The organism is Terasakiella sp. (assembly GCF_048267425.1).
Taxonomy (GTDB): Bacteria; Pseudomonadota; Alphaproteobacteria; order Rhodospirillales; family Terasakiellaceae; genus Terasakiella.
This window is the reverse complement of sequence record NZ_JBLWXN010000009.1, coordinates 115,343-173,013: the sequence shown is the minus strand read 5'-3', so window position 1 is coordinate 173,013 and position 57,671 is coordinate 115,343. Positions and strand designations below refer to the sequence as shown.

Annotated in this window: 55 protein-coding genes (1 of these 55 cut by a window edge); 20 read left to right on the top strand and 35 right to left on the bottom strand. The window is 48.7% G+C overall.

All coding sequences use genetic code 11. The features are described from left to right. The first annotated feature begins 2 nt into the window (after positions 1–2). The 5 genes from ACN0VA_RS14430 (at position 3) to ACN0VA_RS14410 (ending at position 5,454) form a co-directional block, all read left to right on the top strand. Entirely contained in the window at positions 3–956 is a 954-nt protein-coding gene (locus ACN0VA_RS14430) for an L-threonylcarbamoyladenylate synthase (protein ID WP_417821828.1), read from the top strand. Positions 957–985: 29 nt separating this feature from the next. After that, a complete protein-coding gene (gene ggt / locus ACN0VA_RS14425; RefSeq protein WP_417821827.1) occupies positions 986–2,551 on the top strand; it encodes a gamma-glutamyltransferase in 1,566 nt (521 codons plus the stop codon). A gap of 3 nt (positions 2,552–2,554) precedes the next feature. Further along, entirely contained in the window at positions 2,555–3,418 is an 864-nt protein-coding gene (purU, locus tag ACN0VA_RS14420; protein WP_188662002.1) for a formyltetrahydrofolate deformylase, read from the top strand. Between the two features lie 167 nt (positions 3,419–3,585). Next, on the top strand, positions 3,586–4,281 hold the full coding sequence (locus tag ACN0VA_RS14415) for a Crp/Fnr family transcriptional regulator (RefSeq protein ID WP_417821826.1): 696 nt from the start codon (positions 3,586–3,588) through the stop codon (positions 4,279–4,281). A 591-nt stretch (positions 4,282–4,872) separates the two neighbouring features. After that, positions 4,873–5,454, top strand: a complete 582-nt coding sequence (locus tag ACN0VA_RS14410; protein ID WP_417821825.1) for a tetratricopeptide repeat protein — start codon at positions 4,873–4,875, stop codon at positions 5,452–5,454. Here ACN0VA_RS14410 and ACN0VA_RS14405 read toward each other — a convergent pair. Then, complete coding sequence (locus ACN0VA_RS14405) at positions 5,451–7,010, bottom strand: hypothetical protein (protein WP_417821824.1); 1,560 nt, start codon at positions 7,008–7,010, stop codon at positions 5,451–5,453. The genes ACN0VA_RS14410 and ACN0VA_RS14405 overlap by 4 nt on opposite strands. Positions 7,011–7,338: 328 nt before the next feature. Between ACN0VA_RS14405 and ACN0VA_RS14400 the strand changes: the two genes are divergently transcribed. Then, on the top strand, positions 7,339–8,619 hold the full coding sequence (locus tag ACN0VA_RS14400; protein ID WP_417821823.1) for a mechanosensitive ion channel family protein: 1,281 nt from the start codon (positions 7,339–7,341) through the stop codon (positions 8,617–8,619). A gap of 76 nt (positions 8,620–8,695) precedes the next feature. On the opposite strand, the gene gabT is transcribed toward ACN0VA_RS14400, so the two are convergent. Beyond that, complete coding sequence (gabT, locus tag ACN0VA_RS14395; protein WP_417821822.1) at positions 8,696–9,979, bottom strand: 4-aminobutyrate--2-oxoglutarate transaminase; 1,284 nt, start codon at positions 9,977–9,979, stop codon at positions 8,696–8,698. A 28-nt stretch (positions 9,980–10,007) separates the two neighbouring features. Further along, on the bottom strand, positions 10,008–11,474 hold the full coding sequence (locus ACN0VA_RS14390; RefSeq protein ID WP_417821821.1) for an NAD-dependent succinate-semialdehyde dehydrogenase: 1,467 nt from the start codon (positions 11,472–11,474) through the stop codon (positions 10,008–10,010). Positions 11,475–11,676: 202 nt separating this feature from the next. Here ACN0VA_RS14390 and ACN0VA_RS14385 point away from each other — a divergent pair, with 202 nt between their 5' ends. Then, positions 11,677–12,228, top strand: coding sequence for a cupin domain-containing protein (locus tag ACN0VA_RS14385; protein ID WP_188662021.1), 552 nt, complete (start codon positions 11,677–11,679; stop codon positions 12,226–12,228). A gap of 18 nt (positions 12,229–12,246) precedes the next feature. On the opposite strand, the gene ACN0VA_RS14380 is transcribed toward ACN0VA_RS14385, so the two are convergent. The 6 genes from ACN0VA_RS14380 to ACN0VA_RS14355 all read right to left on the bottom strand — a co-directional run bounded on the left by ACN0VA_RS14380 (position 12,247) and on the right by ACN0VA_RS14355 (position 19,470). Continuing rightward, positions 12,247–13,071 carry an ABC transporter permease gene (locus ACN0VA_RS14380; RefSeq protein ID WP_188662023.1) on the bottom strand — a complete coding sequence of 275 codons (825 nt, stop codon included), beginning with the start codon at positions 13,069–13,071 and terminating at the stop codon, positions 12,247–12,249. A gap of 7 nt (positions 13,072–13,078) precedes the next feature. Beyond that, on the bottom strand, positions 13,079–14,353 hold the full coding sequence (locus tag ACN0VA_RS14375; RefSeq protein WP_417821820.1) for an ABC transporter permease: 1,275 nt from the start codon (positions 14,351–14,353) through the stop codon (positions 13,079–13,081). Positions 14,354–14,445: 92 nt separating this feature from the next. Next, the gene (locus ACN0VA_RS14370) at positions 14,446–15,549 is read right to left on the bottom strand and encodes an ABC transporter substrate-binding protein (protein ID WP_417821819.1); all 1,104 of its coding nucleotides are present in this window, start codon (positions 15,547–15,549) and stop codon (positions 14,446–14,448) included. A gap of 33 nt (positions 15,550–15,582) precedes the next feature. Beyond that, positions 15,583–16,686, bottom strand: a complete 1,104-nt coding sequence (locus tag ACN0VA_RS14365) for an ABC transporter ATP-binding protein (protein ID WP_417821818.1) — start codon at positions 16,684–16,686, stop codon at positions 15,583–15,585. 362 nt (positions 16,687–17,048) lie between these two features. Further along, positions 17,049–18,278, bottom strand: a complete 1,230-nt coding sequence (locus ACN0VA_RS14360; RefSeq protein ID WP_417821817.1) for a CaiB/BaiF CoA transferase family protein — start codon at positions 18,276–18,278, stop codon at positions 17,049–17,051. Between the two features lie 13 nt (positions 18,279–18,291). After that, the gene (locus ACN0VA_RS14355) at positions 18,292–19,470 is read right to left on the bottom strand and encodes an acyl-CoA dehydrogenase (RefSeq protein ID WP_417821816.1); all 1,179 of its coding nucleotides are present in this window, start codon (positions 19,468–19,470) and stop codon (positions 18,292–18,294) included. Between the two features lie 130 nt (positions 19,471–19,600). Here ACN0VA_RS14355 and gcvA point away from each other — a divergent pair, with 130 nt between their 5' ends. Together gcvA and ACN0VA_RS14345 are read left to right on the top strand one after the other, a co-directional pair. Next, positions 19,601–20,494 carry a transcriptional regulator GcvA gene (gcvA, locus tag ACN0VA_RS14350; protein WP_417821815.1) on the top strand — a complete coding sequence of 298 codons (894 nt, stop codon included), beginning with the start codon at positions 19,601–19,603 and terminating at the stop codon, positions 20,492–20,494. A 150-nt stretch (positions 20,495–20,644) separates the two neighbouring features. Further along, entirely contained in the window at positions 20,645–21,010 is a 366-nt protein-coding gene (locus ACN0VA_RS14345; RefSeq protein WP_417821814.1) for a response regulator, read from the top strand. 98 nt (positions 21,011–21,108) lie between these two features. Here ACN0VA_RS14345 and rpmG read toward each other — a convergent pair whose 3' ends face one another. The 10 genes from rpmG to ACN0VA_RS14295 all read right to left on the bottom strand — a co-directional run bounded on the left by rpmG (position 21,109) and on the right by ACN0VA_RS14295 (position 35,757). Further along, positions 21,109–21,276, bottom strand: coding sequence for a 50S ribosomal protein L33 (rpmG, locus tag ACN0VA_RS14340; protein WP_028877909.1), 168 nt, complete (start codon positions 21,274–21,276; stop codon positions 21,109–21,111). 232 nt (positions 21,277–21,508) lie between these two features. After that, positions 21,509–23,086, bottom strand: coding sequence for a S41 family peptidase (locus tag ACN0VA_RS14335; protein ID WP_417821813.1), 1,578 nt, complete (start codon positions 23,084–23,086; stop codon positions 21,509–21,511). 55 nt (positions 23,087–23,141) lie between these two features. Then, a complete protein-coding gene (gene rnr / locus ACN0VA_RS14330; RefSeq protein ID WP_417821812.1) occupies positions 23,142–25,493 on the bottom strand; it encodes a ribonuclease R in 2,352 nt (783 codons plus the stop codon). A gap of 41 nt (positions 25,494–25,534) precedes the next feature. Next, positions 25,535–27,868 (bottom strand): cache domain-containing protein, encoded by a 2,334-nt coding sequence (locus ACN0VA_RS14325; RefSeq protein ID WP_417821811.1) that lies wholly within the window; start codon positions 27,866–27,868, stop codon positions 25,535–25,537. A 114-nt stretch (positions 27,869–27,982) separates the two neighbouring features. Further along, positions 27,983–30,595, bottom strand: coding sequence for a type I DNA topoisomerase (gene topA, locus ACN0VA_RS14320; protein WP_417821810.1), 2,613 nt, complete (start codon positions 30,593–30,595; stop codon positions 27,983–27,985). A gap of 53 nt (positions 30,596–30,648) precedes the next feature. After that, positions 30,649–31,764 carry a DNA-processing protein DprA gene (dprA, locus tag ACN0VA_RS14315; RefSeq protein ID WP_417821809.1) on the bottom strand — a complete coding sequence of 372 codons (1,116 nt, stop codon included), beginning with the start codon at positions 31,762–31,764 and terminating at the stop codon, positions 30,649–30,651. 74 nt (positions 31,765–31,838) lie between these two features. Further along, positions 31,839–32,411 carry a glycerol-3-phosphate 1-O-acyltransferase PlsY gene (gene plsY / locus ACN0VA_RS14310; protein ID WP_417821846.1) on the bottom strand — a complete coding sequence of 191 codons (573 nt, stop codon included), beginning with the start codon at positions 32,409–32,411 and terminating at the stop codon, positions 31,839–31,841. Positions 32,412–32,471: 60 nt separating this feature from the next. After that, positions 32,472–33,785 (bottom strand): dihydroorotase, encoded by a 1,314-nt coding sequence (locus ACN0VA_RS14305; RefSeq protein WP_417821808.1) that lies wholly within the window; start codon positions 33,783–33,785, stop codon positions 32,472–32,474. Then, a complete protein-coding gene (locus ACN0VA_RS14300) occupies positions 33,782–34,753 on the bottom strand; it encodes an aspartate carbamoyltransferase catalytic subunit (protein WP_417821807.1) in 972 nt (323 codons plus the stop codon). Before ACN0VA_RS14300 ends, ACN0VA_RS14305 begins: the two co-directional genes overlap by 4 nt. Positions 34,754–34,824: 71 nt before the next feature. Continuing rightward, positions 34,825–35,757 carry an AEC family transporter gene (locus ACN0VA_RS14295; protein ID WP_417821806.1) on the bottom strand — a complete coding sequence of 311 codons (933 nt, stop codon included), beginning with the start codon at positions 35,755–35,757 and terminating at the stop codon, positions 34,825–34,827. Positions 35,758–35,911: 154 nt separating this feature from the next. Here ACN0VA_RS14295 and ACN0VA_RS14290 point away from each other — a divergent pair, with 154 nt between their 5' ends. Then, positions 35,912–37,375, top strand: coding sequence for a methyl-accepting chemotaxis protein (locus ACN0VA_RS14290; RefSeq protein ID WP_417821805.1), 1,464 nt, complete (start codon positions 35,912–35,914; stop codon positions 37,373–37,375). 13 nt (positions 37,376–37,388) lie between these two features. Here ACN0VA_RS14290 and ACN0VA_RS14285 read toward each other — a convergent pair whose 3' ends face one another. Both ACN0VA_RS14285 and ruvX read right to left on the bottom strand, forming a co-directional pair. Beyond that, positions 37,389–38,054, bottom strand: a complete 666-nt coding sequence (locus ACN0VA_RS14285; protein WP_417821804.1) for an O-methyltransferase — start codon at positions 38,052–38,054, stop codon at positions 37,389–37,391. Then, a complete protein-coding gene (gene ruvX / locus ACN0VA_RS14280) occupies positions 38,047–38,520 on the bottom strand; it encodes a Holliday junction resolvase RuvX (RefSeq protein WP_417821845.1) in 474 nt (157 codons plus the stop codon). Before ruvX ends, ACN0VA_RS14285 begins: the two co-directional genes overlap by 8 nt. A 130-nt stretch (positions 38,521–38,650) precedes the next feature. Here ruvX and ACN0VA_RS14275 point away from each other — a divergent pair, with 130 nt between their 5' ends. The 5 genes from ACN0VA_RS14275 to ACN0VA_RS14255 all read left to right on the top strand — a co-directional run bounded on the left by ACN0VA_RS14275 (position 38,651) and on the right by ACN0VA_RS14255 (position 43,998). Then, complete coding sequence (locus ACN0VA_RS14275) at positions 38,651–39,466, top strand: SH3 domain-containing protein (RefSeq protein WP_417821803.1); 816 nt, start codon at positions 38,651–38,653, stop codon at positions 39,464–39,466. Between the two features lie 71 nt (positions 39,467–39,537). Then, the gene (locus ACN0VA_RS14270; protein WP_417821802.1) at positions 39,538–40,761 is read left to right on the top strand and encodes a ChaN family lipoprotein; all 1,224 of its coding nucleotides are present in this window, start codon (positions 39,538–39,540) and stop codon (positions 40,759–40,761) included. Continuing rightward, positions 40,758–42,608: a M1 family metallopeptidase gene (locus ACN0VA_RS14265; RefSeq protein ID WP_417821801.1), complete on the top strand. Its 1,851-nt coding sequence runs from the start codon at positions 40,758–40,760 to the stop codon at positions 42,606–42,608. Before ACN0VA_RS14270 ends, ACN0VA_RS14265 begins: the two co-directional genes overlap by 4 nt. 70 nt (positions 42,609–42,678) lie before the next feature. Further along, entirely contained in the window at positions 42,679–43,152 is a 474-nt protein-coding gene (locus tag ACN0VA_RS14260; RefSeq protein ID WP_188662083.1) for a copper chaperone PCu(A)C, read from the top strand. A gap of 150 nt (positions 43,153–43,302) precedes the next feature. Then, a complete protein-coding gene (locus tag ACN0VA_RS14255; protein WP_417821800.1) occupies positions 43,303–43,998 on the top strand; it encodes a hypothetical protein in 696 nt (231 codons plus the stop codon). 10 nt (positions 43,999–44,008) lie between these two features. Here ACN0VA_RS14255 and gmk read toward each other — a convergent pair whose 3' ends face one another. Next, the gene (gene gmk / locus ACN0VA_RS14250) at positions 44,009–44,644 is read right to left on the bottom strand and encodes a guanylate kinase (protein WP_417821799.1); all 636 of its coding nucleotides are present in this window, start codon (positions 44,642–44,644) and stop codon (positions 44,009–44,011) included. Between the two features lie 29 nt (positions 44,645–44,673). Continuing rightward, positions 44,674–45,564 (bottom strand): YicC/YloC family endoribonuclease, encoded by an 891-nt coding sequence (locus ACN0VA_RS14245; RefSeq protein WP_417821798.1) that lies wholly within the window; start codon positions 45,562–45,564, stop codon positions 44,674–44,676. 64 nt (positions 45,565–45,628) lie between these two features. On the opposite strand from ACN0VA_RS14245, the gene ACN0VA_RS14240 reads away from it, so the two are divergent. The 3 genes from ACN0VA_RS14240 to ACN0VA_RS14230 all read left to right on the top strand — a co-directional run bounded on the left by ACN0VA_RS14240 (position 45,629) and on the right by ACN0VA_RS14230 (position 47,017). After that, the gene (locus ACN0VA_RS14240) at positions 45,629–46,381 is read left to right on the top strand and encodes an SDR family NAD(P)-dependent oxidoreductase (RefSeq protein WP_417821797.1); all 753 of its coding nucleotides are present in this window, start codon (positions 45,629–45,631) and stop codon (positions 46,379–46,381) included. A 2-nt stretch (positions 46,382–46,383) separates the two neighbouring features. Further along, positions 46,384–46,761 carry a cereblon family protein gene (locus ACN0VA_RS14235; RefSeq protein WP_417821796.1) on the top strand — a complete coding sequence of 126 codons (378 nt, stop codon included), beginning with the start codon at positions 46,384–46,386 and terminating at the stop codon, positions 46,759–46,761. Between the two features lie 67 nt (positions 46,762–46,828). Then, complete coding sequence (locus tag ACN0VA_RS14230; RefSeq protein ID WP_417821795.1) at positions 46,829–47,017, top strand: hypothetical protein; 189 nt, start codon at positions 46,829–46,831, stop codon at positions 47,015–47,017. 12 nt (positions 47,018–47,029) lie between these two features. Here ACN0VA_RS14230 and ACN0VA_RS14225 read toward each other — a convergent pair whose 3' ends face one another. The 6 genes from ACN0VA_RS14225 to fabD all read right to left on the bottom strand — a co-directional run bounded on the left by ACN0VA_RS14225 (position 47,030) and on the right by fabD (position 51,804). Then, positions 47,030–47,206: a hypothetical protein gene (locus ACN0VA_RS14225; protein WP_188662120.1), complete on the bottom strand. Its 177-nt coding sequence runs from the start codon at positions 47,204–47,206 to the stop codon at positions 47,030–47,032. A 69-nt stretch (positions 47,207–47,275) separates the two neighbouring features. Continuing rightward, entirely contained in the window at positions 47,276–48,313 is a 1,038-nt protein-coding gene (gene mltG, locus ACN0VA_RS14220; protein WP_417821794.1) for an endolytic transglycosylase MltG, read from the bottom strand. Between the two features lie 8 nt (positions 48,314–48,321). Next, on the bottom strand, positions 48,322–49,581 hold the full coding sequence (fabF, locus tag ACN0VA_RS14215) for a beta-ketoacyl-ACP synthase II (protein ID WP_417821793.1): 1,260 nt from the start codon (positions 49,579–49,581) through the stop codon (positions 48,322–48,324). A gap of 114 nt (positions 49,582–49,695) precedes the next feature. Then, positions 49,696–49,929 carry an acyl carrier protein gene (locus tag ACN0VA_RS14210; protein WP_188662133.1) on the bottom strand — a complete coding sequence of 78 codons (234 nt, stop codon included), beginning with the start codon at positions 49,927–49,929 and terminating at the stop codon, positions 49,696–49,698. Between the two features lie 167 nt (positions 49,930–50,096). Then, positions 50,097–50,837, bottom strand: coding sequence for a 3-oxoacyl-[acyl-carrier-protein] reductase (gene fabG, locus ACN0VA_RS14205; protein ID WP_417821792.1), 741 nt, complete (start codon positions 50,835–50,837; stop codon positions 50,097–50,099). 25 nt (positions 50,838–50,862) lie between these two features. Then, entirely contained in the window at positions 50,863–51,804 is a 942-nt protein-coding gene (fabD, locus tag ACN0VA_RS14200; RefSeq protein WP_417821791.1) for an ACP S-malonyltransferase, read from the bottom strand. Positions 51,805–51,873: 69 nt separating this feature from the next. Here fabD and ACN0VA_RS14195 point away from each other — a divergent pair, with 69 nt between their 5' ends. Then, positions 51,874–52,461 carry a hypothetical protein gene (locus ACN0VA_RS14195; RefSeq protein ID WP_417821790.1) on the top strand — a complete coding sequence of 196 codons (588 nt, stop codon included), beginning with the start codon at positions 51,874–51,876 and terminating at the stop codon, positions 52,459–52,461. Here ACN0VA_RS14195 and ACN0VA_RS14190 read toward each other — a convergent pair. From ACN0VA_RS14190 to ACN0VA_RS14180, 3 genes are read right to left on the bottom strand one after another with little or no spacing between them, the layout of a single operon-like run. Next, positions 52,458–52,844, bottom strand: a complete 387-nt coding sequence (locus tag ACN0VA_RS14190) for a VOC family protein (RefSeq protein ID WP_417821789.1) — start codon at positions 52,842–52,844, stop codon at positions 52,458–52,460. The two genes, ACN0VA_RS14195 and ACN0VA_RS14190, sit on opposite strands and share 4 nt — an antisense overlap. 50 nt (positions 52,845–52,894) lie before the next feature. Next, positions 52,895–53,635 carry a helix-turn-helix domain-containing protein gene (locus ACN0VA_RS14185; protein WP_417821788.1) on the bottom strand — a complete coding sequence of 247 codons (741 nt, stop codon included), beginning with the start codon at positions 53,633–53,635 and terminating at the stop codon, positions 52,895–52,897. A 19-nt stretch (positions 53,636–53,654) separates the two neighbouring features. Further along, positions 53,655–54,590 (bottom strand): DMT family transporter, encoded by a 936-nt coding sequence (locus ACN0VA_RS14180; RefSeq protein WP_417821787.1) that lies wholly within the window; start codon positions 54,588–54,590, stop codon positions 53,655–53,657. Between the two features lie 113 nt (positions 54,591–54,703). On the opposite strand from ACN0VA_RS14180, the gene ACN0VA_RS14175 reads away from it, so the two are divergent. Further along, positions 54,704–55,564 (top strand): LysR substrate-binding domain-containing protein, encoded by an 861-nt coding sequence (locus ACN0VA_RS14175; RefSeq protein ID WP_417821786.1) that lies wholly within the window; start codon positions 54,704–54,706, stop codon positions 55,562–55,564. Here the strand turns inward: ACN0VA_RS14175 and ACN0VA_RS14170 are convergent. The 3 genes in view from ACN0VA_RS14170 to ACN0VA_RS14160 are tightly spaced (at most 59 nt apart) and all read right to left on the bottom strand, a layout consistent with a single transcriptional unit that may run on beyond the window. Beyond that, the gene (locus ACN0VA_RS14170; RefSeq protein WP_188662143.1) at positions 55,553–56,347 is read right to left on the bottom strand and encodes an ABC transporter permease; all 795 of its coding nucleotides are present in this window, start codon (positions 56,345–56,347) and stop codon (positions 55,553–55,555) included. The two genes, ACN0VA_RS14175 and ACN0VA_RS14170, sit on opposite strands and share 12 nt — an antisense overlap. After that, positions 56,344–56,958, bottom strand: coding sequence for an ABC transporter ATP-binding protein (locus tag ACN0VA_RS14165; RefSeq protein WP_417821785.1), 615 nt, complete (start codon positions 56,956–56,958; stop codon positions 56,344–56,346). Before ACN0VA_RS14165 ends, ACN0VA_RS14170 begins: the two co-directional genes overlap by 4 nt. A gap of 59 nt (positions 56,959–57,017) precedes the next feature. Next, positions 57,018–57,671 carry the 3' portion of an ATP-binding protein gene (locus tag ACN0VA_RS14160; RefSeq protein ID WP_417821784.1) on the bottom strand. It continues 1,458 nt past the right edge of the window, so the window shows 654 of its 2,112 coding nt (coding positions 1,459–2,112); the start codon falls outside the window, past its right edge; its stop codon occupies positions 57,018–57,020.

Genomic DNA, 57,671 nt, shown 5'->3' with positions numbered 1-57,671 from the left:
TTATGAGTGAAGCTGATCGTATATTCAAACCAACTGCTGATATGATTGTCAAAGCCGGCTGTATTATTCGTGCAGGCGGGTTGGTGGCTTTTCCAACGGAAACGGTTTATGGGCTGGGGGCGGATGCAACCTCGGAAAGTGCGGTGGCCTCTATTTTTGCAGCCAAGGAACGACCGAGCTTTAATCCCCTGATCGTGCATGTGCCGGATATGGAAACGGCACGCAAACTGGTCGAGTTCACCGAACAGGGTGAAAAACTCGCACATGCTTTTTGGCCCGGTGCCTTGACACTGGTTTTACCACGCAAAAAAGACAGCGGCCTGTCTCTGTTGGTCAGTGCCGGGTTGGATACGGTTGCCATTCGTATGCCCAATCATCCAATTGCCACTGAATTGTTAAAGGCATCCGGCAAACCCATTGCAGCACCAAGCGCCAACCGATCCGGTCAAATCTCCCCGACACAAGCGGCCCACGTTGCCCAATCCTTACCGGGTAAAGTCGATATGATTTTAGATGGCGGTCCTTGCGCCGTCGGTCTGGAATCCACCGTGGTCGATGCCTGTGGGGAACACGTCGGTTTCTTGCGCCCCGGTGGGATTTCCGTGGAAGAACTCGAACATGTTGTCGGCCCGTTGATTTTCCCCGATGATGCCCCAGACGCCCCAAAATCCCCCGGTATGTTGACCAGCCATTATGCTCCGACCTTGCCCATGCGCCTGAATGCAACCGAGATTAAAGACGGTGAAATTCTGTTGGGGTTCGGCACTGATTGTGAAAATTCCACGTTAAATCTCAGCCCTTCAGGCAATCTTAACGAAGCAGCGGCTAATCTATTTGCCATGATGCGGGAACTGGATCGCGATGGCTTTACACGCATGGCGGTTTCGCCCATTCCCCAAGATGGCCTTGGTCTTGCCATAAATGATCGGTTAAAAAGAGCAGCAGCACCCAGATAATTCAAAACAGGGGTTGAGGGGAAAACCACATGGGGAAAACAAACGGCGCGATTGCCGCAGGACATCCACAAACCGCCAAGGCGGGCGCCTTGATGCTGGAAGAAGGCGGCAATGCCTTTGACGCCATTCTTGCCTGCATGTGTGCCTCCTGCATCACCGAACCTGTCTTATCTTCTTTTGGCGGTGGTGGTTTTTTGCTGGCACATGCCCATGACAGCGATCCCGTTCTGTATGATTTTTTCACGCAGACCCCAAAAAAGCGCAAAGACAACCCTGATTTCTATCCCATTCTTGCTGATTTCGGCACCGTCACACAGGAATTCAATATCGGGCGCGGTTCCATTGCCACACCCGGCGTGGTCAAGGGGCTGTTTGAGGCCCACCAAGATCTGGGCAGCCTGCCCATAGACGTGGTGCTTGCCCCGGCCATTGATCTGGCGCGAAACGGCGTACAAGTCAACGCCATGCAAGCCAGCATCTTCGATATTGTCGAAGCTATTTTCATGGCATCTGATGACAGCAAAGCCCTTTACGGCAGTCCCAATCACAGCGGACATCTGCTGCGTGAAGGCGAAACCCAATATAACCCGGACAGCGCCACCCTTTTGGAAAACCTCGCCAAAGACGGCAGTGATCTGTTTTATCAAGGTGATATTGCCAAATTGATTGAAGCAGACTGTTGGGATCATGGCGGGCATCTGAGCCTTGGCGACCTGCGCGATTACCGTGTTTACAAACGCAAACCGTTACGCGTGGATTACAATCGATCCCATTTCTACACCAATCCGGCGCCGTCCACCGGCGGATTGTTAATCGCCTTTGCCTTGGAACTGATCAAATCGGCAGGTTTACGTGATCTTGCCTTTGGCTCCAAAGATCATATTGAACGTCTCAGTCAAATCATGGCCCTGACCAACAAGGCGCGGCTGGATGCGGCCCTCGCTGACGGTGCCGATCAGGCCCAGCTTGAAATGCTGGATCAAAATTTCTTGCAAACCTATCGCCAACATATTCTGGGTCGCCCGAGTGCGCTACGCGGGACCACGCATATGAGCGCCATTGACAAATTCGGTAACGCCGCTTCCCTGACCGTGTCCAATGGGGAAGGCTGCGGTCATATCCTGCCCGGTACCGGCGTGATGTTGAACAATATGCTGGGCGAAGAAGATATCAATCCGCATGGGTTTAACCAATGGCCGCAAGATGTGCGTATGGCCTCCATGATGTCGCCAACGCTTTTGTTGCGCGATGATGGGATCAATGTTGCATTGGGCTCCGGCGGGTCAAACCGGATCCGCACGGCCGTCTTGCAGGTTCTGGTTAATCTTCTGGAATTTAACATGTCGTTGGAACAGGCGGTCACCGCCCCACGCCTGCATTATGAACGCGGATTATTGAATATCGAACCCGGATTTGATCCCTTCTCTTTAAAAGACTTGGGCGATCACGTTCCACACTATAAAGTCTGGGAAAAACAAAACCTCTTTTTTGGTGGCGTACATTCTGTACGGGCCAACTTGGAAACGGGCCGTTTCGACGGTGTCGGGGATTCCCGGCGCGGCGGGGCGGCCATTATTATTGATGAGAGCATGTAAGTTATGAATGCGCAAAATAAAAAATATATTCTGACCATTTCCTGTCCCGACCATACCGGCATTGTGGCACAGGTTTCCGGCTTTCTCGCCGATCAAGACGCCTTTATTAACGAGTCTGCCCATTTTGGCGATTCCGTATCCGATCGTTTTTTCATGCGGACTGTCTTTACTCCCGGCCCCTATACGCCCGATGCGTTTGAGCTGGCAAAAAATTTCTCACGCGTGGCAGAACGTTTTCAAATGGTCTGGGGCATCCATGACGCCAACCGCAAACAACGGCTGTTGGTTCTTGTTTCCAAGTTCGATCACTGTCTCAACGATCTGTTATATCGTTATCGCACCGGGGAATTAAATGCCGACATCCCGGCGATTGTGTCCAACCACCCCGATCTGGAAGAATTGGCGCAATGGCATGACATCCCGTTTTATCACATGCCCGTCACCAAAGACACAAAGGATGAACAGGAAGAAGCCGTCTGGGATTTGATCCAAAACCTGGAAATCGATCTGGTTGTTCTGGCGCGTTATATGCAAATTTTATCACCACGCATGTGTGAAAAACTACGCGGACGTTGCATCAACATCCACCATTCATTCTTACCCAGCTTCAAAGGGGCAAACCCGTACCGTCAGGCCCATGAACGCGGTGTCAAACTGATCGGCGCAACCGCCCATTACGTCACCGGCGATCTGGACGAAGGACCGATTATTGAACAAGCGGTCGAACGCGTTGACCATACCTTCACACCGGAAAAGTTAAAAGCGGTGGGGCGCGACATCGAAAACGGCGTTCTTTCACGTGCGGTGCGTGCACACGTGGAACATCGTATTTTGATGAATGGGATGAAAACAGTGGTTTTTAAATAAATAATTTTAATAGTTTCACCACATAATTAAAAAAAATGCAAAACTACAAATGAAGTTATTTCGAATCGGAACCGAATCTTTTTTTGATTCGCTTCCGATTCAATCCCCTGTTGCGCTGTTGCGTAAATCCCGGCACAATAAAAACATATAAAAAACAAAGGTTCGTCATGGTGAACGTTCAGAACACACTGGCTAACATAAATCTGCTTGAGGGTTTATCTGAAGATATTGTCGAGGCATTGAACAAACAATGCCGTTGGAAATGGTTCGACGCCCAAGAACAGATCATCGACCGGCAGGCGGAAAGCACCGATGTGTTTTTCATCGTACAAGGTCGCGTGCGCATTATCATCTATACCGTCGGTGGTAAGGAAATCACCTTGGATGATTTTACCGAAGGCAAACAATTTGGTGAAATGGCCGCTATCGACAGCCTGCCCCGTTCTGCCAGTGTTATGGCGGTGGAACGCTCTTTGCTCGCGGCCATGCCGCAATCGCGGTTTATGGAACTGCTGACCGGACACCCCGTTGTGGCTGCGCGTGTTTTAAAAAACATGGCCCATATCATTCGGATTTCCAACGAACGTATTATGGACCTGTCCACATTGGGGGCCGCCAACCGGGTCCATGCTGAAATTTTACGCCAAGCCCGTGAAAATATGGTTGATGAAGATGAGGCTTTTATTTCCCCCATCCCCATACATGGCGATATCGGATCACGCGTCAGCTCGACCCGCGAAACCGTCGCCCGTGTGATGAACGATCTCGCGCGCAAAGGCTTTGTTGAACGTAAGAAAAACGGCCTGAAAGTCACCAATATCGCTGCCCTCAGCCAAATGGTCGAAGACGTGCGCGGCGACTGATCCCCTGAAAACCACAACTCGTGATTCCCATTTAAGCGATAATTTAAAGTTTTTTTCAATCTGTGACCCCTATCACAGACCTTTAAACTTCGTTAAGGCATTCTTATATGTATCAAAGAGACATAGAATGCAGCAAACGTCCTCCACCCAAGGACATTACGAGAGCAGCTGCAAGCTTGTTTCCAAGAGAACTTTTTCATTCCCGAGACTTTAAGCCACACTTCCCCTTGTGTGGCTTTTTTTTGCGCTGTTTTCCTGACATTTTTATGAAAAACACCCCTCCTGTGATACCCGTCACAGCCACGCGCAAAGGATGCAGGCATTATCTTCTTCATAGCCGGGACTGGTGCGTCACATCTGTGATGTTAACGCGGCTATTACCTACACCAGTCCATTCGTTATCCCTCAAGAGTATACTTAACCCCGCAAGCATTTGTTTGCGGGGCTTTTTTTATGAAAACTTACTACTGTGGGCTCAAGGACTTTAAAATTTATTGGAGATGAAACAAAAAACACACCCCACAATTCTCCATGAAAAACGGCTCAAAGCCTGTCATAGTGACTTGAGAACCACGCGTTAAGGGATCGTTTATGAAAATCGTTTTGTTTCTATTCAGCCTGCTGCTTGCCAGCCCCGCATTTGCGCAAAGTGTCGAGGACGGATATGCGGCCTATGATGACGGAGATTATGAAAAAGCAAAATCCATTTTTCATGCTTTGGCAGAACAAGGCGACGCGAAAGCAATGAATGCAATCGGGATCTTGCACGCAGAAGGCAAAGGTTACCCCCCTAATCAAAACGTAGCTTGTGACTGGTTTGAGAAAGCAGCGCAAATTAATTTCTCACCTGCCCAATTTAATTATGCCAGTTGCTTTGGTGATGAAGGGGGAAGGAAGAAAAGCCTAAAAAAATGGAGATTCTGGAAAGAAAAAGCCGGTGAGCAAGGTCATCTATCTTCTCAAACCATGTTAATGACATTTTATTTCGATACCAATCGAAAAAAAGCTATTTATTGGGCTAAAAAAGCCGCTGCACAAAATAGTACAGCGGCTAGAGTCGCATTATGGTCCATAAACGAAGATCAAGATATTGCCCCCGTGTCATTTGGCGAAATAACCTGTGTCCTTATAAAGTTATACGCACTCGGGCAAACAGTTGGTAGCTGTGACTAATCTTTCGTTCGACCACCTTTATGATCAAATCTTGGTAGGCCACTCTCCACAATCCCCTTCGGGCCAATCGACCATGCCTCATTCAGGGCCGTATCACCGATCATCTGAAGCTGTTGCGGGGTCATTCTTCTCAGATCTGTTCCGAAACGCTTAACCAGCATTTCGTTGACCTTTTTCAATCCGCCTTTCGTTACGCCTTTACCAAACATACTGGTCAGTCCGGTAAGGGCAGCGCCAATGCGTTGTCCTTTTAACGACACCCCTGCCTTGGCAAGCTGGCTTGCCGTTTCTCCCGCAGATTGAAGGGAGACCACAGGGGCTAGCGGCGGTAAAAAGGACCCGGCCTTTACAAGGCCTTTCCCGATCTTTTGTGTCGATCGAATACCTTCTGCCCCTTGATACCCTGCCGGGACCCGATCGCGGATTTCTTTCATTCTTTTTTCAAAGGCCTCGTAATCCGGCTCGTTCCCCATCAAAAGGTCAAGCCCTACCCCCACTTGTGCACCGGCCTCTAAAAACGGTTGAGTAACGGCTTCCCCAACATAGGAGCCTGCCCCGCCTTCACGCCCGGCAACGATGGCATTGCGCGTCACTTCGGCGCGTTCATGCGGTTTCTGGTCGGGGCGGCGGTTGATATGTATTTTTTTCATATAGGCATGATAGGCCGCACGATCTGCTTGAGGTAACCGATTAAAAGCATCTGCATCCTGTTCCAAAAGGTTTTGCATCTCCTGAAATGACAAATCCGGAACTGGGGGCTCTGGATTTTTACGTTTATATTCTTCCCGATCACGTTGTTCGCTTTGCGGGTTCCATGTCCGTTCCGGGTTATTTTCTTCCCACTCATTCGCCTCCCCTGCCTTGGGCTGATGAAATGCACGAACCTCCTGCGGTTTGATCACGGGTTTAATCGGTCGCATTTGCCCGCTCGTGTCATATTCCACATCCCCGGGATAAGCCCGTTCAAATTCCCCCTGCACATGCTTTAAGTATGCCTTGTCCTTCTTTTGATAAAGCGGGTGGTTCATTAAATTCTGCAAGGCATGCTGTGTTGTTTTTGCCTTTTGATTTTCGCCAACCTGTTGCCACATTTTATCGGTCTGAGCCTTCGATATTTTTGGCAACTGCGGTGTCTTTTCCGATGCCTCCCCCAATTCTGTTACCGGGGTACTTTTAGGCTTTGCCCCAAAAGAAGCACTGGTCTGAAAAGATTGATCGCCCGTCTTTTTAACGCTCACATTTGACGGCCAAGAATCATCCGCTTTTTTCGGTAAAGAGGCCGGGGCCGATGTCCTTTGTTTCAAGGCATCCGATAACGCTTTTTCCGTTGGACCACCTGCATTGATCACACCGTCCGGCTTTAAACCATTGGCATCCTGAAACGCTTTAACCCGGTTGGGCAATGCAAACTCACTTTCCCCATTTTGACCAAAATATCCCAAACTGGAAAGCGCGTTATCGGTATTAATCGCATCCGGCGATGTCTCTGGGCTATCAGGTGTATAACCATCACCGACGGAAAAGAAATCAGCCATCTCATTGAAAAATTCAAACATTATATATCCTCACGTGGTTGTAAAAATTGCAAGCCGCTTTGGCGCAGGCATAAAAAAAGCCACGCCTCGAATTGATCGAAACATGGCTTGCGACAAATAAAAAACGGGAGAAATGCTTTGATCGCACTTCTCCCGTTGACTGCAGCTATATTAACCTGAACTCACCAAATAAGTCAAGAACAAAAAGAGAACATGATCCAACTACACTTTCTTGCACACACCCCTGCCCTTAGGGGCTTTCTTTTATGATTTGATCGGCTTATGTCATAATCAGGGTATATCCCTGTTAAAGTTGAAATATATTGTATGATCTCGTACAAGAGTCACTATGGAACATATCACGACATCAATCGACCAACTCATCCAGCTTTATCGTGAAAACCATTATGTCGCGAACTTTGCGGCCTTGGTTTTTTTAACGGTTCTGGCCACCTTTGCCAATTTTGTGGTCAAGCGCCTGTTGCTACGGGTCATCTTTAAGATTTTGAGCCTGACCAAATACGGGCACGATCGCGATATTATGGAACATAATGTCATTGCGCGATTGGCCAATGTGGTTCCTGCCCTGATTGTCATTATGGGGATTTCCCTCATCCCGGATATCCCTGATCAGCTTAATATCATTGTACGCAATGTGGCCTCGGCCTTTATTATCCTGACCATTGCCTTGGCACTGGGGGAGGCTTTGGTCGTTGCCAACGCGCTTTATCAACGCCGCCCTGACGCTGCCAACAAACCGATAAAAGGCTATTTGCAGGTCATCAAAATCGCCATTTACGTGATTGCTGCCATTCTCATTGTCGCAGCCTTGATCGACAAATCGCCCCTGATCCTTCTGTCCGGTTTGGGTGCAATGGCCGCGGTTTTGATGTTGGTCTTTCAGGATACGTTGTTATCCTTGGTTGCCAGCGTTCAAATCTCATCCAGCGATATGGTGCGCGTCGGCGATTGGATTGAAATGCCCGAACTGCGCGCCGATGGCAATGTGATTGATGTGGCCTTACATACGGTCAAAGTCCAAAACTGGGATAAAACCATTACCACCCTGCCGACACGCCGCCTTGTCAGCGAACCGTTTAAAAACTGGCGCGGCATGCAGGAGTCCGGTGGGCGGCGTATTAAGCGGGCCTTATATCTGGATCAAAACAGCATTCATTTCCTGAAAGAGGATGAAAAAGACCACCTCAGGAAATTCACTTTGCTATCTGAGTATCTGGACAATAAAGACAAAGAACTCACCCAATGGAATGCCAAACTCGGTGAAAACAATCACGATCCGGTCAACACCCGCCGCCTGACCAATGTGGGCACCTTTCGGGCCTATGTTCTGCGCTATCTGGAAAGTCACGATAAAATCAGAAACGACATGACCATGCTGGTCCGCCAACTGGCACCGGGATCGGATGGTTTGCCGCTGGAGATTTATTGTTTCACGAACACAACCGCATGGGCCTCTTACGAAGATATCCAGTCCGATATTTTCGACCATCTTTATGCGGTTCTGCCCGAATTCGGCCTGCAAGCTTATCAACAGCCCAGTGGTCGGGATTTGCAAAAGATTGGTTTTGGCATAAAGGCGTTGGAAAATATCCCGACGCGCGCTGAATAACATCCCCTGTCTTTAAACAAAAAAATGCCTGCAACGGGTGGTCCGTTGCAGGCAAGTTATAGCAGCACGGGAGTTTCTAGGAGAGGGCTGCTACCAAAGATTCTTCTAAAATATTCAATCCTTCTTCCAAAACAGCATCACTGACTGTCAAGGGAACAAGAACGCGAACCACGTTGCCGTATGTCCCGCAGGACAGCAGGATCAAACCGCGTTTTTCCGCTTCTGCCAACAGGGCTTTGGTTACATCGGCATCCGGTGTTTTTGCCTTACGGTCTTTGACCAGCTCCATCGCGACCATTGCACCCAGACCACGCACATCACCGATGCAATCAAACTTGGCTTCTGCCATTGCCTTGAAACGACCTTGAATTTTATCACCAAGAGCCACGGCACGTTCACACAGTTTTTCTTCCTCGATAACCTCAATCGCAGCCAACGCCGCCGCACATGCTGGCGGGAAGCCCGCATAGGTACCACCGAGGCCACCAGGATGAACCGCATCCATCACATCGGCACGACCAACAACCGCAGACAACGGGAAACCACCGGCCAGACTTTTTGCCAAGGTCATCATATCTGGGATAATACCCGCATATTCTGTGGCAAACATCTTGCCTGTACGGGCAAAGCCTGTCTGAATTTCATCACAGATCAGCAAAATGCCATGTTCATCGGCAATTTTACGCAAGGCCTGCATAAATTCTGCCGGAACCGGATTGAAACCGCCTTCGCCCTGAACGGGTTCGATAATGAAAGCAGCAACACGAGCTGGGTCAATGTCGGAACGGAACAATTCTTCCAGACCCGCGATGGCTTCTTCGATATCGCAACCGCGATATCCGCCGGGGAATGGTGCGTGATACAGTTCTGTCGGGAAGGGTGCAAACCCTTTCTTGTAAGGCGTAACCTTACCGGTCAGCCCCATTCCCAACAAGGTGCGACCGTGAAACGCACCATTAAACGCGATAACCGCCGGACGCCCCGTATAAGAACGCGCAATTTTAATCGCATTTTCCACAGCTTCGGCACCCGTAGAAACCAACATGGATTTCTTGGCATGATCACCCGGTGTAATTTCATTTAATTTTTCTGCCAACTCGACATACTTGTCATACATGGCAACGTGGAAACAGGTATGGGTAAAACGGTCCATCTGCTCTTTGGCAGCTGCCATGATTTTGGGGTTACAATGACCTGTATTCAACACCGCAATCCCGCTGGCAAAATCGACATAGCGTTTACCTTCGACATCCCACAGTTCCGCGTTATCTGCACGTTGTGTGAAAATAGAGGTCAAATTGCCGACCCCTTGCGGGATAGCCTTGAGGCGACGATCTTTCAAATCAGATGAGAGAGACATATTTTTATTTCCTTTCCATTCCCAAAGATCAGCGGTCAATCCCGCCGAGACACAGGTATTTAACTTCGATAAAATCATCGAGACCGTATTTGGAGCCTTCCCGACCGATACCAGATTCTTTTACCCCACCAAACGGGGCGGCTTCGGTTGAGATAATGCCTTCGTTGATCCCGACAATGCCATATTCCAAACCTTCGGAAACACGCCAAACACGCCCGATATCACGGGCGTAAAAATAAGCAGCCAAGCCATAAGGTGTATCGTTTGCCGCGCGGATAACTTCTTCTTCGCTTTCAAATTTATAAAGCGGGGCCACAGGGCCGAAGATCTCTTCGCTGGCAATGCGCATATCGCCGGTAACGCCTGTTAAAATGGTTGGTTGAAAGAACGTCCCGCCCAAGGTATGACGCGCCCCGCCAGTCACAACCGTCGCACCTTTTTCCTGTGCGTCCTGGACCAGACCTTCCACCTTTGTAACAGCTGCTTCGTTGATCAACGGACCTTGGGTCACCCCATCATCCACACCGTTACCGACCTGCATTTTTTCAACAGCTTCCGCCAGTTTGGCGGCAAAAGCATCATAGACACCGGCCTGAACATAAAGGCGGTTTGCACAGACACAGGTTTGGCCTGCATTGCGATATTTGGACGCCATCGCCCCGGCAACAGCCGCATCCAGATCGGCGTCATCAAAGACGATGAACGGTGCGTTGCCGCCCAATTCCAACGAAACTTTTTTGACCTGATCTGCACATTGTTTCATCAACAATTTGCCAACCGGTGTAGAGCCGGTGAAAGACAGCTTTTTCACAATCGGGTTAGATGTCATTTCCCCACCAATTGCCGCAGCGTTGGCTTTACATCCTGTGACGACGTTAAAGACGCCCTTTGGCATACCTGCGCGTTCAGCCAGTTCGGCCAAAGCCAATGCAGAAAGCGGTGTATCTTCACCCGGCTTAACCACAACGGTGCAACCCGCCGCCAAGGCGGGCGCCACCTTGCGTGTAATCATCGCATTAGGAAAGTTCCACGGTGTAATGGCGGCAACAACGCCGATCGGTTGTTTTAAAACCGTGATGCGTTTGTCTGCACCATGAGATGGGATCACATCGCCATACATCCGTTTGCCTTCTTCAGCAAACCATTCCACAAAGGATGCCCCATAAATCACTTCACCACGGGCTTCGGCCAAGGGTTTTCCCTGTTCTGCCGTCATGAGTTGGGCGAGGTCTTCCTGATTTTCCAAAATCAGGTTGAACCACTTGCGCAAAATATTGGCACGTTCTTTGGCGATCAAGGACTTCCACGGACCAAACGCACGATCAGCGGCTTCAATGGCTTGACGTGTTTCCACGGCCCCCATATCAGCCACACTCGCCAGTTTGTCCCCGGTTGCCGGATTTAAAACATCAAATGTCTGTGCCTGCACGCTCTGCACCCACGCACCATCGATATAACCATCAGTCTTGAATAAACCCTGATCCGCCAATTTCATTTGCATCTCCATTACAAGTTGTGTCGTTTATTTTTTCCATTCAAAATAGACACAAATTAGTTAAATATTAAACATCACAGTAGCACGTTTATTTTTTTAAACAAGAGGCTTTATTTGTTTATTATTTTCCTTTTATAATCGAACAACTTGTTCAAAACGCTACCGTTTAACAAGCGAAAGACTAAACAGGAGAAGATAGACTATGGATGATTTCGACCTTGGGCAACGCTTGCGCCAAGTCCGTAGCGAACACAAGCTTTCCCAACGGGAATTGGCACGTCGCGCCGGTGTTACAAACGGGACAATTTCCCTAATCGAAAAAAATCAAAACAGCCCTTCCGTCTCCATGTTGCGCAAAATCCTGGAAGGTATTCCAATGGATTTATCCGACTTTTTTGCCACCGAAGCGCACCCAAACGACAAAGTCTTTTTCAAACCTGACGAACTGCGCGAACTCAGCACCAGCAAAAACCTTTCTTTCTTACAAGTCGGCGATGCCAAACGTTACAACTTGCAAATTCTTTGTGAAACCTACGAACCCGGTGCCGATACCGGTAAAACCATGCTGCGCCATAATTCCACCGAAGGCGGGATTGTGATCAGCGGATGTGTCGAACTGACGGTCGGCGATCAAAAACGGGTTTTACGAAAAGGGGAATCCTATCTATTTGATAGTACCGTCCCCCACCGTTTTCATAATACAAGCAATGAACCCTGTGAGGTTATCAGCGCCTGTACACCGCCATACATCTGATTTGCAGGCTCCCTTTCCTTAAGACGCTCCGTTCAATTTTTCCGAACGACGACGCAGATATTCCAGAACCGTCAACAGGGCAAAGGCAAACACAATCAACAAAGTCGCCGCCGCCATAATCGCCGGTGTGATATTTTCCTTAATGCCGTCAAACATCTGGCGCGGCAATGTGCGTTGTTCCGGGCCTGCGCTGAACAGCACGACCACAACTTCGTCAAACGAGGTGGCAAAGGCAAACAATGCACCGGATACCACCCCCGGCAAAATCAATGGCAAAACAACCGTGAAGAAAACCGTGACCGGATTGGCCCCCAGACTGGCAGCCGCACGGATCATGTTATTGTCAAACCCTTGCAAAGTCGCCGTAACAGTGATCACCACGAACGGTGCGCCCAAGGCAGTGTGCGCCAAAATCAGCCCTGTGTAGGTCGCATTCAATCCCAGTTCGGCAAAGAAGAAATAAAGACCCAATGCAGAGATCACAATCGGCACGATCATTGGTGAAACCAACAAGGCATTGACCGCACCTTTCCCCCTGAAATCGGTTCGCGTCAGGCCCATCGCCGCCAGCGTCCCCAGCACAGTTGCAAAAAAGGCAGAAGCCGCACCAATCATCAAACTGTTTTGAATGGCATTGACCCAGACGTCAGAGGTAAAGACCTCTTCATACCAGCGAAAAGAAAACCCACTGAGCGGATAGCTCAAGAAACTGGTTGAATTAAACGACAGCGGAATAATGACCAGAATAGGCAGGACCAGAAACAGCAGCCCCCCTCCAGCAATCGTCAGGAACGTATAATGCCAGATTTTCTGGCCGGTTGTGGCGTATGGTTGTAACTGCATGATTAAATCACCCCATTTTCACGCCGGACGCACCGGTCAGTCGGTTATAGATGGTAAAGAGTATCAATGTTGAGCCAAGCAAGATCATCCCCAACGCCGAGGCCAAGCCCCAATTCAACGTACTGTTGGCGTGGTTGGCAATGAAATAGCTGAGCATCTGATCTTGCGGACCACCGATCAAGGCAGGCGTAATATAGTAACCAATGGCCAGAATAAAGGCCAAGACCCCACCTGCCCCGATCCCGGGCAGTGTTTGCGGCAAATACACCCGGACAAACGCAACAGCGGGATGTGCGCCTAGACTTTCTGCGGCCCGCATATAACCCGGTGAAATGGATTTCATCACACTGTAAAGCGGCAAAATCACAAAGGGCAGCAACAAGTGGATAAAACCAATGTAAACCCCCGGTCTAGCAAACAGCAAGGTCAATGGTTCATCAATCAGGCCCAAATTCATGAGAGAACTGTTTACGATCCCATTCCTTTGCAGCAGGACAACCCATGCACTTGTGCGCACCAGCAAAGATGTCCAAAAGGGCAGCAACACACAGAACATTAATGTATTAGACACTTTTGAAGACGTATTGGCCAACAGATAGGCAATGGGGAACCCCAGTAACAAGCTGATAACCGTAACGACACCGGCAATCCAGATCGTGCGCCAGAAGATATTTACATAAATCGCCTGACCTTCAGATACGTTTACAATGTCACCCTTATCATCAATCTTCTTATCAACCGCACTCAGCAGGTAAAACGGCGTCAGGGAACCCGATGCCCGTTTCAAGGCATTCCAGTACTTTTCCTGTTTCCAGCGTTTGTCTGCTTTCACAAATGTATCCAGCGTCGCATCAACGGGCACATGGCTTTTGAATTTACGAGCCGTGCGCATAATTAAGGATCGCATGCCCGAAACATCATAATTCAAGCGCTTGCCGACAGTGGCTGCCGTCTTATCATGGTAAGCCTGCACCAGATCCGTTGCAAAAATTGCCGTCAAGGTTTGCGGCGGCATACCTTCACCCGACCATTTATCCAGTTCTACCTTGGTGTTGGGCAGATAAGAAACCACTTCCGGGTTATCGATAGAGCGCACAAGCATAATACCGATCGGAATGGCAAAAATGAGCAAAGTGAAAATAAACAAAGGTGCAATAAGCGCCATTGCACGAATTTTCTTCATCCGCTCAGCGCGTCTGAGCTTTACCTTAAGAGGAAGGCCATTTTCCTCCTGAGGCAAAACATCCGATTGCGATGCTGTTAAGGCTGGTGCCTGATCCATTGTTCTTTACCGCTTCGTTAGGGTGGACAATTTGGCTCAATCAAAAAAGGTGAAGAGAGAGGGAGGCTCCCCCTCTCTTTACCACCGGGTGCTTATTTCGCAGCCCAGGAATTGAAACGTTCGTTGAGTTCGTCTTCAAAATCAATCCAGAACTCTGTATCGTTTGCCAAGGCGTTTTTCAGGTTGGCTTCAGCAGTCGGCAACTGATTGCCAAGGGCTTCGGGCAACGCTGCAATCGCACCTTTGTTGGTCACACCGTAAGGAATACCTTCCGGGAACTTCGCTTGGTTGTCTTTAGCAGATGCAAAGGCAACAAAATCAAAGGCTTTATCTTTGTTTTCCGACCCTTTGACGACAGCCCAGCTATCAACTGCATAGATTTGACCATCCCAAGAGATCTGGAAGTTTTTGCCTTCTTTATTGGCATTCGTGATACGGCCATTATAGGCTGTTGTCATCACAACATCACCAGATGCAAGCCATTCCGGCGGCTGCGCACCAGCTTCCCACCACTGGATATGTTCTTTTAATGCATCCAGTTTGGCAAAAGCGCGTTTTTGACCTTCCGGTGTTCCCAGAACTTCATAAACGTCACCGGGGGCAACGCCATCCGCCATCAAAGCGATTTCCAGATTAAACTTGGCGCCTTTACGCATGCCACGTTTACCTTCGAATTTCTTTACATCCCAGAAATCTGCCCAGCTTTTCGGGCCATCTTTCAGAACATCGCCATCATAAGCCAATGCGATGGACCAAACATAAGAACCAACGCCGCAATCACTGACCGCTGCGTCGATGAAATCATCTTTTTTACCGATTTTGTCCCACGCCATCGGTTCGAACAAACCGTTCTCACAACCGCGCAGCAGTTCCGGCGCTTCAACCAGCAAAGCATCCCAAGTAACGGAATTTGTATCAACCATTGCCTTGATCTTTGCCAGACCGCCATTATAGCTGTCTTCCGTCAAAGCAACGCCGGATTTTTTGGAAAACGGTTCAAAATAAACATTACGGTGGACTTCCTGCGACGCACCGCCCCAACCGACAACGGTCAGGTCACGTGCTTGTGCATTTACGGACAGACCGGCCACAAGTGCGCCGGCAGCAATCGTAACAGAAAGCAATTTTTTTACAGACATGAAGTTCCCTTTCTCTTCATTTGACAGGGTGATTAAAGGGTGAATACGGTCATTCATAACAAAGGCCCTCGACCGCCCCACCTTCCCAAATTAAGCTGATGCGGGGTCTAGTGCCCGACAGTCATCAGCTGAAAAGCCCACATAGAGCTTATGTCCCGGATTCAAATCCGCATGGATGTTTCCGGCTCGCACCATAGCGCGAAAATCTTTTTGCCCCCCGACATCAAGGGCAACACGAACATGGTTTCCGTGATAGATCGTCTCTATCACAGTTGCTTCAAATACATTGGTGAAATCGGGTTTGACATCATTCAGTTGAACCCGTTCCGGGCGCAAGGAAACCGCCGTTTGCACCCCGGCCCCATGCCCAGCGATATTTTGCGCTGTGATCTTAACCCCATTGGGTAATTGCACGGCGCAGGCCTGATTGTCAGAAGAAACAATCTCGCCACACAAGGTGTTTGTTTCACCGATAAAGTTCGCAACAAAACTGTTTTGTGGACATTCATAAAGCGTCGCCGGATCATCAATCTGTTGAATAATCCCGTCATTGAACACCGCTACACGGTCAGACATGGTCAAGGCTTCATCCTGATCATGGGTCACAAACACCATCGTCACACCAAGGCTTTCATGGATATGCTTGATCTCGATCTGCATTTGCTCACGGAGTTTTTTATCCAACGCACCCAAAGGCTCATCCATTAAAACCAGTTGTGGTTCGAAAACCAAGGCACGAGCCAATGCAACACGTTGTTGCTGCCCACCTGAGAGCTGACCGGGACGACGTTCCCCAAATTCACCAAGCTGCACCATATCCAGCGCACGTTGCGCCTTTGCCTTGGCATCCGTCTTGTTCATTTTGCGAACCGTCAGGGGAAAAGCCACATTTTCAACAACACTCATGTGCGGGAACAGGGCGTAGTTCTGAAAGACAACCCCGATATCACGCTTATGCGGCGGCACATTGTTAATGGCATTGCCTTGCAGCAAAATATCCCCATGCGTCGGCGTTTCAAAACCCGCTAACATCATCAAACAGGTACTTTTGCCTGATCCACTTGGTCCCAGCAGCGTTAGAAACTCGCCACGCTCAATATCTAGGTTCAGGTTTTTTACAACCAGATTTTCACCATCATAGGTCTTTTGTACATTTACAAAACGAACCAATGGATCATTCGCGCTTGCCGTCATTACTCAACGTACCCCTTAATCGGATTTATCCTCAAAAGTAGCGCCTTTTCTGTTATATTGTTTTTATTAAGTGAAAAGGCTTCCACTTCCCGTTTAATCATTTTGCAAATCAGAACACAGAACGTTTATTATTTCAATACACAATTCTTAAAAATGTCATATTTTTTGTGCATCTTTTTTCACTGCACAAAAAACAGGCAAAGACCATCGCCTTTGCCTGCTAATTGTTCTATAAAAGCCTGCATTTTAATCGCTCAAAGCCCGCTTTTCTGCGTTCTTTGAAGCCAAAACCAATACAGAGACACCCCATCCCCGCATTTCCTTTTTATGATTCCTGACGCCTTGCGCCTGCCCCGACAAGTCTACTGTTGAACGATTCCTCGCTCTGTAAGCTTGGTAATTTCATCCTCGCTCAACGATAGAACGCTTTCCAGCACGTCTTTCGTATCTGCCGCCAAAACTGGTGGCGCATTACGATACTCAACAGGACTGTTTGAAAACTTCAACGGGGACCCGACACTCGGCACCTTCCCCGCCACCGGATGATCAAGTTCAACCTTCATGTCACGCGCTTGTACTTGTGGGTCGGCAAACACACGATCAATCGTATTGATCGGCCCACATGGGACATGGGCTGTTTCCAATTGCGAAATCCACCAGTCCAGTTCGTCCTTGACTATGCGTTCGCGCAAGATGGGCACCAGCTCGTCCCGATACTTCACTCGGGAGGCATTCGTGGTGAAACGTTCATCTTCGGCCAGTTCCGGCATACCAGCTACCTTGCAAAACTTGGCAAATTGATTGTCATTGCCCACAGCCAAAATCATATGACCATCCGATGTTGCAAACGCCTGATACGGCACAATATTGGGATGCGCGTTCCCCATCAATCCGGGTGCATTACCACTCGCCAGATAATTCATAGCTTGATTGGCAAGGGTTGCCACCTGAACATCCAGCAACGCAAGATCGACGTGTTGGCCTTCACCTGTGCGATCACGGTGTGCAAGCGCCGCTTGCACACCAATGACAGCATAAAGCCCGGTCATTACGTCGGACAAAGCCACGCCGACTTTTACCGGACCAGCCTCAGGCCCATTGCCAGGTTGGCCGGTGACACTCATCAAACCGCCCATACCCTGAATTAGAAAATCATAACCGGCCCGATTGGCATACGGACCTGTTTGCCCAAACCCGGTAATTGAACAATAAACCAGATCGGGCTTTATTTTTTTAAGACTGTCATAATCGAGGCCGTATTTCTTCAGACCACCGACTTTGAAATTTTCAATCACCACATCACAATGCGCGACCAAATCACGGATCAGGGCTTGCCCGTCCGGTGCGGCCATATCAATGGCGACAGAACGCTTATTGCGATTTGCCGACATATAATAAGCCGCATCACGGGTATCGTTGCCGTCTTCATCCTTGATATAGGGTGGCCCCCATTGACGGGTATCATCCCCGACTTGCGGGCGTTCGATTTTAATAATCTCTGCCCCCAAATCGCCCAGCGTCTGACTGGCCCAAGGGCCAGCCAGAATACGAGACAGATCAAGAACGCGAATATGTGAAAGTGGTCCGCTCATCTAAGCTCTCTTCTTAAAAGAATGCTTGTAGGCCTGTTTGGGCACGTCCCAAAATCAAGCGGTGAATATCGTACGTTCCTTCGTAGGTATTTACGGTTTCCAAGTTCACCATGTGGCGGATCACGTGGAACTCGTCAGAAATACCGTTACCGCCGTGCATATCACGCGCCATTCGGGCAATTTCCAACGACTTGTTCACATTGTTGCTTTTGATGATCGAGATATTTTCGACCGCACAATTGTCTTCATCCATCAAACGACCAACACGCAAGGCAGCTTGCAAGCCCAACGTAATTTCAACCTGCATGGTTGCAAGTTTATTCTGGAACAATTGGTTCTGCGCCAACGGTCGATTAAACTGTTTGCGATCAAGACCATATTGACGCGCGGCATGCCAGCAATATTCTGCAGCACCCAACGCACCCCATGCAATGCCATAACGCGCTTTATTCAAGCAACCGAACGGACCGGCAAGACCTTGAACATTGGGCAACAAGTTTTCATCCGGTACAAACGCGTTATCAAGAACGATTTCACCGGTGATGGATGCACGCAGGCTCATTTTACCTTCGATCTTCGGTGTTGAGAAACCTTCCGTACCGCGTTCAACAACAAAACCACGGATCACACCATCCAGTTTCGCCCACACAACCGCGATATCAGCGATGGGGGAATTGGTGATCCACATCTTGTTACCGGTCAACAGGTAACCGCCATCCACTTTTTCAGCACGTGTTTTCATGCTGCCCGGGTCAGAGCCATGATCCGGCTCGGTCAAACCGAAACAACCGACCATTTCACCCGTTGCCAGTTTCGGCAGATATTTTTTGCGCTGTTCTTCGGAACCATATGCGTAAATCGGGTGCATCACCAAAGAAGACTGTACACTCATTGCCGAACGATAACCGGAATCAACACGTTCAACTTCACGACCGATCAGGCCGTAACAGACGTTGCTCATACCCGCACAACCGTATTCTTCAGGAATGGTACAACCCAGCAAGCCGAGCTCGCCAAATTCATTCATAATTTCACGATCAAATGTTTCGTTTCGATTGGCTTCCAGAATACGCGGCATCAATTTGTCGTCGCAGAATGCACGTGCACTGTCACGTACCATGCGTTCTTCTTCTGTCAGTTGATCGTCAAACAGGAACGGGTCTTCCCACTTAAAAGATACCTTGGCGGCCATAAACTTTTCCTCAAAATTGGTTAAATCACTTAATCATTCATTTAAATGATGATAAATTAAAATAAAAGCGATGTTTTTTCATGGTTTCATTCATTTTATGAATGATAATATTCAAAGGCTTTCAAAATCGATGCGACGCCACCTGCCGACTTTCACCTCCTTGCTTTGCTTTGACGCGTCTGCGCGTCATCTGAATTTCACACGCGCTGCCGAGGAACTCAACCTCACACAGAGTGCTGTCAGCAGACAGGTGCGCAATCTTGAAGAATTTGTCCAAGCTGAACTTTTCCACCGCATTAAAAAGAAACTGGAATTGACCGAAGAAGGCATCAATTACGCCGAAACCGTCAGTACCCATTTGAATGCACTGGAAAGCGAAACCTTAAAATTGATCACCAGCGATCAAAACGATATCCGCCTCAATGTCGGAACCTTTCCGACATTCGGGTCTCGCTGGTTAATCCCGAAGCTCAATCGCTTTACCCAGAAACACCCCAACATACAATTGAACCTGACCACAGGCCTAACCGCATTCGATTTCACCACACAGGATGTCGATATCGCGATTCAACATGGCGATGGCAACTGGCCGGATGTCGAGATCAAAAAACTAATTGATGAAACTGTCGTTGCCGCCTGCGCCCCCTCCCTCGTAGACGGACGCACGGGGTTAGAACCCAAAGACGTACTGGATTTCAGTCTCTTGAACCTGCAAACCCGCATGTACGCATGGCCGGAATGGCTCGCCCACCAAGATGTCACGACCAAATCACGCATTACCGGCCCAACCTTTGAAACCTTTTCCATGATGATCCGCGCGGCTCTTTCCGGTCTGGGTATCGCAATCGTTCCCCCGATGTTTATTGAAGATGAGCTGACCTCAGGTCGGCTCATTTCCCCCTTTGGGCCGGAAATCCAGAGCCAACGCGGATATTATTTAGTAACAACGGCCAAAAAGAAAAAAACGGAAAAAGTAAAAGCCTTTGGCGCCTGGATCGATAGCATTAACTTAACTGAAAATTGAATAACTTTTATAAAATGTGATTTAATAGATAATACACATAATTTCACTTTTTATCTTTTTCACCTCCCCTTTTAAGGATATCTGATATATTAATAAAAACGTCCTATTCGCCGAATAAATAATGAGCTGTAAACAGAGCTACGCATAAGAATGTCAAAAACCATCCTGATTGTTGAAGATAACCAGATGAACATGAAACTGTTCAATGACCTTCTACAAGCGCATGACTATAACACCATTCAGACATACAGCGGACATGACGCAGAGGACTTAGTGCGTCAACACAAACCCGATCTTATTGTCATGGATATTCAGTTACCGGAAATTTCCGGTCTGGACATCACACAAAAACTGAAAAGCGATGACACTCTGAAGCATATCCCCATTCTTGCTGTCACGGCATTTGCCATGAAAGGCGATGAAGAAAAAATTCTCAAGGGTGGTTGCGACGGCTATTTGTCAAAGCCCATTTCGGTCCCGCGCTTTTTGCAAGCCGTTGCAGATTTTCTGGTATAAAGCATCCTAAATACATTCCTTCCCAGACTCTAAGCACAAAAAAAGGTTCCGACATAATCGAAACCTTTTTTATAAATTCTGGTACAAATCAGCTTGGATTATTTAATCTTCGCTTCTTTGAACAGCACATGCTTGCGTACCACCGGGTCGTATTTGCGGAATTCCAGCTTCTCGGTGATATTACGCGGGTTTTTCTTAGTTACATAGAAATAGCCCGTGTCAGCGGTGCTTACCAGTCTAACCTGAATGGTGGTCGGCTTAGCCATCTTACTTATTCCTGTAGCAAAAATGCGTCTGTGAGGGCCGGACAATACAGGCATTTTTCGTGATGTCAAGACGCTTTGTACGTTTTTATGACAATTTCAGTTTCTATCACCCTCTATGGCACAATATAATCAAAAGCCACTGCAAATGACTGGTAATTTTAACTTGGACACCCTCTTTATCTTCGTCTAAATCAGGAAATTCGAGACAAAATAAAAGTCGATTCCCGATCCCTTACTGCGCCAGTGTTGCCAGCGTCGTGGATCCGGTAAAACGTTGATAAAGACCGGGATCAAGGACCAGATTGCGCGCAACCGCCATATCTATCTCTTTCTTGCTACTATCGGGGCGACAGGTTTGACGTAATTGTTTACGTCCCTGACGATCATCCAGCCCGACAGTCCGCCAACGGGTCAGCAAATCGCTACCATTGCTTTCCGACAAAGCCGGTCCTCTGTCCTTGTCGTATTTGATGCCGCTTGTACAAACGCTGGGGCGCACACCCAGTCCATGAAAACTATATCCGCTGGGGGCAACCAAGCGTGACCATGTAATTGTAATCTCGCCATCATTGGGCAAGCGTTGTACAGACTGAACCGTTCCCTTACCATAAGAGGAACTGCCAACAATGACCGCACGCTGACGATCTTGCAGGGCAGCGGCAACAATTTCAGAAGCCGACGCGCTTTTCCCGTTTAGCAAAACAACAACAGCTCGCCCATTGGTTATATCGCGCGGGTCGGCCTCAAATATTTCAAAACTATCGGGATGACGCCCTTTTGTCGAAATAATCCGCCCGCCTGAAATGAACAAATCCGCCACCTGTACGGCCCGCTTCAACAATCCGCCGGGGTTACCCCGTAAATCAAGAACAATACCTTTCAGGGCCTCGCCATGCATCAGAACCGCATCTTCGATATCCTGAGACAGGCTGCTCAATGTTTTTTCATTAAAACGGGCAACCCGCAGCGTCAAAACACCATCGTCATAATCCGCCCATACCGTTTGCGCAATCACCAGTTCGCGCCATGCAAAGACTTCTTGCGTAATCCCGGTTGACGGGCGTTCGATTTGCAAGGCGACTTCGGTTTGTACTTTACCGCGCAGCATCTCATTAACGTCATGCAGACTATGTCCAATCACGGCTTCATTATTCACCATAATCAACATATCGCCTTTGCGTACACCGGCTTCATAGGCGGGGCCGTCTCGATCAACGCGGTTGACTAAAAAACGCTCATCAATTTTGTGCAAGGTCATATTCAACCCACCAAACCCTTCGCGGCGGTCACGATTTCCTTCGGCTTCATGGGAGCCCGCATAACGCGAAAAGATATCAAGGTTGGATAAAGCCGCATCAAACACGGCTTCATAAATACGCTCTGCATTGGTCGCGGCAACATCACTGGAATAAAACCAGACCGCCTGAACGACCTCATAAACCGCATCCGCCCAGCTTTCACTGTCATAGGCCAAGGGTTCGATCACACTCTTGATCCATTGATCACCATACCAAACCTTGATGACCCCATCGGTTTCTACAATCGAAATTTCCGGGTCAATGGTCGCCAGACCACGCATGCCTTCCAATCCCAACTGACGCACCGATACAGTGGATAAAGCCCGTTCGGAAATCGTGTAGAACCCTGACGCCAAAATGGCCGACACCTCATCACGAGGTAAAGTGCGACGGATTTCGTTGGCATGATCTTCCTGCTGCACCTGATCTGTGACATGTAAACCGGGCGAACATCCAGCCATCAGCATGAAGCTGACAAAAACAGCGAGTCTATAGGAACGAACCTTTTTCATCTTTTTATTGTGCCAAAAAAATATATTTCTTGCCAGCTACATATACGGATAAGCCTTAACGGGAACGTCTTTTGTGTTTTGGGGTCTTGCGGTGCCCTTTGCGTGGTCCCCTTTTATCATTGCCACCACGGCCAAGTTTGGCTGCTTTTGCAACGTCTTCCGGGCTTAAAACCAACTGAAAGACCATGCCGCCCGTAATCGTATCGGCTTCAACCAATTTCGCTTCTACACGTTGGCCCAGCCTGAACGTAAATCCACCACGTTTGCCGACCAGCATATGCAGTTGTTCATCATGGTCGTAATAATCCTGTGGCAAACTGCGGATCGGGACCAGACCGTCTGCCCCGGTTTCGTCCAACGTCACAAACAAGCCAAAACGCGTTACACCATTGATCCGTGCGCCAAAACTCGCCCCGACGCGATCGGCAAGGAACAGGGTCGTATAACGATCCATCGCATCGCGTTCGGCAGCCGCTGCCCGGCGTTCGGTCTTGGAAAGATGTTCCCCCATATCGGCAAAATCGCGCCCACCTTCTTCCAATCCACCTTCACCAAGGCCATAGCCACGAATAAGCGCACGGTGAACCAACAGATCGGAATAACGCCGGATCGGTGACGTGAAATGGGCATAACGATGCAGTGCCAAGCCAAAGTGACCTATATTTTCAGGGTTATATTCGGCCTGTGATTGCGATCGTAAAACGACCGTATTCACCATCGTATTCTGATCGGTATCCTCTACTTGTTTCAAAATCCGGTTGAAGATTTTCGGACTTGGTGATTGTCCTTTTGCCAATTTGATATCCAGTGAACCGAGGAACTGGCGCAAAGCTTCCATCTTATCCAGCCCCGGCGCGTCGTGAACCCGATACATACAGGGTTGGCGCTTGGCTTCCAGTGCTTCAGCGGCTGCCACATTGGCGGTAATCATAAATTCTTCGATCAATTTATGACTATCCAAGCGTTCGCGCTTGTCAATGGAAGCCACTTTGCCGTTTTCATCAAAAGACATTTTACGTTCCGGCACATCCAGTTCCAGCACATGACGTTCTTCACGATAGCGCAGGAAGCTCTCAAACGCGCCATAAAGCGGATTAATGACCGTATCCATCAAAGGTGCCGTTGTTTCATCTGTTTGGCCGTCACGCGCCATTTGAACCTGTTCATAGGTAAAACGGGCATGAGAACGCATCAAACCACGGACAAACTTATGTCTCAACAAATGACCATCAGCGTCAATCCACATATGGACCGCGACACAACCACGATCTTCATGGGGGACAAGGGAACACCAACCGTTGGACAAGGCTTCGGGCAGCATCGGCACCACCCGATCCGGGAAATAAACCGAATTGCCCCGTTCATAGGCACATCGATCCAAATCATCACCCGCACGCACATAATGGGACACATCCGCAATCGCAACGATGATATGCCATCCCCCTGTGTTTTTTGGGTCGCTATCAGGTTCGGCAAAAACCGCATCATCAAAATCGCGTGCATCCGCGCCGTCAATGGTGACAAGGGGGATGTTGCGCAGGTCCACACGTTTTCCCAACGGCACCGCTTTTGCGTTTTCCGCTTGAGCAACCGCTTCCTCTGTAAATTCGGTGGGGATATCATGGGCATGGATGCAAACCAAAGAAACCGCCTTGGGTTGATTGGTATCGCCCAAACGTTCAACCACTTTTGCCGGTTTCAAACCGAACACGCGACCGGGCAAAGGTTCACATAAAACAAGCTCGCCGCTTTCCGCGTCCATTGCATTTTCCCGCGCAATAATAAATTCAGATTTGGCACGACGGTCTGTCGGGACCAAACGTCCCCCTTCGCCCCCATCTTGATAAATCCCCAAAACACGCGAAGGAGCTTCGGAAATCTGGCGAATAACCTGTGCTTCATATTCTTTGGCCGAAATTTTGCGCATCCGGCATAAAACACGGTCACGCAAACCATATGCGGCGCGCCCCCCCGATTGCGATACATAGATTTTCGGCGGTTGATCTTTGCCTTGCCAACTCAACGGCCGTGCCAGAAGTTCGCCATCCGTATCAATTCCGGTAATTTCCAAAACCGTTACATCCGGCAAGGTATCCGGTGTTGCAAGACTGCGTTGGCGCCCCCGACCCAATTTCCCATCCAGTTCCAATTCCTTGAGCACTTTTTTCAACTGGATTTTCGCAGGCCCCTTCAAGGCAAAGGCACGCGCGATTTCACGTTTACCCACTTGGCCGGGGGCGTCCTTGATAAAGTCCAGAATTTGTTTTTTCGTGGGAAACGGAACGGGTTTTCTCGGCGTATCGTTCAAAATGGTGTACTTTCCTGTAACCGTCGGGGCGCAAAAAGGCGGCGTGTCTGTTCTATCTTTTAAAGATATAATGTTTACACGCACGCGCGCAAGCCACATGGCATGACGGATTTCTTTCAGGCTATGTACACCTTCCCCCGCTATTCTTCAACCGCTTTGGACAATTCCTCCAATATATCCAGCACGACCTGTGAATAATGATCAAGCTGGGTCAAATGGGCCAAGGCCTCTTCGAAATTACGATTTTCATGGGCCTGAAGCGCCTTAATCCCATAGGCATGGACCTCTTTATGGGGTTCGTGCAATTTTTTAAAGGCCGGATGCGCCAACAATCTTTCATCCGTCACCTCATCATACCAGCGTCCCAATCGGCACGTGTGATGATCCTGCATATCGTTTGATTTATGGTCGCGTCGTCCCATAACCGTATTTACGATCTTGCGTTTAAACGCCATATGATCATTTTGGGCGACAAGGACGATACTGTAGGCATCGCCACCTGCGGCAAACTCTTCCACACGGGCGTCCAGTTCCGCATTGCTTTTATCAATCGCTTCCAAAACAATATCGATTTCAATATTGTTATGTTCGGCAAGTTTGGCAATGTTGGCTGTCCCTGCGGCGACTTCGTTCGCAGCCGTTGTTTGCTGCGCCAAAATACCGGCAATCTCTTCGACCTTGCCAGTCACATTATTGACCTTGGCGCTCATTTCCCCCAAACGATTATAAAGTTCCCCAATGACTTTCTGTCCACTGTTCACCGCATCATTGCCCGAACTCATGGAACTGGTGATCCCGTCCATTTCATCCAATAACGTCGAAATGCGGGCATTGATATCTTCGGTTGCCCCTGCCGTCTGATTTGCCAGATTTTTCACTTCACTGGCAACAACGGCAAATCCCTTACCCGCATCGCCTGCCCGCGCGGCTTCAATGGTCGCATTCAAGGCCAATAGGTTTGTTTGTTCGGCAATCGCTTCAATCTGGCTGACAATATCGCCAATCTTTTCTGAGGATTGCGCCAACAGAGCTGTCTTATCAACGGCGTTATTCACCGCGCTATAGATATCACCCATTGCTGCTGTTGCATTTTCCGCTTCGCTCATCCCTTCATTGGATGCAGTTTCGGCGTGGCGGGCATCTTGGGCAATAGCCTCGCCGTTCTGGGCAATTTCGTTGACGGATGCCACCAGTTCTTCCACCGCAGAGGCCATTGCCTCACTGGCCGTATGCACATTGACAATATCATTGCGCATGGATGCCATTGCAACAATCGCCTTGTTTGCCTGCATGGCCGCTTCAACCACCCCATGCAATTGGTGTTTGGATTGTTTATTGAGCTCATCCTTCCAGTTTTGTAATTCCAAAAACTGGACTTCACGTTCACGTTCCTGTTGATCATGGGCAACAGCATTTTCGCGCAATTCCACCAAGGCCTGCGCCATCAGCCCAACTTCATCCGTCCGGTCATGGCCGACAATTTCCATATCAAAATCCTTGTGCGAAATACGTCTCAAGCCATTTGCCATACGCAAAATAGGACCGGAAATGCTTTTTGAAATCCAGATAGATAACAAAATAGAGAGGATCAATGCCGCCAAAGAAATATAAAGTGTGCGATTTTCAGCCGCACTGCGCATATCGCGAAAATGTGACACATCCATTGCAATTTCAAGAACACCGACAGGCTTTTGTGAAAAGTCTCGGATCACATCATATAAAACGGCATGGGCTTTTTCATTATAATGCGCCAATCCCATTTGCGCCTTGCCCTCTAGAACAGCTTGCAAGTTCACTGATGAGTCCAACGGCATCCCAGTCAGGGTGGACGCAAACGATTTGAAACCATTTTCGCCTTGAATATAAAGGGAAACATCTACAGCGTTGCGGGCCTTGTAACGATCAAAAAAGGCCTGCCCAAAAGACATACCAAATTCAACTGATCCAATATGGTTGCCGTCCTGAAAAACAGGGACAACACCACGTACCCCGAGGCCTGCCACCCCTTTTTCAAGCCCGACAACAGGTTCTTTTGTTTGATTGGTTTGAGTTACCGTATGGCGAAATGAGGATAAGTCATCACCAAATTTTTCCGGTTTATGGATTCTCGCAAACGAGGTTGCCAGCGGACTATGAAACTGGAATTGCCGCACGGCATAGTTCTTTTTCATATCCTGAAATGATGAACCGAATAATTCAAACAGCTGCTCACGTTCCCCATTTGCGAACGCATCGCTGGCCTGTGGAATTTGTGCAACAAGCGCAGCCAAGGACTCCGCCCGATAGGCTTCGGCCTCAATCGCACTGGAAATGGCAACATAATGGTTGTTCAATTCCCGTCTTTCCGACTGTGCAATAATTTCATCAACGGATTGCGTCATCGAAAACACAACGATGATAATGGATATTAATGCAGAAACGATAACGCCAAAGCTGATTTTATAAGCAAGCTTGATATTGTGAAACGCAAACATCAATCCCTCCAGATATGAAAACAGGAGGTTCTCCCTCCCCAATTAAGAAGAGAGAGTATCATTTATTGCTTATATTAGGAATTGATTTTACACAATCCGCTTTGGAAAATTATATTATTCGTCTGCCGCATCCGCCTTTGCGGTTTTTTTGGTTGCCGCTTTTTTAGCCGGTGCCTTTTTGGTCGTTTTCTTGGCAGCCGTTTTCTTTTTCGTTGCCTTTTTCTTACCGGCACCTTTTTTATTCAGCATCTCAATGGCAATTTCCAAGGTAACGTCTTCACGTTCCATATCCTTGGGCAAGCGGGCATTGATCCGGCCAACTTTGACAAACGGACCCCAACGACCATTTTGCAGAATAATATCTTTCTTTTCATCCGGGTGTTGGCCCAACACGACCATTTGCGTCTTTTCCATTTTTTCATGGATCAGATCAATCGCACGGTTTTCACCAATGGTGTACGGGCTGTCTTCCTTGATGGAAACAAACGTCTTGCCGACGCTGACATAGGGGCCGAAACGTCCGATACCTGCCTTGATCATCTCCCCCGTATCAGGGAAAATTCCGACATTGCGCGGCAGAGAAAGCAATTTAAGAGCTTTTTCCAAATCCATTTCCGCCGGGTTCATATCGGACGTCAATGAGGCCCGCTTGGGTTTTTTCTTCTTATCTTCCGGGTCGATATCGCCGATCTGAACATAAATACCGTATGGTCCACGACGCATGGTCACCATCTCGCCGGTTTCAGGATCAAGCCCCAATTCCTTCGGTCCGGCTTCCAGATCAGGCAGCGCACCATCGCCACTGTCCTCTTGGATCAAGGGACGAGTATAGCGACAGTCAGGATAATTCGAACAACCGATAAAGGCCCCAAACTTACCCAGCTTCAAACTCAAACGGCCTTCACCACAGGTCGGACAGACGCGTGGATCTTTGCCTTCTTCATTTTCATGGAAGAAATGCTCTTCCAAATCTTTATCCAGCGCATCCAAAACATCACGCACGCGCAATTCTTTGGTATCTTCGACAGCCGCGCTGAAGGCAGCCCAGAAATCACGCAAGACTTTTTGCCAATCTTCCGCCCCATTGGAGATTTCATCCAACTGGTCTTCAAGGTTTGCCGTAAAATCATATTGGACATAACGTTCAAAGAAGTTTTCCAAAAATGCCGTGACCAAACGACCACGATCTTCTGGAATGAAACGTTTCTTGTCCAGACGAACATAATCACGATCCTGAAGGACCGAAATAATACTGGCATAAGTGGACGGACGCCCAATGCCTAATTCTTCCATCTTTTTAACAAGGGAGGCTTCGGAATATCGCGGCGGCGGTTGTGTGAAATGCTGGTCCGCATTCACAGGGCCGAGGTTCAACGTATCACCGGTTTGCACGTCTGGCAGAATTTTGTCGCTTTTCTCGTCATCGCCATTGTCGTCGCGGCCTTCCTGATAAAGCGTCAGGAAACCGTCAAATACAACAACCGAGCCACTGGCACGCAACCACGTTTGCTTGTCCGCACTTTGGATAACCACGCCGACTTGATCCAAAACAGCGCTTTCCATCTGACAGGCCACCGTTCGTTTCCAAATCAGGCTGTAGAGTTTCAACTGATCCGCATCCAGATATCTCGCCATCTCTTCCGGGCGACGGGTCACTGCGGTTGGGCGAATGGCTTCGTGGGCTTCCTGTGCGTTCTTGGCTTTTGTCTTATAAGTGCGCGGACTTTCCGGTACATATTTGTCGCCATATTGATCCTTGATCAAATCACGGGCGCCAAAAATTGCTTCGTTGGACAGGTTCACCGCATCGGTACGCATATAGGTGATCAAACCGACGGTTTCCCCGCCAAGGTTAATCCCTTCATACAGTTTTTGCGCAACCTGCATGGTTCGTTTTGCACCAAACCCCAGTTTGCGCGATGCTTCCTGTTGCAAAGTCGATGTGGTAAACGGTGGCGCGGGGTGACGGCGTGTTTTTTTACGTTCAACGTCGGCAACAGTGTAACTGCCCGCTTCAACCGTGGCGACAGCCTTGTTCGCCGCCGCTTCATTGCCGATGTCCAGCTTGGCAAGCTTGTCCCCATTTAAATGGGTCAGGTTGGCGGCAATGGTTTTGCGTTTCGGTGTCGTAAATTTGGCGTCAACTGTCCAATATTCATCAGCCTTAAAGGCTTCGATTTCGGCTTCGCGTTCACAGATTAAACGCAAGGCAACCGATTGCACACGACCAGCAGAACGTGACCCCGGTAATTTACGCCATAAAACAGGCGATAGGTTGAACCCCACAAGATAGTCCAAAGCCCGGCGCGCAAGATAAGCTTCAACCAGTTCCTGATTGACTTCGCGCGGACTGGCAACCGCATCCAAGACAGCCTGTTTGGTAATTTCATGGAAGACGATACGTTTGACATCAACGCCTTTTAACAAGCGTTTATTCGCCAACACTTCCTGAACATGCCATGAAATAGCTTCCCCTTCACGATCAGGGTCAGTCGCGAGATACAGTTTATCCGCGCCCTTCATGGCGTCCGTAATATCTTTAAACTGCTTTTTGGACCGCGCATCCATTTCCCAATCCATTGAGAAATTTTCGTCTGGTCGTACAGAACCATCTTTGGCGGGTAAATCGCGTATATGACCGTATGAGGCAAGAACGATATAATCCTTACCCAAATATTTATTGATCGTTTTGGCCTTTGCGGGCGATTCGACGACAACTACGTTCATAAGCGATCTTCTTAAATTCTATTCCACTAACTGCACTCATGTCGGCAAACCGTTTAAATAATTGAAGAAACCATGTTCCCGGGATGGCGTTCTACATGCCCCGCCAGTTCCAGTTCCAACAAAACAGTTTGCACAACGGAAGCAGAGATTTGGCATTGACGAATGATTTCGTCAACACAAACTGGTGAAATTGATAAACTTTCTACAATTACCTTACGTGCTTCGGTTAACTCCTTCTCCCCTGGTAATGTGGTTTTAACATCTTGAAAATATTGGTATTTCCTTTCATTTAAAGGGGTATTTTTCAGGCTTTCCAGTTCATAAAAAATATTTTGCGCATTTTCCAGTAAATGCGCTCCTTCGCGAATCAGGCCATTTGTTCCGGCTGCACGCGGGTCCAATGGCGAACCGGGAACAGCAAAAACTTCGCGCCCCTGTTCCAAGGCCATGCGCGCGGTAATCAAGGAACCCGAGCGGGGCGAGGCTTCAACCACCACAATCGCACGGCACATGCCCGAAATAATCCGATTGCGCCGCGGAAAATGACGCGCTTGTGGTTTGGTTCCCAGTTTCGGTTCTGCAATCACACACCCACGCAGCGTCATCTCTTTATATAAGGATGCATTTTCACGAGGATAAATCACATCAACGCCACCGCCTTGCACCCCGACCGTTCCGCTCTCCAACGCAGCGGCATGGGCGGCACCATCAACACCGCGGGCCAAGCCGGAAACGACCAGTAAACCGCCTTCGCCCAAATCACGGGCAATCTGTCCGGCAAATTTACATCCGTTCGAGGTTGCATTGCGTGCACCAACAATGGCAACGGCTTTCTTTTTCAGAAGATGCGTATGTCCGCGCGCACATAAAACCGGGGGCGCATCTTCAACATGAGATAATAAGGGGGGATAACTGTCTTCATCGCGCACAATCACTTCTGCGCCGATTTCTGCCAACTCGGTCATTTCGCGTTCGGCATCCGATTTGGAACAAATGGCAATCTTTTTTTTACGTCCGCCTTTGCGAGCCAGTTCGGGCAACGCATCCAAGGCTTTTGATGCCGTTCCGAATTGTTCCAGTAGGCGGTAAAATGTAATGGGACCGACATTTTCGCTACGAATTAACCGCAGCCATGCCAGCTTTTCTGTATCGGAGAATAAATGCGTCATCAGCCTGAACCGTTCCTCTGTCATTACCATGACAAAACCTATGAACGGTTCAGGCTGATTTTACGCCAAAGACTTTATTTTTTTTGACCGATTTTCGGTTCTTCACCGGCAAGCAGGCGTTTGATATTGGCATGATGACGCACGATGCCAAGGGCGGCTAACAAGACAGCCAACACCGCCTTATTTTCATCCCCCAGAAAATACATATAAAAAGGAGAGGCGGCAAAAGACACAAGGGCTGCCAATGACGAATAACGTAACACCAACGCAACCAGCAACCATGTCGCAGCCGTCACCAAACCGGCAGGCCATGACATCGCCAGTAAAACACCCAATGTGGTTGCGACCCCTTTGCCGCCTTCAAATTTCAGCCACATGGGGAAATTATGCCCGATCACAGCCATCATACCGGCAATAATCGCAGCATCCGGGGCAAACCAATATCCGGCAAGCAAGACGGCAACCGCGCCTTTGCCGCCATCCAATAACAACGTTGCGGCCGCCAGATCTTTACGCCCGGTGCGCAACACATTGGTGGTGCCAATATTGCCCGAACCAATAGAGCGCAGATCACCGGCTTGAAACAGCTTGGTCAATAACAGGCCGAACGGAATGGACCCCAACAAATAACCGAGCAAAGCGGCCATCTGCCATTCATGGGTCACGATAACAGGTAAGGTACCCACTGGAGTACTCCTTTATCCTTTTTAAAGTTCAAAGACGGTGCGACCGTCCACAACGGTACGCAGACATCGTCCCTGAGCGAGACGCCCGTCAAACGGCGAGTTCTTGGATTTGGACGGCAGTTGATCCGCATCAATCTTCCAGCCACGTTCCGGATTAAACAAGCATAAGTCCGCTGCCGCGCCTTTTGCAATACGCCCGGCCGGAAGCCGGACAATATTAGCCGGATTGCAGGTCACTTTTTTCAAGCATTCCAGCAAGGTCATATGTTTGTTGTGATACAGTTCCAACGTGATTGCCAGTAATGTTTCCAACCCGACACCACCGAAAGCAGCCTGTGCAAACGGTAGACGTTTTGAATCTTCATCTTCCGGGGCATGATCCGAGGCAATAGCATCAATCGTGCCGTCTTTCAGGCCTTCGATCACGGCTTGTCGATCTTCTTCATTGCGCAAAGGCGGCGAAAGTTTCGCAAACGTACGATATTCGCCAACGGCCAGTTCGTTTAGTGAAAAATAAGGCGGGGCCGTGTCACAAGTCACCGCGACACCGCGTTCTTTTGCACGTCGGATAATATCAATACTTTCCGCCGTGGAAATATGACCGAAATGCAAACGCCCACCGGTATCTTCGGCCAGACGCACATCACGCGCCACCATAATGGTTTCCGCCACTGTCGGAATACCGGTCAGCCCCATACGAATGGCCAAGGCACCTGCATTCATATCGCCGCCTTCGGCCAAAGAAGGTTCTTCTGGGTGTTGCACAATCAACAGATCGTAATTGCGTGCATAGGTCAACGCCTTACGCATCACCTTGGGCGAGGCAACCGCGCGAATACCATCTGTAAAGGCAACCGCCCCACTTTCCGCCAACATGCCCATTTCGGCCATGTCTTTGCCTTCCAGCCCCTTGGTGATCGCCCCATAGGGATAAACCTTGGATAGACCCAACAACCGGGCACGCCGTGCGACAAATTCAACGACACTCATATCATCGGTAACAGGGGTTGAATTTGGCAAACTGAGCATGGATGTCACGCCACCCGATGTCGCTGCCTCCCCTGCTGATTTCAAGGTCCCTTTGTGTTCTTCCCCCGGTTCACGAAGTTGCACACGTAAGTCAACCAGACCGGGGATCAAGCACGCCCCATCACAATCAATGACGTCAACTTCACCATAATGACCCTTGGCTTTTGCGTAACCGGGGCCAAAATCGACGATTTTTTCGCCTTCGGTTAAAACACCGCCATGAATATCCAGATCACTTGCCGGGTCGATCAAACGGGCATTCACATAGGCAACACGCTTGTTCGTAATATCTTTTTTCACGCTCATTTCCCGTTCTCCTCGCGCCATTGATCCAGGTTGGCGGTTACCATCTCCAGACAGGCCATACGGGCGGCAACACCCATTTCCACCTGTTCCTGAATGGCGGAACGTTCAATATCATCGGCAACGTCGGAATCAATTTCCACACCCCGGTTCATGGGTCCCGGATGCATGATCAAGGCATCGTCTTTTGCCATCGCCAGCATTTCATAATCCAGACCGTAAAAATGGAAATATTCCCGCTGAGACGGCAAATAAGCCCCTTCCATACGTTCTTTTTGCAAACGCAACATCATCACGACATCGACGTCTTTCAAGCCTTCGCGCATATCATTATAAATTTCTGCCCCCAACACCTGCATAGCCGAGGGTAACAGGGTCGTCGGGGCCACCAGACGGACACGCGCGCCCATCGCACTGAGCAAATGCACATTGGATCTTGCAACACGTGAATGCAAAACATCACCGCAAATGGCCACATTCAAGCCGGTGATGCTGCCTTTACGTCGACGGATTGTTAAAGCATCCAGTAAGGCTTGTGTGGGATGTTCGTGCGTCCCGTCACCGGCATTCAAAACCGCGCAATTCACTTTTTGTGACAGTAGATTAACCGCACCTGAATCCCCGTGGCGTACAACCAGCACATCCGGGTGCATGGCGTTTAACGTCACCGCCGTATCAATCAGGGTTTCCCCCTTTTTAATCGAGGAAGTCGCCACAGACATATTGATCACGTCTGCGCCCAAGCGTTTTGCCGCGCGTTCAAATGACGTTCTCGTTCGCGTGGAGTTCTCGAAAAAAAGATTGATGACCGTGCGGCCTTCCAACGATTGTTCGACTTTCTCGCGACGTCGGTTGGCTGCGGCGTAAACTTCTGCCCGGTCCAGAATATCGGTGATCTCGAACGGGTATAAACCCTCGATCCCAAGAAGGTGCCGGTGCGTGAAGCGTAATTCTCTGTCTCTGGTGCTCATAGGGGCGGACTATATGCACATGGACACGGCCCTTGCAAGCACCTGTTGAAACAATACTGTTTCTGCGGTTTTCAGAACCAATTCAAAACCAGCATCCACAAGGGCATCGACAGCATTGCCGCCAGAGTCGTCAAGGTAATAATCCCCGCCATTGCCGGAGCGTTCCCCCCCATCTTGCGGGCCAACACATAAGACGAGGCCGAAACAGGTAATCCCGCGTATAAAACCGACAAATCGCGTGTAATCCCCTCAACCCCCAATGCCATACAACAGACCAGACAAGCCAGCGGTAAAAGCACAAGCTTGTTCAGACTTGCGGTCACAACTGTTTTACCAGCGTCACGGGCAGCCTGAAAATCAAGCCCGGCCCCAACACATAACAAACCAATCGGCAAAGCCGCGCGTCCTAAAATTTCAACCAGGGGTCCCAAAACAGGAGGTAAGTTTGCCCCCGTTTGATTGATAATAACACCCAAAAAACAGGCCAAAATCAGCGGGTTTCGCGCAATCGCATTTAACAATGTAGTCAAACGCGGTGCCCCCTCGTTACGAAATTCGCGGGCCCCATAGGTTTCCATAACGATGACGCATAAAAAATTCACCAAGGGCACAATAAAAGCAATGGCAATCGCAACCAACGTTAAGCCCGGTTCCCCCCACAAGGCAAAGGCTGCGGCGATAGCAACATAGGAATTCGGGCGAATAGACCCCTGAAACAATGATGAAAAATCAGGCCCGTTCAGTTCAAGAACAGGCTTTGCTTTCAAGGCAATCGCACCTGCCAGAACGGTTGCGGCGATCAAGGCCAGTGCCATCGGGGCAATTTGCAAATCAGCGACATTCGTGCGTGCCGTCGTATGCAATAACAAGGCCGGAAAGAAGACATAATATGTCATTAATTCCGCTGGCGCCCAGAAGCCTTGCTCAGCCCATTTCGCCTTGATGACATGACCGAGCAGGATCAACAGAAACACCGGTCCCAGTGCAAATACAATATCAACCATAACCTACCACTAACGGTTTAGCTAAATAGACTTAAGTACTCATACTCACTTGCAAATCAGCAAAATACACAGCACTTTAGAATTAATTAAAAATTAATCTGTAAGTTCGCATCCTAGAAGCATACAACTCAGGCATCACATTTAGGAGAAAAAAATGGGATTTTTTGGAAACCAGACACATATTGATCGCTCTTTCCATGATGCCGTTGACGCAATGCCCATCAACGTCATGTTCTGCGATATTAAAACATTTAATATTACATATGCCAATCGGGTTTCCATCGAAACCTTGACGGAATTGGAACATCTTATTCCGGTAAAAGCCGCCCATATCGTCGGAACGAACATTGATGTTTTCCACAAGATGCCCGAACGACAACGCGATATTTTGCGTAATCCAAATAATCTGCCTTTTCAGACAATCATCACACTGGGGCAGGAAAAACTGGATCTGCTTGTCACCCCTATTTTCAATACAGCAGGCGTTTATACAAGCGTAATGTTGACTTGGTCGGTTGTAACAGAAAAAGTCCGCCTTGAAGACGAAGCCGCGCGTCTCAAGCAAATGACAAACCAAATGCCGATCAACGTTATTGCCGTGGAAACCGGGAACTTTACCATCACCTACATGAATGAAACCAGCGTTCAAACATTGAAAGGTCTGGAACATTTACTTCCTTGTAAAGCCGAAGAAATTCTGGGGCAGACCTTTGATATTTTCCATAAGGCCCCGGAACATCAACGTCGCCTCTTAAGTGACCCATCCAACCTGCCCCATAAAGCCAAAATTAAATTGGGGGACGAACATCTCGACCTCTACGTCACGGCTGTTTACGATTCACAAGGCAATTATGCTCAAGCCATGCTGACATGGTCGGTGATTACAGATCGCATCAATTTTGCCACCGAAGTACAGCATGTCGTTGATCTTGTCGCGGCATCAGCAACGGAAATGCGCGCAAGTTCGCAAGCGATGGCGAATACAGCTGCACAGGCCCGCAATATGGCGGCCAATGTCGGTTCCACCACCGAAGAATTAAGCGCATCCATTAACGAAATTTCCGCACAAGTGTCACGGTCTTCACAAATTTCGGATCAAGCCGTTCGACAAGCACAACAAGCCAACACGCAGGTTGAAAATCTTAAATCCGCCTCGCAAGAAATCGGTGATGTCCTGTCCATTATTACCGACATTGCAAGTCAAACTAATCTTCTGGCCTTAAATGCCACGATTGAAGCCGCACGTGCTGGCGAAGCGGGGAAAGGTTTTGCCGTGGTGGCGTCTGAAGTCAAAAACCTTGCCAATCAGACCGCCAAAGCCACCGATCAAATCAGTCAACAAATTTCCACTATCCAGAACCAAACCTCGAATGCCGTACAGGCCATTGCCGATATCACAACCATCATTAATGAGATTAACGATATTTCCGGTGGAATCGCCTCAGCAGTTGAAGAACAAAGTGCGGCAACACAAGAGGTGAACTTCAATATCGAAGGCGTCAGTCAAGCGTCCAGTGAAACGGAAACATCCGCCGACGAAGTTTTGCAAGCCGCAAGCGAGTTATCCATTCAGGCAGAACAATTGTCCACACAAGTTCAAAAGTTCATTCAGACTTAAAGTAAATAATGTTTTAGCGTTTACGGACAACCGTCAAGCCATCGCCCAACGTCAACATGGACATATCGACCCGATCATCGGCAACGATATGTTCATTGATGGCGCGGATCGCTGCTGTTTGATGGGTTTTGTCCTTTTCATCAACAACACGACCATACCACAAGACATTGTCCACGCAGATCACCCCGCCCGGTTTCACCAGTTCCAGTGATTTTTCATAATAATTCATATAACTGGCTTTATCTGCGTCGATAAAAGCAAAATCAAAACTGTCCGGCCCATTTTCCTGCAGGACTTTTTCAATCCCTTCATTGGCATCGCACAAACGTAAATCAATTTTATCTGCAACACCGGCTTCTTCCCAAAACGGGCGACCAACAGGGGGGAAACGTTCATCACGTTCCAAAGCCACCAGATAGCCATCGTCGGGCAAAGCCTGAGCAAGGGCCAAGGTGGAATAGCCTGCATAAACGCCTATTTCAACAATACGCTTGGCACCACACAGGCGCACCAGCAAATCCAGAAAACCGGCTTCTTCCGGCATAATCGCCAACTGTGCGTTCACCAATGTCTTTTTGGAATGCTCACGCAGTTTTCTTAAAGGTTCACTTTCGCGCATGCCGACACGGCGCACATAAGCATCCAGTTTATCGTCAAGTCGAATAGAATGATCAGCCATATTGATGTCCCAATGCGTCCAGAACCCCTTGCAAGATAAAAGCCGCCGCCGCACGATCAACAACTTCGGATCGGCGTTTGCGTGTCATGTCTGCTTCGTCGATCAACATCCGTTCAACCGCTACAGTGGACAATCGTTCGTCCCACAGCAAAATCGGTAAATCAATTTCGCGCGCCAAATTTGATGCAAATGCCTTGGTTGCCTGTGCCCGTTTGCCAAGGGTACCGTCCATTTCACGCGGCAAACCTAATACAAGAGCATTCACTTCCTCTTTGTTGATAATTGCCTTAAGATTAATAACATCTTTTGAAAATTTGGATTTAGGCAAGGTTTCCAGCGGTGTTGCGACCATCCGCATCACATCGGACAAGGCCACACCAATGGTTTTTGTGCCGAGGTCCAACCCCATCAAACGATCATATTGTTTCAAGGCAGCGGCAAATTCAGCCAGTTCGACAACAGCCATTGATCTTTTCTCCATGCAGTTGAGGCCTTATGACGCAAACGTGAATAAATGTCGAGGCCTCATCGCATTGTATAACAAAACACATTCCGCTATTATGCCAACAACACTTATAAGGGGATGGAGTACAAGAGTGAAATATCAATCGCTCATGGGGCTGGCAATCGCAACCACCTTTGCAATGACCATTGCCACGCACGCTTTGGCCGCACCGATGTTTGACGTCTCAACATTGGAAGGACATACCGGTCCTTTTCTTGTCATCAAAAACAATGTCAACGTTCGCGACAAACCCGCCAGCACGGGGGAGAAAGTTGCACAACTGCCAAGCCGCGATATTGTTACGGTAAAAGGCAGAGTAAAGGGAACGCAATGGCTGGCGATCAGCAAAAAAGGCAATAATCTGGGATATATCTATGCCTCGTCTCTGACCCCGATGATCGATGCCTCCTTAAAAGAACCGATTACGTCGAATATCGACTTATCCGCCGACGATAAAGGCGTTTGCGCCTATAACCTCACCTTTGAAGGGCGCGCAATCGAAGAAGAGACAATTTTCGTCTCCGCCGATTATCAAGTCACATTCAATTGCACAATGGACGACGATAAATTCGATTTCAGCGCCTTGGTCTTCATGTCCGAAGTCCCACCGGATTTGGGTCAAAAGCCGATCTATCAAATCACCCTCAACCTTCCCGATGTTGCCACCGGGTATGAAGAATTCCTGTCGGCAACTGCCCTGTTTAATCAAGCGGAAGAACAAGTGATAATGGATGCGGTCTCCCTTGAGCAATTCAAGGAAAAAGCATTGCGCGATAAACTTCCGGCGACGACACCGCAGGAAGCCTTGCAGGCCGCATTGAAATTACAGCTGTCCTCTTTCAATAAAAAAGCATGGCGCATTATCGCCGGTGAAATTCCCAATCCAAGCGAACTTAAACCGCAATAACCTCGCCATAATTTAGGCATTGTCACAAACTACTGTCCAAATATAACGCGAACACATATGAGTGCCTTGAGATGTCGATAAAAAAAACATTGCTCTACACCAGCGCCTTCTTGCTTTTCGCCTCCACTGTAAATGCAATGGGGGATGCACAACCACCAACAACGGACATAGAACAAGACTTAAGCTGCATTCAACGCGCACAATGGATTGCACCAGCCACACGATTGCCACTGGATAATCAAGCCCTTCTGAAAAAAGCCGCAAAACAACAAGTGGTCCTGTTGGGCGAACAACATCCTGATGCGGTGCACCATCGTTGGCAACTGCAAACCATTACCCAGCTTTATGCCCACAATCCCAACATCGTTATCGGTTTTGAAATGTTCCCGCGACGTTTGCAACCTGTTCTGGATGCGTGGATCCGTGGGGAATTAAGCGAAGATGAGTTTCTGCAAAAAACCGACTGGGACGAGGTTTGGAAATTCGACCCCGACCTTTATATGCCTCTGTTTCGCTTTGCTCGCATGAACCGTCTGCCCATTGTGGCCTTGAACGTGGATATGGATCTCATTGGTGCCATCTCGCAAAAGGGTTGGGACGGTGTTGAAGAAGACCAGAAAGAAGGTGTATTACCTCCTCGTAAAGCCCATCCGGATTATATGAGTGAACTTAAAAAGGTATTTGGCAAACACCCCCATGTGGCAGATGACGAAAAAAAGGATGATGAAAAATCAGAAGCCCGCTTCCAACGTTTCGTCGAAGCACAAATCACGTGGGACGGTGCAATGGCACAGGAACTGGCCCGTGTGCAGAAAATGGGCGGAAACCCGCTGGTCATCGGCGTCATGGGCAGCGGGCATCTTGCAGACCGTTATGGTGTCCCCTATCAATTACAAGGATTAGAACTGGGATCAACCGTCCTGCTGCCCTGGACATTGGGATGGGATTGCAACGACCTTAGCCCCAGTTACGCAGATGCTATTTTCGGCTTGGAAGCTATGGAAGAAAAGCCAACAGCCCAACGCCCCATACTGGGTATTCGGATTGAAAAGGCCGAAAATAAAACCGGCGTTATCGTTGAACAAGTTGTCGAGGAAAGCATTGCCGAAGATGCAGGTTTGGAAAAAGACGACATTATCTTAAGTGCCGCCGGGCAATTGGTTGAAGACACGGCTCAATTAATCAAAATCATCCAACGGCAAGCACCCGGCACATGGCTACCTCTTGAAATTGAACGTCGCGGTCAGCCCATAGATATTATCGCCAAATTCCCAAACTGGAATGACGCAGAATGAGGAAACTTCTCAGCCTTTGCATCACACTTCTAACCCTTTTTATTTTCGTTGTCGGTGCACGGGCTGAAACGCATGTTACGTTAAGCGTTCAAGTCGATCTGGGAAAACGTTTATTAAATGTACAAGGTCATGCAAATAAGGCCGTACAACTCCCAGACGGGACGCGCCCTAAAGCCAACGAAACCTTTTCTTATGACTGGACATTCCCTGCAGATCATAAGCCTGAAGATTGGCGCGGCGGGGCCTTTATCAGGGGAACGGACATTTACCTTCCGACCAAATGGTATCCCCAAACAGATGATTTTTTGACATTTGATGTCTCTGTCACCTCGCCCGTTACCACCATTTTACCCGGCAAAATCAGTGACGAAAAAATCACAATGGATCAATATAGTGCCCGTTTTCAAATGGAACAGCCCAGCGAAGGCATTCCGTTATTTGCCGGCCCCTATAAAATCAGCCAATTGCAACAAGGTCCCGTAACGCTACGCACTTATTTCTATGAGGGAATGGAAAACCTCAGCCAGCCCTATCTGCAACGCAGTGCAAAATACATCACACGTTTTCAAAACCAGATCGGCCCCTTCCCTTTTTCACAATTTCACATTATCGCCGCGCCTATACCCGCCGGATACGGCTTTTCCGGTTTGACCTATATGGGGAAACGCGTCCTGCATTTGCCTTTTATTATGGAAAGCTCGCTCGGCCATGAGATTTTGCATAATTACTGGGGTAACGGTGTTTTCCCCGATTATGCCAGCGGCAATTGGGCCGAAGGTTTAACCACCTATATGGCCGACTATATGACGGCGGAACTGTCCAGCCCAACCAAAGCCCGTGATATGCGCCTCAGTTGGTTGCGCGATTATAATGCCCTGCCCCTTGATCAAGACAAACCCGTCACCACCTTTGTCTCCAAACACGGGGCGGCCTCACAAGTGATCGGTTATCATAAGGTTGCCTTTATTTTTCATATGCTGCGACAGACACTCGGTGATCGACAATTTTTTGCAGGCATTCGTCATTTCTGGATGAGTTTTACCTTTAAGTCGGCAACTTGGACAGATATCCAAACCAGTTTCGAAACGGTAAGTCAGACCGATCTCACCTCCTTTTTCCAGCAATGGACCCAGTCTTCCGGTGCACCGCATTTCACCAGCCTGTCTGCACGCGCAAAACGTTTGGGGGAAGATGGCTGGGAAATTGATGCCACCATCTTGCAAACCAATCCGATCTTTAAAACCATTGTCCCCGTCAGTATCGGCACCGGGGATGATTTACTTCAAAACCATTTAATCGCAAATTCGCGTCTTTCTCATTCAAAAATAAAAGTCCCACATCGATCAAATGCCATTAGCCTCGACCCGGATTTCCATATCTTGCGCCGACTGGGACCAAACGAGGCGCCGCCTATTTTACGCGATATTATGCTCAGTGATCAGGTCGAGGTTTCCCTGTTAGGCAAACTTGCGCAACATCCCTCAGCCACACAACAATTGATGGACCGTTTCCTTGAAGGCGCCTTTGAAATTTCAGACAAACCCAGTTTGCAAAAACCATTTGTTCTGGTGGGTGAAGATACTGACATCGCAAATACATTACAAGACCTGCGCCTTACACCCAATGATGAACCGGACACACCGGACATAACCGCTCAAATCCGCGCTGCCAAACTGGCAAACGGTCTGCCTTACCTGATTATTGCGCTGAAACCGGGCACGGAGATCGATGCTCTCCTGCGTCCATTGCCGCATTATGGTAAATATTCAAGCCTTCAATTTAACGGCTCTCGTGTGATCAAAAAATCAAGCGGACAAACCCAGCCAATTGCTGTTCCAATTCGTTGACATTTCAATCTTTTAGTGCCCTAATGCAGCGCATAAGAGGTGGCAATCTTATACATTGGAGTAATTGACTATGATGAAACGTTTTGCCTTGGCTGCCGCGATTGTTTTGGGGTTGAGCACGCCGTCATTTGCCGGTGACATTTCTGTTGAGAACGTCTGGGCACGTGCCTCAGCTGGTATGGCCCGTGCAGGTGCTGCATTCCTGACCATCAAAAATACCGGGGAAGCTGACAAACTGGTTTCTGCGAAAGCAAATATTTCCAAAAAAGTCGAACTACATACACATATCCACGATAACGGCGTGATGAAAATGCGTCAGGTTGAAAGCGTTGCCGTCAACAACGGCATGACAATGTTACAACCGGGCGGCGATCACATCATGTTCATGGGTCTGAACGAAGGTTTGAAGGAAGGTACATCCTTCCCGCTGACACTGGTCTTTGAAAAAGCCGGTGAAATCAACGTTGAGGTCATGGTCAAAGCCGCTGGTGCTATGGGTGCGTCGAACGGCAATATGAAACACAATATGAAGAAAATGCAGTAAGCACCTTTTTCATATGGTTTCAAAAAAAGGCACCTTCCACAAAAAGGTGCCTTTTTTACCTGTAGAAATACAATCTTAATTAGAATATAAATTTATAAAACAGTTTAAATTAAAATTCGCGCTTCTTCATTATGGCAGGCAGGCTTAAAAATGACGCCCCAATCTCAAACACCCGATCCGTCTTTAAAAGAAGAAAATGAACATCTGAAACAAGCCTTGCTTAAAATTGAAGAAGCGCAGTTTCGTATCTATACAGACCGCTTACAAGATGCCGTTCTCGCGAGATTTCAACGTCTCGCCTTACCCGTGACCTTGATCATTGTTGTGGCTGGTTTTCTCGGCTTCAACAGTATTATGTCACAAGTCGAAAAGTCACTCATCAGCCCACAAGTCAACGAAATCATCGGAACCGAAGTTGCCAAAGAAGTCACTCACCAGACACAGGAATATATCCGCGAACGTCTCCGCCAAGCAGAACTTGCCCTTGATATTAAGGATCAATCCGATGACATATCGAAAACCAATCCAGTCATACACGATATGTATTGGGTCATTGCCGGCACGTCTGCCGACCTAAGCGATATTATAGCAGAGCGGGAAAACATCTTGCGCATTCTCTCGATTAAAGGAGTGAATGCACAGAAAGAATACCCAAACCTGCTACTCATCCGCTGGAAACGGGACAATAACCCGGCAAAAACTCTCAGGTATTCCCTCGCCCTTGGCCCCTTTAAAGACAAAGCGAAAGCCAATGCTGCCCAACATAGTGCAATCAACAATGGATTTCGGGCAGAGGCAAAGCCGCACTATATTCAAGCCGCAACGCCCCTCAATTTTACCAATTAAAAAAAGGTGGTCACAGGGTCGCTACAAAATCAGCCAGTCCCGTGCGGCGAACCCGCTTTAAACGTTCAGCCTGTAAAATAGCCTGAACCTGTTGGGTGGCTTTATCCAGATCGTCATTCACCACCACATAATCGGCATCAACCCAATGGCTGGCTTCGCTTTCCGCTTCTGCCATGCGTTTGGCAATCGTATCCTCACTATCCTGGGCCCGTGCCCGCAAGCGATCTTCAAGTGATTGCTGACTTGGCGGCAGGATACAAATCCATACCAGATCATCCGGGGCATTGTTCTGGAGTTGTTCTGCCCCTTGCCAATCAATATCAAAGAAAACATCCTTCCCCGCACTTAAGGCTTGTTCAACCGGTTCTTTCGGCGTTCCGTAAAATCGACCAAAAACTTCCGCCCATTCCAGAAATTCCTGATTATTCACTTTTTCTTTAAAACGCCCCTCTTCCATAAAGAAATAATGTACGCCGTCTTCTTCACCGGGACGGGGGCTGCGGGTCGTAGCAGAAACGGAAACCGCAATGGACGGATCATCCTTCATAAGCGCTTGCGTGATCGTACTTTTCCCGCAACCACTTGGCGCTGTTAAAACCAACATCAGCCCGCGACGTGCTATAGATTGATCTATAGAATGGTTCATCTCTCGTTCCCTTTTTTCACATCACAAGACTATTCAATATTCTGTACCTGCTCACGGAACTGATCAATTGTGGCTTTGAAGTCCAATCCAATGCGTGTCAGGTCCACATCCTGTGCCTTGGAACAGAGTGTATTGGCTTCCCGGTTAAATTCCTGGCAGAGGAAATCAAGTTTGCGCCCGCAAGGGCTGCCTTTGGTCAGCAGATCACGTGCGCCTTCGATATGGGCACGCAAGCGATCCAGTTCCTCGCGCACATCGGCTTTGGTCATTAAGATTGCCGCTTCCTGCGCAATGCGTTCTTCATCCAGATCGGGCAAATCTTCCATCACATCTTTAAGCTGGCGCACCAAGCGTTTGCGTAAGACATCGGGTTGCGCGCCTGCGCATGCTTCGGCTTTGGTGCACAGCTGTTCAATTTCGTCAACATGACCGTGCAAGACACTCTCCATCCGCGCCCCTTCGCTTATACGATTTTCCAGAAGATCATCGAGTGCTTCTTCCAGACTAATCATCATTTTGCCAAAGGCAGCTTCACGGTCCGCTTCGCTTTCGCTGTCTTCAACCGTTTCAATGACCCCGCGCAATCCCATCAATCCATCAACCGAAGGCGCATTCACACCCGGAACCTTGGCTTCAACCGTTTTCATCACATCAATCAATTGGTTGAGCAAATCCTGATTCACCCGATAGCCCGTTTGATCCTGACTATGCGAAATGTTGAGACTGAGCGCCACACTACCGCGTTTAAAACGTTGAGAAATAGCCTTACGGGCCGGTAAATCCAATGCATCAAAGCCGGATGGAATGCGCAAACGCACGTCAAGCCCCTTGGAATTGACGCTTCGCACTTCCCAAGTCCAGTTGTAATTGCCAAATTGAGCGCTGGCGCGGGCGAAACCGGTCATGGAATTGATGGGCACGAACTTAGTCTCCTTCGATTCAATATTTGACAGACCTTATACCTTTCTTGATAAGCTATTGTCTATGAAACATATTCTGATTACAGGTGCTTCCAGCGGGATTGGCGCTGCTTTGGCCCTTGAATACGCACAAGCGGGCTGTCGTCTCTCCTTAAGTGGGCGAAACGAAGAACGATTAAACACAATTGCGCAATTGTGCGAAAACAAAGGCGCATGTGTGCACACCGCCCTTATTGATGTATGTGACCGTGCTGCCATGACTGATTGGCTGTTAAAAACCGACACAGCACACAAAATTGATTTAATCATTGCCAATGCCGGTATTTCCAACGGGTCCGGCAATGCCGACAGTTGGGAAGAAAGCACGCGCGATATTTTCGCTGTCAATCTTGCGGGAACCTTAAACACTATCTTACCACTTTTGCCGACAATGGTGGCACGTGGGAGCGGGCAAATCGCCGTAATGAGTTCCCTTGCCGGGTTTCGCGGTCTGGCCAGTTCACCAGCCTATAGTGCCAGCAAAGTCTGTGTCAAAGCCTATGGTGAAGCCTTGCGCCTGCGATATGGCAAAGATGGGTTAAAGGTCAATGTCATCTGCCCCGGCTTTGTGGAAAGTGGCATCACACGCCAAAACACCTTTAAAATGCCCCTGCTGATGAGTGGGGATAAAGCGGCTCGCCTGATCCGACGCGGCCTTGATAAAAACAAAGCCATTATAACATTCCCTTGGCCAATGGCCCTTGCGACTCGTCTGTTTGCCAGTCTGCCACTTTGGCTGGTTGAAGGCCTCAGCACGTTTATGCCGAAAAAGGAATAGCGATGCCTTTGGATGTTCAACATAAGGCCTGCCTTGAAAATCAGCTTGAAACAGAAAAGGAAAAGCTGTTTTGTGCAGCCTGTGGGCATCTCATTACGTTTGGCGACTGGCGAATTGTAATGAGAGGCGACCATGAACATACGGTTTTTAATCCCGCCGGGATCATTTTCACCATCGGCTGTTTTCAGGACGCACCGGGTTGTTTAACAACAGGCCATGAAAGCGCTGAATTCAGCTGGTTTCCCGATTACAAATGGCAACTTGCCCACTGTACGCAATGCCAACGCCATTTAGGTTGGTTGTTTCGCAACCCGTCGCAATTACCAGTGTATTTTTACGGTCTTATCCAAAACCGCTTACACAAAAAAAACACCGACTAATACCTTATGGTAATATGAATTCCTCTTATCTCTCCTATAATGATGCATAGGGGAAAAGGGGAACGCCATGAGTGATTATCATTTTGCAATCGGTGACACGCTGGTCAATTATGTGCATGAAATTTACGCAGCTTGTGAAAATCCACAGAAAAGCGAAAAATGCCTTTGTTTTGACGATCCTTACAATCTGCCATGCCAATGCAAACGCATGATCGCCGTTCGCGAACAAATCAAAGCCATCAACACGCACAGCTGATAGAGGATGCCCCTAAAATTTAGGGCTGAGATGATAAAGCATAAACAGTGTCGGTATCCACAGACCGATCCAGCCGATAATCATCCCCGTACGGGTATAAACGCCGTTGCGATAGAAACGATAAATCATAAACGTCAATATAATCGCAGCGCCGATCAGGACGAGCATATTTCCAAGGTGCGTTTCCATAACGACAATCTCCTTTATCTGCCCATCCTATAACAGTTCTGCACAGACAAATACCTTGACGTTTGGCAATCAGTCGCGACTTCTTTCAATTCTTCGCCATTGTGCAACATTACGATTATGTTCTGCCAAGGTTTTGGCAAACGCATGCCCGCCTGTACCATCCGCTACAAAATAAAGCGCATCGGTCTGATCTGGATTAAGCACGGCCTCGATAGAAGCTCGCCCCGGATTACAGATCGGTCCCGGTGGCAAACCGTAATTCGTATAGGTATTATAAGGCGTGGGCGTTTTCAAATCTTTGCGTGACAAAGGTCGTCCCAAAGGTTCTTGCCCCATTGTCATACCATAGACAACCGTTGGATCTGTTTGCAGGCGCATACGTTTTTTCAAACGATTGATGAATACACCGGCAACCAAAGCGCGTTCTGCACGAATCCCCGTTTCTTTTTCTACAATCGAGGCTAAAATCAAGGCTTCTTCCTTGGTTTTAAACGGCAAACCTTCTTGACGGTTTTCCCACAGTTCATCCAATGTTTTTATCATCGTCTCTTGCATATGAGACAGAACGGCAGCACGTGCCATTCCACGATGATAACTGTAAGTTTCCGGCAGTAAACTCCCTTCCGCCGGAATATGCGTCACTTGACCGTCCAGCCCGTCTTGTGCGTTTAACTGCGCGACAACCTCAACCGATGTCAAACCTTCAGCAACTGTGAACCGATGCAGGACCGTTTTGCCTTCTTCTAGAATACGCGTCACCTGTTTCGGCGTGACACGGGCCGGAAAAAGATATTCCCCTGCTTTCAGCTGTTTATCCAATTGGTTAAAACGCAAGACAATCCGAAAAACCAACGCATTGTTGATCACGCCTTCTTTTTCAAGAAGTTGCGCAATACTTGCAACTCCGCTGCCTTGGGGAACAATCACAACCTTTTCCTGCGTCAACACCCAGGACCGGGTAAAGTTTTTCGCCAACCAATAGGAAAAACCGCTGCCCGCAAAGACCACAACAACGATTAAACCAACAAGAAAAGCCGAAACCTTCTTGAAGGAAGATTTCGGCTCGTTCTTTTTACTTTTTGATTGAGGCTTTTCAGCGTCGCTCATCCAGCACCTTAGTCAATAGACTTGAAAACCAAAGAAGCATTTGTGCCACCAAACCCGAAGGAGTTGGACAAAGCCACATTAACTTCGCGTTCTTTCGCCTGCAACGGCACCAGATCCATATCACAACCTTCAGACGGGTTGCGCAGGTTCAAGGTCGGCGGAACAACGTTGTTCTGGATAGACAGCAACGAGAAAATCGCCTCGACCGCACCGGCAGCACCCAACAGGTGACCGATGGCAGATTTGGTCGATGACATGGACGGTTTTTTATAATGTTCGCCCAACAGACGTTTCACAGCGCCGTGTTCAATCTCATCACCCAACGGTGTGGAAGTCCCGTGTGCGTTGATATAATCAATGTCTTCCACATTAATGCCTGCGCGTTTAATGGACGCTTGCATCGCACGGAAACCACCATTGCCATCAGATGCCGGAGCTGTAATGTGATAAGCATCACCAGACATCCCGTAACCGATTACTTCGCCGTAAATTTTCGCACCACGTTTCTTGGCGTGTTCATATTCTTCCAACACGACAACACCGGCACCTTCACCCATAACGAAACCGTCGCGCCCTTCGTCCCACGGACGAGAACCTGCTGTCGGGTCATCATTATAAGATGTCGACAGGGCTTTGGCTTGGGCAAAACCCGCCATACCCAGACGGCAACATGCAGCTTCTGCACCACCGGCAACCATAACGTCGGCATCATCAAGAGCAATAATACGAGCCGCATCACCAATCGCGTGCGCACCCGTTGCACAGGCTGTCACAACCGCGTGGTTCGGGCCTTTGAAACCGTACTTAATAGAAACATGACCGGAAACCAGATTGATCAAGCTGGCCGGAATAAAGAAAGGTGATAAACGACGTACACTGTTGGTTTCAACCGTCACTGCACCTTTGGAAATTTCAGGAAGACCACCAATCCCGGAACCGATCATCACACCCGTGCGGAACAGTTCTTCTTCGTCATCCGTTTGAATGCCGGCATCTTCAACAGCTTCGGTTGCCGCAGCCAGACCAAAGACGATGAAATCGTCCATACGGCGGCGCTCTTTCTTGGATACGTAATCTTCAGAATTGAACAGACCTGCGCCTTCACCAAGGGGAACCTGTCCGGCAATTTTTGCAGGAATATCGGAAACATCGAATGATTCGATGGCATTAATGCCGGATTCGGCATTCAGAAGTTTTTCCCAAGTCGGTTTCACTCCGTTTGCCAACGGAGACACCATACCCAGGCCTGTAATGACAACACGTCTCATGTCTGATCAAAATCCTTTGAGGTCGTCAGAAAATGTTAGGCGTAGAAACAAGAATGAGCGCAGACCACAAAATAAGGGCCGACGCTCACATCTCATAACACTTGGCTTAAGGAATTAAGCGTTTGCTTCGATGAAGTCGATAGCATCCTTAACAGTCAAGATTTTTTCAGCAGCATCGTCCGGAATTTCACAGCCGAATTCTTCTTCAAAAGCCATAACCAGCTCAACAGTGTCGAGGCTGTCAGCGCCCAGATCGTCGATGAAGCTAGCGTTTTCAGTAACTTTTGCTTCTTCTACGCCGAGGTGTTCAACTACGATTTTCTTTACGCGCTCTGCGACATCGCTCATCTTAATAATTCCCTTAACGGTATTGATACAAAAGGTCCGCCCCTAAGCACAAACGGGACATTCCCCTCTCTTGTTTGATCTCGTTCCCAACTTACATAGCTAGGATTGAGGTTTGGTAGCACAATTTTTCACAAGGCGAAAGCCCTAATGTTAGGGCTTTGTGCCCTTTAAATCATCGCCATGCCGCCATTGATATGCAAGGTTTGACCTGTAACGTACTGCGCTTCATTCGATGCCAGATACACAACCCCTGCTGCAATCTCTTCCGGGTTGCCCATACGGCCTGCCGGAATTTTGGTCAACATACCGGATTTGACATCCTCAGACAGCTCGTCCGTCATCGCGGTTGCAATATAGCCCGGTGCGACACAGTTGACTGTAATTCCACGTGAACCGACTTCATAAGCCAGTGATTTGGAATAACCGATCATACCGGCCTTGGACGCGGCGTAGTTAGTTTGACCGGGGTTACCCGTCACACCAACAATCGACGTAATACCGATAATACGACCCCAGCGTTTTTTCATCATGGAGCGCAACACAGCCTTGGACAGTTTAAAGGCTGCCGTCAGGTTGACATTTAAAACCGCATCCCAATCATCATCTTTAATGCGCATGGCGAGATTATCACGGGTCAGGCCCGCGTTATTGACCAAAATGTCCAAAGACCCCATGGCTTCTTCCGCCTGCTTGGGCAGGGCTGCCAGTGCTTCGTCGTCAGACAAATTACACGGCAGAATATGAACACGATCATTGCCGATTTCAGCCGCCACTTTTTCCAAAGCTTCAACACGTGTCCCGGTTAAGCCAACGGTTGCGCCCTGTGCATGCAATGCTTTTGCAATCTCTGCACCGATCCCGCCGGATGCGCCTGTGACGAGTGCACATTTACCTGTTAAATCAAACATAATATCTATCTTACCCCTTTTAAGATTAAAGTGACCCAAGGAAACTTTCGATATCCGCCGGACCGTTGACGGCCACACCGGACAGGGAACGGTCAATACGTTTTGCCAAACCGGACAGAACTTTACCCGTCCCCAGTTCGACCAGTTGTTCCACGCCTTGTTCTTTCATATACAGAACACCTTCGCGCCAGCGAACGGAACCACAAACCTGCTCAACCAACAACTTGCGAATTTCTTCCGGGTCGATCACCTTTTCAGCCGCTACGTTGGCAACGACCGCAACGCTCGGCGCATGGATCGTAACATCGGCCAACGCTTCAGCCATCGCATCCGCCGCCGGTTGCATCAATGCACAATGGAACGGAGCAGAAACCGGCAACAAAACAGACCGTTTCGCGCCTTTTTCTTTTGCAATCACAATTGCGCGTTCAATCGCCGATTTCGCACCAGATAACACGACCTGACCGGGGGCATTATCGTTTGCTGCGGTACAGACTTCGCCTTGTGCGGCTTCGTCAGCCACAGCTTGTGCGTCTTCAAGGGACAGACCAAGACATGCCGCCATCGCCCCTTCCCCAACCGGAACAGCTGCCTGCATGGCGCGTCCGCGAACTTTCAACAAACGCGCCGTATCCGCCAAAGAAAAAGCGCCCATTGCTGCCAGCGCAGAATATTCACCCAAGGAATGCCCGGCGACCATATCGCAATGATCTGCAAGTTTGATATTGCCTTCTGTCTCCAACACACGGGCGACCGCGATTGAAACGGCCATCAAAGCCGGTTGTGCGTTTTCCGTCAGGACCAGTTCATCATCCGGGCCTTCAAACATGATCTTGGAGAGGTTCTGCGACAGCGCCTCGTCCACTTCCTGGAAAACTTCACGGGCAACAGCAAAAGCATCAGCCAGTTCCTTACCCATACCAACGGCCTGAGAGCCTTGGCCGGGGAAAACAAATGCGCGGGTCATCTTACGAACAATCCTCAGTCAATGTTAAACTTCAATTACAGCTGCAAACAAATATAGATTTGTTCCATTGTGATCAAGAAAAAGGGGATTTTTTCTGTCTTTTTCAGTAAAATTCACCACAGCTTTACCAAAGCAGTCTGGAAAATCATGTTTTATGACCTTTTAAAAGAAGGTAGCCGTAAAGAAGTCGCACGTGCAAATGAAGTCGCGGCACAAATTCTCGACACACCTCCACTTATTGACAGCTTACTGGATTGCCTTTGCACCGGGGATGAAACCGTACGCGCACATGCCGCGCATGCGCTTATGCAAGTGGGCAAACAACAGGCCGATATCCTGCATCCCGTCCATAGCCGTCTTTTAAAAGAAATTGCCCCGATACAGCAATGGGAAGTGCAGGAACAACTTATGAAAGTCCTGCCATTGATTGACACCTCCGATCAGGTGGTGCAACTGGCAAAACGAAATTTATCTCATAAAAGTGCCATTGTCAGAACCTGTGCCTTACAAGCCCTGTTTGACCTTGTCCAGCGCATTCCAAATCGGTTTAACGAGGTCATGCACATCCTGCAAGATTGTCAAAACGTGCACGCGCCAAAATCACTGCAAGCGCGTGCACGCAAACTTTCGGCAAAAATGAAAGATCTCAAACCTTAAAGTGCCTTGGCAAATTCCACGATATGACCGTTGCAATCTTCCACCATTGCAACCTCAAAATTCCAGGGTTTGACGTCCGGTGCAACAAGCGCTTTGGCACCATTTGCAAGAGCGTGAGCAAATGCGGCTTTTACATCATCCGGTTCCAGCGTGATTTGCGCCCCGATCAATCCAGTCGAGCCTCCGGCCTTGACATAAGAACGTTTTAAAATATCAGCCGCAAGATTATGTGCTGCAAACCCCAATGTCGTTGCACCAGTTTCCATCTCCGCATAATCACCGCTTTCATGGATAAAACGTCGCGTTAAGCCGAATGCCTTTTCATAAAATTCTACCGTTTCAACGATATTTTCGACATATAAAATTGTATAAGAAAGTTTCATGTTTCTACCTGTTCATTCTGTAACGATAGTCGCAGCTTAGAAACATCTGATTATCCTGTATTGTATAATTGGGACATCAGGTTCAACGGTGTTTTTCCCGTTAATTTTTTAATCTGTCGCGTCATATCGGCTTGATCAAAAAAACCGGCTTCCAGTGCAATCTGCGACAAGTCTGTTCGCTTTGAACCCTGTATTAATTTTTGAAATTTAAGCAAACGGTGCGTGTTGGTATATTGGCGTGGTGAAATCCCGTAAAACTGAATAAATTCCCGATAAAACCGTTTTCGCGACATTTCCATCATTTGCGCCAACCGGGACACACCGATCATTGCAACAGCGCGCATGGCCTGCACCCTGTGCCTTTGCACCTCGTCAAAACACAAGCGTTGCCGCAAGTAACCTTCCATCCAGTTGATAAAGATATCAAACGTATGTGGACTTGTTGCCAGTTGATCTTCCAACACCGCGTAGCTATCAGAGAAAGGGGCCTCAACCAGACAATCGCGCAGACTGGCGACATTCATTTTTAAGGCGATTGCCGCCATCGCCGGGTGAAAGCGCACACCAAGATAAATATCTTCATGGGCCAGCGAGACCGTTCGCGCGATACTCATTGTTCCACAAAGGGAAGAAAACAATTGCCCATCACAATAACGAAAGATGAGGTCCATAGCTGCATCGGGCAGGATCAAAGCTTCGCCCTGCCCCGATGCCGCATCGCCACCAGATACCCAGAAGCAATCCACATATTGTGCCAGTTGCGCACAGTTTGGTTTGCGTTCTTGATACATGACACCTCTATTTCATTGTCTAAACAACCTTTTTAGGAGCCAAATTATTGACCCCCAAAGCCAACAAGATGATGACCGCGCCGATCATTTGCAAGCCTGTCAACGTTTCCCCCAACACCCACCACGCCAAGATCATAGTCATAATCGGCTGAGAGAGCGAGAAAAACGAAACAAAGGTCGATGATAAGACACCCATTGACTGAATATAAAGGTTCATCCCCAAGACCTGCGATACAAACGCGATTGCGACCAATACAGCCCAACCTTCCCAACTTTGCGCAATCAGGATTTCCTGATTAAAAATTGCCAAAGGAGCCAACATCAAAATAGCCGTCGCGTTCGTCCAGTTCACAACCGTTTTTGAACTGCAATATCGGCGCATCCGCGTTCCACACAAAAGAAACCCGGCGTAACATACCGCAGACAACAAGGCTTCGATGCTACCTTCCCCCATCGCAACCACCCCATTAACCGGATCCAGACCGGACATGAAAAAGGCACCGGGGGCCGCACAGACAAGACACAACAGGGCATATTTACCAGGACGTTCTTTTAAAAACACCCATGCCCCCAAGATCACAAACAACGGTGCAAAATTATTCAGAAAAATCGCAACACCCACGCTGCCTTTGATATAGGCATGGTGTAACAAGGCAACTTCGCCGCCCAAGAAAAGACCACAAGCGATTCCATAAGGGGCAAGTGTGCGCCATGAAACTTGCGAAACACTGGCGCGTTGCGTTCCAGCGGGTGAATGAAAAAAGATCATCCCCCACCCCCACATCATAGGCATAGCAAAAAACAAACGATAAAATGCAGACGCCGTTGGCCCCACATCCGCAAAGCGCGTGATCACATTGCCGACACTGAAACAGGCAACGCCAAAGAATAAAGCAATCATCGCCAAAGCCTGCGGACTAAGTGTCGGCAAGGCTACGATTTGATTTCTACGCATCGTTTTAACCTTGAAACAAAAGGGGGTTGAATTTGACTGGACAATACCGCAAAAACCTAAAATAATAAAAACGAATTAATTTTATTAAACTCATAACAAAATCTTATTTTAAAATGTCCCTTGATCCAGAATGCCTGAAAGCCTTTGTCACCGTTGCCGATTGCGGCAGCTTCACCCGCGCGGCCCAAATCCTGAACCGGACACAGGCCGCTGTCAGTCAACAGATTAAAAAGCTGGAACTTTTATTGGATGCGCGCCTGTTTCAACGCCATAGTCGGGCGGTTTCCCTGTCCAGTCACGGGCATTTACTTTTAGGGTATGCCAAACGCTTACTTGCCTTACAAGACGAAGCCATCCACGCCTTTCGCGAAGCCGATACAAAATGTACAGTTCGGCTGGGCACACCGGATGATTACGCCAGCAGTTTTATGCCCACCATCATCAATGCCTTTGCTCATGCCCATCCCAATGCGGAAATCGAAGTCCGGTGTGATTTAAGTATCGACCTTTTGGACTCTCTCAATCGACATGAGATTGATCTGGCCCTAATCACCAAGCAAGCCAATAACACAACCGGTGAAGATGTCCGGGTCGAACCACTCGTCTGGGTGGGGGCCGCCGGGGGCATGGCTTATATGCGCGAGACTCTTCCGCTTGCACTTTTCAGTTCATCTGATAGCAAATGCATGTTTCGTTATGGCGGTCTCGCGATCCTCAAAGAGACCGGACGCGATTATCACATTGCCTATACCAGTCGCAATACATCCGTTGTACTGGCCGCCGTGCGTGCTGACACGGCGGTCGCTATTCTCGCCCGATCATCCGTTCCGCCGGATTTAACCATTCTTGACGATCAACACGGCCTGCCCCCTTTGCCCGAAATTCGAATTGCACTGCATCGCCGCACCGGGGAGCGTAATCGCGTTATCGACGATTTCGGCGACCATATTGTGAAAACCTTGTCACTTGATTAGGTGCAAACGATCCAACCGCAAACGATGACGCCCATCACTGAGCCGCCAAACGGATAAAAAGATGGCTGATGTGGTTCCAATCGCTGTGCCACCTGCAATCAAAAACATGACCAAAGCTTGATATTTTGCCGCTTCCACCGGGTCAACCCCGGCCATCAGTTGCCCGGTCATCATACCGGGGATAAACACCAGACCGGATGCCGACATGGAATTTACAATGCCGATCATCCCCGTTTGCAAAGCAGAACGGACAACCGTTTGCGTTGCCTGCCATTTGGTGTGGCCCAAGGCGAGACGGGCTTCAACCATATCGCGTTCCCGGTATAAAACATCCATGACATGAGATAAGCCCACCGCCATCCCGGTCATGGTATTTCCCAGAACCATCCCCAACAGCGGGATAACATAACGGGCCTGATACCAGGGTTCCGCCTTGATTTGTACCAATAAAGCAAACAGCGTGACAATCGCCGCCGCTATAAACAAACTGCCTGTTCCAACCCCATAGGTCCAAACCCCGCGCAAACGCCGTTTCTGTCTGGCAGTTACTTCATATCCGGCAAACCCGATCATCACAAGGGCAGCAATCAATGTCCAAAGTCCGGCTTGGGTGACGAATAAATAACGCAACACATAAGCCATAAGGGCAAGCTGCACCACCATACGCAGGGCCGCAACCAACAAGGATACGGCAACACCCGTGCGATACCATAAAGACACCGCGGCATGCATAAATAACAATAAACTGCCGATTGCCAGCTCTGTATAACCGATCGTAATCATGGTTTTGCCTCTTCAACGACAAAGCCATCTTCGATACGCCAGATTTTTTGGGCAAACCTGCTCACTTGGCGTTCATCATGGCTGACAAACAAAAGACCAATGCGCTTGGCGGTCAAATAGTCCAGCAACAAAGCTTCGACTTGACGTGCATGTTTATCATCTAAGGCCGAGGTTGGTTCATCCAGCAGCAGAATACCGACCTCATTCCCCTTATGAACTTCCAACGCCCGAAGCAGACAAAGCCGTTGCGCCTCCCCACTGGATAAACGACTGACCGGCCAGTTCACCGTCTCGGATGAAAGACCAACACGCCCCATCATATCCGCCAACCAGTCCAAGTCTTGAAAATGCGCTTTGACCTCATCATCCCACCAAGTGGCCTTTGGGCCAACATAAGTGACCTGTTGCCGCCATGTCGGGGCAGCTATGACATCACGATCTTGACCTTTTAATGAAAGTCTTCCTTCATTTTCCAATAAATCAGCCAGCCCTTTTAAAAAGACAGACTTCCCCGCCCCCGAGGGCGCACACAAGGCGATACATTCCCCAAAGGCAAGGCAAAGTCGGGATGCCTTAATATTTAAAACGTCAAGCTTTTCAATTTTCAGCAACAGGCGTTACCTTTATAATCATTGAAGAAACATTGCCCCTGCAGCGCACATATTGCGGGTCAGCCTGCGGGCACACGGTCTAGGAAATGATATATTTTCGTCAATAAATCAGCCAGATCAAATGGCTTTGTGACATATTCGTCAAATCCAGCATCTTGGCCTGCCTGCACGTCATTGGGCATAGCCGATGCACTGACCGCAATCACCGGAATATCTTTGGTTTGCGGGTTTGCACGCAGTTCCTTCAAGGCTTCAAACCCTGTCATCCCCGGCATACAAATATCCATTAATATCAAATCCGGGCACTGTTCAACTGCAATTTGAACGCCTTCCTCCCCACTCATGCAGACGAGGAACTCGCAGCCTTCCACCTCTTGAATCACGGCGGACATCAATTTGATATTTTCGCGATTGTCTTCAACATATAAGATTTTGCGATATAACGGCGTAACATCTGACGTCGCCACATCTTCCTCTCGCATATCTGGGAGACAGGCACTGCCTTCGTCATCAATTTTATCACACAACGGAACCTCTACCCAAAAGGTAGAACCTTCATCCTTGCGGCTTTCAAAACCGATACGTCCGTCGAGGCTTTCAATGATACGTTTAGCAATTGTTAAGCCAATCCCGGTTCCTTCAACCTGCCCGCCATCATGGCCCAAGCGTTCAAATGGTTGAAATAACCTATCTTGTAATTCCTCACTGATACC

Coding starts and splice junctions, on each gene's coding strand:
- ACN0VA_RS14355 (WP_417821816.1), bottom strand. CDS start 19,470: ATGGCCGCCAAGGTATCTTTTAAGTGGGAAGACCCGTTCCTGTTTGAC.
- ACN0VA_RS14270 (WP_417821802.1), top strand. CDS start 39,538: ATGTCGATAAAAAAAACATTGCTCTACACCAGCGCCTTCTTGCTTTTC.
- ACN0VA_RS14230 (WP_417821795.1), top strand. CDS start 46,829: ATGAGTGATTATCATTTTGCAATCGGTGACACGCTGGTCAATTATGTG.
- ACN0VA_RS14400 (WP_417821823.1), top strand. CDS start 7,339: ATGGAACATATCACGACATCAATCGACCAACTCATCCAGCTTTATCGT.
- ACN0VA_RS14210 (WP_188662133.1), bottom strand. CDS start 49,929: ATGAGCGATGTCGCAGAGCGCGTAAAGAAAATCGTAGTTGAACACCTC.
- ACN0VA_RS14240 (WP_417821797.1), top strand. CDS start 45,629: ATGAAACATATTCTGATTACAGGTGCTTCCAGCGGGATTGGCGCTGCT.
- ACN0VA_RS14385 (WP_188662021.1), top strand. CDS start 11,677: ATGGATGATTTCGACCTTGGGCAACGCTTGCGCCAAGTCCGTAGCGAA.
- ACN0VA_RS14305 (WP_417821808.1), bottom strand. CDS start 33,785: ATGAGCGTGAAAAAAGATATTACGAACAAGCGTGTTGCCTATGTGAAT.
- rpmG (WP_028877909.1), bottom strand. CDS start 21,276: ATGGCTAAGCCGACCACCATTCAGGTTAGACTGGTAAGCACCGCTGAC.
- ACN0VA_RS14285 (WP_417821804.1), bottom strand. CDS start 38,054: ATGGCTGATCATTCTATTCGACTTGACGATAAACTGGATGCTTATGTG.
- ACN0VA_RS14190 (WP_417821789.1), bottom strand. CDS start 52,844: ATGAAACTTTCTTATACAATTTTATATGTCGAAAATATCGTTGAAACG.
- ACN0VA_RS14380 (WP_188662023.1), bottom strand. CDS start 13,071: ATGCAGTTACAACCATACGCCACAACCGGCCAGAAAATCTGGCATTAT.
- dprA (WP_417821809.1), bottom strand. CDS start 31,764: ATGACGCATTTATTCTCCGATACAGAAAAGCTGGCATGGCTGCGGTTA.
- ACN0VA_RS14345 (WP_417821814.1), top strand. CDS start 20,645: ATGTCAAAAACCATCCTGATTGTTGAAGATAACCAGATGAACATGAAA.
- gcvA (WP_417821815.1), top strand. CDS start 19,601: ATGCGACGCCACCTGCCGACTTTCACCTCCTTGCTTTGCTTTGACGCG.
- ACN0VA_RS14265 (WP_417821801.1), top strand. CDS start 40,758: ATGAGGAAACTTCTCAGCCTTTGCATCACACTTCTAACCCTTTTTATT.
- ACN0VA_RS14360 (WP_417821817.1), bottom strand. CDS start 18,278: ATGAGCGGACCACTTTCACATATTCGCGTTCTTGATCTGTCTCGTATT.
- topA (WP_417821810.1), bottom strand. CDS start 30,595: ATGAACGTAGTTGTCGTCGAATCGCCCGCAAAGGCCAAAACGATCAAT.
- ACN0VA_RS14295 (WP_417821806.1), bottom strand. CDS start 35,757: ATGGTTGATATTGTATTTGCACTGGGACCGGTGTTTCTGTTGATCCTG.
- gmk (WP_417821799.1), bottom strand. CDS start 44,644: ATGAACCATTCTATAGATCAATCTATAGCACGTCGCGGGCTGATGTTG.
- ACN0VA_RS14300 (WP_417821807.1), bottom strand. CDS start 34,753: ATGAGCACCAGAGACAGAGAATTACGCTTCACGCACCGGCACCTTCTT.
- ACN0VA_RS14185 (WP_417821788.1), bottom strand. CDS start 53,635: ATGTATCAAGAACGCAAACCAAACTGTGCGCAACTGGCACAATATGTG.
- rnr (WP_417821812.1), bottom strand. CDS start 25,493: ATGTGGCTTGCGCGCGTGCGTGTAAACATTATATCTTTAAAAGATAGA.
- ACN0VA_RS14325 (WP_417821811.1), bottom strand. CDS start 27,868: ATGTTTGCGTTTCACAATATCAAGCTTGCTTATAAAATCAGCTTTGGC.
- ACN0VA_RS14180 (WP_417821787.1), bottom strand. CDS start 54,590: ATGCGTAGAAATCAAATCGTAGCCTTGCCGACACTTAGTCCGCAGGCT.
- mltG (WP_417821794.1), bottom strand. CDS start 48,313: ATGAGCGACGCTGAAAAGCCTCAATCAAAAAGTAAAAAGAACGAGCCG.
- ACN0VA_RS14260 (WP_188662083.1), top strand. CDS start 42,679: ATGATGAAACGTTTTGCCTTGGCTGCCGCGATTGTTTTGGGGTTGAGC.
- ACN0VA_RS14375 (WP_417821820.1), bottom strand. CDS start 14,353: ATGGATCAGGCACCAGCCTTAACAGCATCGCAATCGGATGTTTTGCCT.
- ACN0VA_RS14225 (WP_188662120.1), bottom strand. CDS start 47,206: ATGGAAACGCACCTTGGAAATATGCTCGTCCTGATCGGCGCTGCGATT.
- ACN0VA_RS14410 (WP_417821825.1), top strand. CDS start 4,873: ATGAAAATCGTTTTGTTTCTATTCAGCCTGCTGCTTGCCAGCCCCGCA.
- ACN0VA_RS14405 (WP_417821824.1), bottom strand. CDS start 7,010: ATGTTTGAATTTTTCAATGAGATGGCTGATTTCTTTTCCGTCGGTGAT.
- ggt (WP_417821827.1), top strand. CDS start 986: ATGGGGAAAACAAACGGCGCGATTGCCGCAGGACATCCACAAACCGCC.
- ruvX (WP_417821845.1), bottom strand. CDS start 38,520: ATGGCTGTTGTCGAACTGGCTGAATTTGCCGCTGCCTTGAAACAATAT.
- fabF (WP_417821793.1), bottom strand. CDS start 49,581: ATGAGACGTGTTGTCATTACAGGCCTGGGTATGGTGTCTCCGTTGGCA.
- ACN0VA_RS14290 (WP_417821805.1), top strand. CDS start 35,912: ATGGGATTTTTTGGAAACCAGACACATATTGATCGCTCTTTCCATGAT.
- ACN0VA_RS14235 (WP_417821796.1), top strand. CDS start 46,384: ATGCCTTTGGATGTTCAACATAAGGCCTGCCTTGAAAATCAGCTTGAA.
- fabD (WP_417821791.1), bottom strand. CDS start 51,804: ATGACCCGCGCATTTGTTTTCCCCGGCCAAGGCTCTCAGGCCGTTGGT.
- ACN0VA_RS14415 (WP_417821826.1), top strand. CDS start 3,586: ATGGTGAACGTTCAGAACACACTGGCTAACATAAATCTGCTTGAGGGT.
- ACN0VA_RS14255 (WP_417821800.1), top strand. CDS start 43,303: ATGACGCCCCAATCTCAAACACCCGATCCGTCTTTAAAAGAAGAAAAT.
- ACN0VA_RS14365 (WP_417821818.1), bottom strand. CDS start 16,686: ATGACGGCAAGCGCGAATGATCCATTGGTTCGTTTTGTAAATGTACAA.
- plsY (WP_417821846.1), bottom strand. CDS start 32,411: ATGGCCGCTTTGCTCGGTTATTTGTTGGGGTCCATTCCGTTCGGCCTG.
- fabG (WP_417821792.1), bottom strand. CDS start 50,837: ATGTTTGATTTAACAGGTAAATGTGCACTCGTCACAGGCGCATCCGGC.
- purU (WP_188662002.1), top strand. CDS start 2,555: ATGAATGCGCAAAATAAAAAATATATTCTGACCATTTCCTGTCCCGAC.
- ACN0VA_RS14335 (WP_417821813.1), bottom strand. CDS start 23,086: ATGAAAAAGGTTCGTTCCTATAGACTCGCTGTTTTTGTCAGCTTCATG.
- ACN0VA_RS14175 (WP_417821786.1), top strand. CDS start 54,704: ATGTCCCTTGATCCAGAATGCCTGAAAGCCTTTGTCACCGTTGCCGAT.
- ACN0VA_RS14430 (WP_417821828.1), top strand. CDS start 3: ATGAGTGAAGCTGATCGTATATTCAAACCAACTGCTGATATGATTGTC.
- ACN0VA_RS14170 (WP_188662143.1), bottom strand. CDS start 56,347: ATGATTACGATCGGTTATACAGAGCTGGCAATCGGCAGTTTATTGTTA.
- ACN0VA_RS14370 (WP_417821819.1), bottom strand. CDS start 15,549: ATGAATGACCGTATTCACCCTTTAATCACCCTGTCAAATGAAGAGAAA.
- ACN0VA_RS14390 (WP_417821821.1), bottom strand. CDS start 11,474: ATGAAATTGGCGGATCAGGGTTTATTCAAGACTGATGGTTATATCGAT.
- gabT (WP_417821822.1), bottom strand. CDS start 9,979: ATGTCTCTCTCATCTGATTTGAAAGATCGTCGCCTCAAGGCTATCCCG.